This window comes from Cronobacter sp. 153480017-3, assembly GCF_053627815.1.
This window is the reverse complement of the sequence record NZ_JBSEYN010000001.1, coordinates 1-57,671: the sequence shown is the minus strand read 5'-3', so window position 1 is coordinate 57,671 and position 57,671 is coordinate 1. Positions and strand designations below refer to the sequence as shown.

General features: G+C 56.9%; 52 protein-coding genes (1 of these 52 running past the window's edge). 34 read left to right on the top strand and 18 right to left on the bottom strand.

All coding sequences use genetic code 11. The features are described from left to right. The 14 genes from ACUW6V_RS00260 to ACUW6V_RS00195 form a co-directional block, all read left to right on the top strand. Window positions 1-708: the 3' portion of a cytochrome ubiquinol oxidase subunit I gene (locus tag ACUW6V_RS00260; RefSeq protein WP_004387119.1), read on the top strand. It extends 702 nt beyond the left edge of the window; 708 of the gene's 1,410 nt are visible here — the last part of the coding sequence; its start codon lies beyond the left edge, outside the window; its stop codon occupies window positions 706-708. Then, on the top strand, window positions 708-1,718 hold the full coding sequence (cydB, locus tag ACUW6V_RS00255) for a cytochrome d ubiquinol oxidase subunit II (protein ID WP_454037827.1): 1,011 nt from the start codon (window positions 708-710) through the stop codon (window positions 1,716-1,718). Before ACUW6V_RS00260 ends, cydB begins: the two co-directional genes overlap by 1 nt. Then, entirely contained in the window at window positions 1,718-1,855 is a 138-nt protein-coding gene (locus tag ACUW6V_RS00250; RefSeq protein WP_004387121.1) for a DUF2474 domain-containing protein, read from the top strand. Before cydB ends, ACUW6V_RS00250 begins: the two co-directional genes overlap by 1 nt. Window positions 1,856-1,978: 123 nt before the next feature. Further along, window positions 1,979-2,548, top strand: a complete 570-nt coding sequence (locus tag ACUW6V_RS00245) for a TetR/AcrR family transcriptional regulator (protein ID WP_007867595.1) — start codon at window positions 1,979-1,981, stop codon at window positions 2,546-2,548. 4 nt (window positions 2,549-2,552) lie between these two features. Next, window positions 2,553-2,882: an SMR family transporter gene (locus ACUW6V_RS00240; RefSeq protein ID WP_012124868.1), complete on the top strand. Its 330-nt coding sequence runs from the start codon at window positions 2,553-2,555 to the stop codon at window positions 2,880-2,882. 406 nt (window positions 2,883-3,288) lie between these two features. Beyond that, window positions 3,289-4,692 carry a glycoside-pentoside-hexuronide (GPH):cation symporter gene (locus tag ACUW6V_RS00235; protein WP_012124869.1) on the top strand — a complete coding sequence of 468 codons (1,404 nt, stop codon included), beginning with the start codon at window positions 3,289-3,291 and terminating at the stop codon, window positions 4,690-4,692. Window positions 4,693-4,704: 12 nt separating this feature from the next. Further along, complete coding sequence (gene arfA / locus ACUW6V_RS00230; RefSeq protein WP_097641458.1) at window positions 4,705-6,225, top strand: arabinosylfuranosidase ArfA; 1,521 nt, start codon at window positions 4,705-4,707, stop codon at window positions 6,223-6,225. Between the two features lie 113 nt (window positions 6,226-6,338). Then, entirely contained in the window at window positions 6,339-7,526 is a 1,188-nt protein-coding gene (locus tag ACUW6V_RS00225) for a carbohydrate porin (RefSeq protein WP_097565439.1), read from the top strand. Window positions 7,527-7,672: 146 nt separating this feature from the next. Further along, window positions 7,673-9,289: a TIGR04028 family ABC transporter substrate-binding protein gene (locus ACUW6V_RS00220; protein WP_454037826.1), complete on the top strand. Its 1,617-nt coding sequence runs from the start codon at window positions 7,673-7,675 to the stop codon at window positions 9,287-9,289. Beyond that, the gene (locus tag ACUW6V_RS00215; protein ID WP_454037825.1) at window positions 9,289-10,233 is read left to right on the top strand and encodes an ABC transporter permease; all 945 of its coding nucleotides are present in this window, start codon (window positions 9,289-9,291) and stop codon (window positions 10,231-10,233) included. The genes ACUW6V_RS00220 and ACUW6V_RS00215 overlap by 1 nt, the downstream gene beginning before the upstream one ends. Next, complete coding sequence (locus ACUW6V_RS00210) at window positions 10,233-11,081, top strand: ABC transporter permease (protein WP_454037824.1); 849 nt, start codon at window positions 10,233-10,235, stop codon at window positions 11,079-11,081. The genes ACUW6V_RS00215 and ACUW6V_RS00210 overlap by 1 nt, the downstream gene beginning before the upstream one ends. Continuing rightward, window positions 11,081-12,691, top strand: a complete 1,611-nt coding sequence (locus ACUW6V_RS00205) for a dipeptide ABC transporter ATP-binding protein (protein ID WP_454038046.1) — start codon at window positions 11,081-11,083, stop codon at window positions 12,689-12,691. Before ACUW6V_RS00210 ends, ACUW6V_RS00205 begins: the two co-directional genes overlap by 1 nt. Continuing rightward, window positions 12,688-13,734 (top strand): putative FMN-dependent luciferase-like monooxygenase, encoded by a 1,047-nt coding sequence (locus ACUW6V_RS00200; protein WP_454037823.1) that lies wholly within the window; start codon window positions 12,688-12,690, stop codon window positions 13,732-13,734. Before ACUW6V_RS00205 ends, ACUW6V_RS00200 begins: the two co-directional genes overlap by 4 nt. Continuing rightward, complete coding sequence (locus tag ACUW6V_RS00195; protein WP_454037822.1) at window positions 13,731-14,825, top strand: alkylhydroperoxidase domain protein; 1,095 nt, start codon at window positions 13,731-13,733, stop codon at window positions 14,823-14,825. Before ACUW6V_RS00200 ends, ACUW6V_RS00195 begins: the two co-directional genes overlap by 4 nt. 27 nt (window positions 14,826-14,852) lie before the next feature. On the opposite strand, the gene ACUW6V_RS00190 is transcribed toward ACUW6V_RS00195, so the two are convergent. Then, the gene (locus tag ACUW6V_RS00190; RefSeq protein WP_454037821.1) at window positions 14,853-15,671 is read right to left on the bottom strand and encodes a Cof-type HAD-IIB family hydrolase; all 819 of its coding nucleotides are present in this window, start codon (window positions 15,669-15,671) and stop codon (window positions 14,853-14,855) included. Window positions 15,672-15,871: 200 nt separating this feature from the next. Continuing rightward, window positions 15,872-16,435: a DNA endonuclease SmrA gene (smrA, locus tag ACUW6V_RS00185; protein WP_004385862.1), complete on the bottom strand. Its 564-nt coding sequence runs from the start codon at window positions 16,433-16,435 to the stop codon at window positions 15,872-15,874. A 599-nt stretch (window positions 16,436-17,034) separates the two neighbouring features. On the opposite strand from smrA, the gene ogt reads away from it, so the two are divergent. The 3 genes from ogt to uspE all read left to right on the top strand — a co-directional run bounded on the left by ogt (window position 17,035) and on the right by uspE (window position 19,573). After that, window positions 17,035-17,550 (top strand): methylated-DNA--[protein]-cysteine S-methyltransferase, encoded by a 516-nt coding sequence (gene ogt, locus ACUW6V_RS00180; protein ID WP_004385864.1) that lies wholly within the window; start codon window positions 17,035-17,037, stop codon window positions 17,548-17,550. 177 nt (window positions 17,551-17,727) lie between these two features. Continuing rightward, window positions 17,728-18,480 (top strand): fumarate/nitrate reduction transcriptional regulator Fnr, encoded by a 753-nt coding sequence (gene fnr / locus ACUW6V_RS00175; protein WP_004385865.1) that lies wholly within the window; start codon window positions 17,728-17,730, stop codon window positions 18,478-18,480. A gap of 136 nt (window positions 18,481-18,616) precedes the next feature. Beyond that, window positions 18,617-19,573: a universal stress protein UspE gene (uspE, locus tag ACUW6V_RS00170; RefSeq protein ID WP_007793150.1), complete on the top strand. Its 957-nt coding sequence runs from the start codon at window positions 18,617-18,619 to the stop codon at window positions 19,571-19,573. A gap of 115 nt (window positions 19,574-19,688) precedes the next feature. Here the strand turns inward: uspE and pntB are convergent, their stop codons facing one another. Both pntB and pntA read right to left on the bottom strand, forming a co-directional pair. Beyond that, window positions 19,689-21,077, bottom strand: a complete 1,389-nt coding sequence (pntB, locus tag ACUW6V_RS00165) for a Re/Si-specific NAD(P)(+) transhydrogenase subunit beta (RefSeq protein ID WP_171966118.1) — start codon at window positions 21,075-21,077, stop codon at window positions 19,689-19,691. Window positions 21,078-21,087: 10 nt separating this feature from the next. Continuing rightward, window positions 21,088-22,623: a Re/Si-specific NAD(P)(+) transhydrogenase subunit alpha gene (gene pntA / locus ACUW6V_RS00160; protein WP_454037820.1), complete on the bottom strand. Its 1,536-nt coding sequence runs from the start codon at window positions 22,621-22,623 to the stop codon at window positions 21,088-21,090. 525 nt (window positions 22,624-23,148) lie between these two features. On the opposite strand from pntA, the gene ydgH reads away from it, so the two are divergent. The 4 genes from ydgH (at window position 23,149) to rstA (ending at window position 27,219) form a co-directional block, all read left to right on the top strand. Beyond that, the gene (ydgH, locus tag ACUW6V_RS00155; protein ID WP_454037819.1) at window positions 23,149-24,093 is read left to right on the top strand and encodes a DUF1471 family protein YdgH; all 945 of its coding nucleotides are present in this window, start codon (window positions 23,149-23,151) and stop codon (window positions 24,091-24,093) included. 184 nt (window positions 24,094-24,277) lie between these two features. Next, window positions 24,278-25,660, top strand: a complete 1,383-nt coding sequence (locus tag ACUW6V_RS00150; protein ID WP_007890896.1) for an amino acid permease — start codon at window positions 24,278-24,280, stop codon at window positions 25,658-25,660. A 29-nt stretch (window positions 25,661-25,689) separates the two neighbouring features. After that, on the top strand, window positions 25,690-26,412 hold the full coding sequence (gene folM / locus ACUW6V_RS00145; protein WP_007867542.1) for a dihydromonapterin reductase: 723 nt from the start codon (window positions 25,690-25,692) through the stop codon (window positions 26,410-26,412). 75 nt (window positions 26,413-26,487) lie between these two features. Next, window positions 26,488-27,219 carry a two-component system response regulator RstA gene (rstA, locus tag ACUW6V_RS00140; RefSeq protein ID WP_041460514.1) on the top strand — a complete coding sequence of 244 codons (732 nt, stop codon included), beginning with the start codon at window positions 26,488-26,490 and terminating at the stop codon, window positions 27,217-27,219. A 35-nt stretch (window positions 27,220-27,254) separates the two neighbouring features. On the opposite strand, the gene ACUW6V_RS00135 is transcribed toward rstA, so the two are convergent. Beyond that, window positions 27,255-28,007, bottom strand: coding sequence for an SDR family NAD(P)-dependent oxidoreductase (locus ACUW6V_RS00135; protein ID WP_454037818.1), 753 nt, complete (start codon window positions 28,005-28,007; stop codon window positions 27,255-27,257). 112 nt (window positions 28,008-28,119) lie between these two features. On the opposite strand from ACUW6V_RS00135, the gene ACUW6V_RS00130 reads away from it, so the two are divergent. The 3 genes from ACUW6V_RS00130 (at window position 28,120) to tus (ending at window position 31,765) form a co-directional block, all read left to right on the top strand. Then, window positions 28,120-29,025 carry a LysR family transcriptional regulator gene (locus tag ACUW6V_RS00130; RefSeq protein ID WP_032989626.1) on the top strand — a complete coding sequence of 302 codons (906 nt, stop codon included), beginning with the start codon at window positions 28,120-28,122 and terminating at the stop codon, window positions 29,023-29,025. A gap of 26 nt (window positions 29,026-29,051) precedes the next feature. Then, window positions 29,052-30,344 carry a two-component system sensor histidine kinase RstB gene (gene rstB / locus ACUW6V_RS00125; RefSeq protein WP_012124885.1) on the top strand — a complete coding sequence of 431 codons (1,293 nt, stop codon included), beginning with the start codon at window positions 29,052-29,054 and terminating at the stop codon, window positions 30,342-30,344. A gap of 491 nt (window positions 30,345-30,835) precedes the next feature. Then, a complete protein-coding gene (tus, locus tag ACUW6V_RS00120; protein ID WP_014728968.1) occupies window positions 30,836-31,765 on the top strand; it encodes a DNA replication terminus site-binding protein in 930 nt (309 codons plus the stop codon). Here tus and fumC read toward each other — a convergent pair whose 3' ends face one another. Together fumC and fumA are read right to left on the bottom strand one after the other, a co-directional pair. Continuing rightward, a complete protein-coding gene (gene fumC, locus ACUW6V_RS00115) occupies window positions 31,766-33,163 on the bottom strand; it encodes a class II fumarate hydratase (RefSeq protein ID WP_054625018.1) in 1,398 nt (465 codons plus the stop codon). A 155-nt stretch (window positions 33,164-33,318) separates the two neighbouring features. Next, window positions 33,319-34,965: a class I fumarate hydratase FumA gene (gene fumA / locus ACUW6V_RS00110; RefSeq protein ID WP_012124888.1), complete on the bottom strand. Its 1,647-nt coding sequence runs from the start codon at window positions 34,963-34,965 to the stop codon at window positions 33,319-33,321. A gap of 205 nt (window positions 34,966-35,170) precedes the next feature. Between fumA and manA the strand changes: the two genes are divergently transcribed. Both manA and ACUW6V_RS00100 read left to right on the top strand, forming a co-directional pair. After that, window positions 35,171-36,349 (top strand): mannose-6-phosphate isomerase, encoded by a 1,179-nt coding sequence (manA, locus tag ACUW6V_RS00105; protein WP_454037817.1) that lies wholly within the window; start codon window positions 35,171-35,173, stop codon window positions 36,347-36,349. 99 nt (window positions 36,350-36,448) lie between these two features. Continuing rightward, window positions 36,449-38,002, top strand: coding sequence for a YdgA family protein (locus ACUW6V_RS00100; RefSeq protein WP_454037816.1), 1,554 nt, complete (start codon window positions 36,449-36,451; stop codon window positions 38,000-38,002). Window positions 38,003-38,078: 76 nt separating this feature from the next. Here the strand turns inward: ACUW6V_RS00100 and ACUW6V_RS00095 are convergent, their stop codons facing one another. The 8 genes from ACUW6V_RS00095 to ACUW6V_RS00060 all read right to left on the bottom strand — a co-directional run bounded on the left by ACUW6V_RS00095 (window position 38,079) and on the right by ACUW6V_RS00060 (window position 46,749). Continuing rightward, the gene (locus tag ACUW6V_RS00095) at window positions 38,079-38,591 is read right to left on the bottom strand and encodes a fimbrial protein (RefSeq protein ID WP_014728972.1); all 513 of its coding nucleotides are present in this window, start codon (window positions 38,589-38,591) and stop codon (window positions 38,079-38,081) included. 34 nt (window positions 38,592-38,625) lie between these two features. Further along, on the bottom strand, window positions 38,626-39,147 hold the full coding sequence (locus ACUW6V_RS00090) for a fimbrial protein (protein WP_012124892.1): 522 nt from the start codon (window positions 39,145-39,147) through the stop codon (window positions 38,626-38,628). Between the two features lie 113 nt (window positions 39,148-39,260). Then, window positions 39,261-39,791, bottom strand: coding sequence for a fimbrial protein (locus tag ACUW6V_RS00085; RefSeq protein ID WP_012124893.1), 531 nt, complete (start codon window positions 39,789-39,791; stop codon window positions 39,261-39,263). 25 nt (window positions 39,792-39,816) lie between these two features. Continuing rightward, window positions 39,817-40,785 (bottom strand): fimbrial protein, encoded by a 969-nt coding sequence (locus ACUW6V_RS00080; RefSeq protein WP_454037815.1) that lies wholly within the window; start codon window positions 40,783-40,785, stop codon window positions 39,817-39,819. After that, the gene (locus ACUW6V_RS00075) at window positions 40,785-43,313 is read right to left on the bottom strand and encodes a fimbria/pilus outer membrane usher protein (RefSeq protein ID WP_454037814.1); all 2,529 of its coding nucleotides are present in this window, start codon (window positions 43,311-43,313) and stop codon (window positions 40,785-40,787) included. The genes ACUW6V_RS00080 and ACUW6V_RS00075 overlap by 1 nt, the downstream gene beginning before the upstream one ends. 54 nt (window positions 43,314-43,367) lie before the next feature. Beyond that, window positions 43,368-44,045, bottom strand: coding sequence for a fimbrial biogenesis chaperone (locus ACUW6V_RS00070; protein WP_105622139.1), 678 nt, complete (start codon window positions 44,043-44,045; stop codon window positions 43,368-43,370). Window positions 44,046-44,112: 67 nt separating this feature from the next. Continuing rightward, a complete protein-coding gene (locus ACUW6V_RS00065) occupies window positions 44,113-44,643 on the bottom strand; it encodes a fimbrial protein (protein WP_014728976.1) in 531 nt (176 codons plus the stop codon). Window positions 44,644-45,720: 1,077 nt separating this feature from the next. After that, entirely contained in the window at window positions 45,721-46,749 is a 1,029-nt protein-coding gene (locus ACUW6V_RS00060) for a Mal regulon transcriptional regulator MalI (protein ID WP_007890869.1), read from the bottom strand. A 174-nt stretch (window positions 46,750-46,923) separates the two neighbouring features. Between ACUW6V_RS00060 and malX the strand changes: the two genes are divergently transcribed. From malX to add, 3 genes are all read left to right on the top strand, one after another. Next, window positions 46,924-48,513, top strand: a complete 1,590-nt coding sequence (gene malX, locus ACUW6V_RS00055) for a maltose/glucose-specific PTS transporter subunit IIBC (protein ID WP_454037813.1) — start codon at window positions 46,924-46,926, stop codon at window positions 48,511-48,513. 13 nt (window positions 48,514-48,526) lie between these two features. Continuing rightward, window positions 48,527-49,696 carry a MalY/PatB family protein gene (locus ACUW6V_RS00050; protein WP_454037812.1) on the top strand — a complete coding sequence of 390 codons (1,170 nt, stop codon included), beginning with the start codon at window positions 48,527-48,529 and terminating at the stop codon, window positions 49,694-49,696. Window positions 49,697-49,801: 105 nt separating this feature from the next. Then, window positions 49,802-50,803: an adenosine deaminase gene (gene add / locus ACUW6V_RS00045; protein ID WP_454037811.1), complete on the top strand. Its 1,002-nt coding sequence runs from the start codon at window positions 49,802-49,804 to the stop codon at window positions 50,801-50,803. A 14-nt stretch (window positions 50,804-50,817) separates the two neighbouring features. On the opposite strand, the gene ACUW6V_RS00040 is transcribed toward add, so the two are convergent. The 3 genes from ACUW6V_RS00040 to ACUW6V_RS00030 all read right to left on the bottom strand — a co-directional run bounded on the left by ACUW6V_RS00040 (window position 50,818) and on the right by ACUW6V_RS00030 (window position 53,198). After that, window positions 50,818-51,816, bottom strand: coding sequence for a bile acid:sodium symporter family protein (locus ACUW6V_RS00040; RefSeq protein ID WP_454037810.1), 999 nt, complete (start codon window positions 51,814-51,816; stop codon window positions 50,818-50,820). 150 nt (window positions 51,817-51,966) lie between these two features. Further along, entirely contained in the window at window positions 51,967-53,010 is a 1,044-nt protein-coding gene (locus ACUW6V_RS00035; protein WP_454037809.1) for an oxidoreductase, read from the bottom strand. Between the two features lie 2 nt (window positions 53,011-53,012). Next, on the bottom strand, window positions 53,013-53,198 hold the full coding sequence (locus ACUW6V_RS00030) for a hypothetical protein (RefSeq protein ID WP_454037808.1): 186 nt from the start codon (window positions 53,196-53,198) through the stop codon (window positions 53,013-53,015). Window positions 53,199-53,643: 445 nt separating this feature from the next. Here ACUW6V_RS00030 and ydgT point away from each other — a divergent pair, with 445 nt between their 5' ends. The 5 genes from ydgT to rsxC form a co-directional block, all read left to right on the top strand. Further along, window positions 53,644-53,859 carry a transcription modulator YdgT gene (gene ydgT / locus ACUW6V_RS00025; RefSeq protein WP_004384910.1) on the top strand — a complete coding sequence of 72 codons (216 nt, stop codon included), beginning with the start codon at window positions 53,644-53,646 and terminating at the stop codon, window positions 53,857-53,859. A 94-nt stretch (window positions 53,860-53,953) separates the two neighbouring features. Further along, window positions 53,954-54,397 (top strand): DUF2569 domain-containing protein, encoded by a 444-nt coding sequence (locus ACUW6V_RS00020; protein ID WP_004384911.1) that lies wholly within the window; start codon window positions 53,954-53,956, stop codon window positions 54,395-54,397. A gap of 74 nt (window positions 54,398-54,471) precedes the next feature. Further along, window positions 54,472-55,053: an electron transport complex subunit RsxA gene (gene rsxA / locus ACUW6V_RS00015; RefSeq protein ID WP_105744393.1), complete on the top strand. Its 582-nt coding sequence runs from the start codon at window positions 54,472-54,474 to the stop codon at window positions 55,051-55,053. Beyond that, on the top strand, window positions 55,053-55,631 hold the full coding sequence (gene rsxB, locus ACUW6V_RS00010; RefSeq protein ID WP_454037807.1) for an electron transport complex subunit RsxB: 579 nt from the start codon (window positions 55,053-55,055) through the stop codon (window positions 55,629-55,631). The genes rsxA and rsxB overlap by 1 nt, the downstream gene beginning before the upstream one ends. Then, on the top strand, window positions 55,624-57,671 hold a 2,048-nt coding region (rsxC, locus tag ACUW6V_RS00005; RefSeq protein ID WP_454037806.1), incomplete at its 3' end, for an electron transport complex subunit RsxC. The genes rsxB and rsxC, both read left to right, overlap by 8 nt.

Here is a 57,671-nt window from a genome sequence, read left to right as displayed (position 1 = left end):
GCGATGATTGGCGATATGCACGGGCTGAATACGCTTAAGCATCAGCCCGCTAAAATCGCGGCCATTGAAGGCCACTGGGAGAACCCGCCGGGCGAGGCGACGCCGCTGACGCTCTTCGGCATCCCGGATATGGACGAAGAACGTACCAAATACGCGCTAGAAGTGCCAAAACTCGGCAGCATTATTCTTACCCACAGCCTCGATAAACAGGTGCCGGCGCTTAAAGAGTTTCCGAAAGAAGATCGGCCGAACTCCACCATCGTGTTCTGGTCGTTCCGCATTATGGTGGCGATGGGGCTTTTGATGATCCTGCTTGGCGTGATCAGCGTCTGGCTGCGGTACAAGAACCGCCTCTACACCTCTCGCCCCTTCCACCACTTCGCGCTCTGGATGGGCCCTGCCGGGCTGATTGCCATTCTCGCGGGCTGGGTGACAACCGAAGTGGGTCGTCAGCCGTGGGTCGTGTACGGGCTGCAACGCACCCGCGACGCGGTCTCCGGGCACGGCGACCTGCAGATGAGCCTGAGCCTTATCGCCTTTATCGTGGTTTATACCTCTGTCTTCGGCGTCGGCTACAGCTATATGGTACGACTGATTAAAAAAGGGCCGCAGCCGCTGGATGATATCCCTTCCAGCACCGACGGCAGACCGGCGCGTCCGCTGTCGGCGGCAGGCGAATCTCTGGACAGCGCAGAGGAGAAAGCGTAATGGGTATCGATCTCTCCATTATCTGGTTCGTGATTATCGTCTTCGCCACGCTGATGTATATCGTGATGGATGGCTTTGATCTCGGCATCGGCATTCTGTTCCCGTTTGTGCGTGACGGTCACGACCGGGATGTGATGGTTAACAGCGTGGCCCCGGTGTGGGACGGCAACGAAACCTGGCTGGTGCTGGGCGGCGCGGGCCTGTTCGGCGCGTTTCCGCTGGCCTACGCGGTGATTATCGACGCGCTGACCATTCCGCTGACGCTGATGCTGATTGGTCTTATCTTTCGCGGCGTGGCGTTTGAGTTCCGCTTTAAAGCGACGCCCACCCACCGGCCCTTCTGGGATAAGGCGTTTCTGAGCGGCTCGATCCTGGCGACCTTCTGCCAGGGCGTGGTGGTGGGCGCGGTGATTAACGGCTTTAAAGTCACAGGCCGCACCTTCAGCGGTTCCGCGCTCGACTGGCTGACGCCGTTTAACCTCTTCTGCGGCGTGGGGCTGGTGGTCGCCTATGCGCTGCTCGGCGCAAGCTGGATTGTCATGAAGAGCGAAAACCAGCTGCACCAGAATATGCGTCGCCTCGCGCGTTCGCTGCTGCTGGCGCTGCTGGCGGTCATCGTCATCATCAGCGCCTGGACGCCGCTCGCCCATCAGGCGGTTTCCGATCGCTGGTTCACGCTGCCTAATCTCTGGTTCCTGCTGCCGGTGCCGGTACTGGTGGCGCTGTTCAGCCTCTGGCTGTGGCGCAAGCTTGCGGACTCTGAGAGCCACACGCTGCCGTTCGTGCTGACGCTGGGGCTGATTTTCTTAGGCTTCAGCGGGCTTGGCATCAGCATCTGGCCTCACATCATTCCGCCTGATATCACGCTCTGGCAGGCCGCCGCGCCGCCCGCAAGCCAGGGCTTTATGCTGGTGGGCGCGCTGCTGATTATCCCGATAATTCTGGTCTACACCTTCTGGAGCTACTACGTGTTCCGCGGCAAAGTTCAGCATGGGGAGGGCTATCACTGATGGAACATCACGATTCGCCGCGCTGGAAAAAGCTGCTGTGGCTGGTGGTTATCTGGTCCGCGAGCGTTCTGGCGCTCGGCGCGGTCAGCATGGTGTTGCGCCTGCTGATGAGCGCCGCCGGGTTAAAAACCCACTAATCTTCTTTCAGGCCAGCCTTCGCGCTGGCCTTTTTCTTCCCCCACCGCGTTTAAATTCCGTTTATTGAAAGTTGTCTGTGCAGGCGATACGATTAAACAATCCATCCAGACGGATTTTTTATTATGAGCAAAGCACATCATCGTTCAAAATCACCCGAGGCGCTGCGCCAGACGCTGCTGGAATGCGCCGCCGGAGTTATCGCCGAGCAAGGTCTGACGGGCCTTACGCAGGAAAAAGTCATTCGCCGCGCCGGGATCAGCAAAGGGGGTTTACAGCACCACTTCCCGACCCGTCAGGCGCTGGTGGACGGCGTGATGCACCACCTTGAACAGGCGCTGCTGGAAGAGATCCAGACGCTAATGGCGCAGGATCCCAACCCGAATGGCCGCGCCACCCGCGCTTATATTCACGCCTGTGTCAGAAAAATGCCGGACAGTGAACAGGCCATGCAACGCGCGCTGATGACGGCGATTTTCGCCGACCCGGCCCTTCAGCAGCGCTGGGGCGTCTTTCTGCGGGACGCCCTGCCGCGCGACGACGACGAACACGCCTCGCCTGAGAAGGCACGGCGTCGGTTGCTCTGCCGCATGACGGCAGATGGATTCTGGTTTGCCGCGCTCTGCGGCGACCACACGGTGCCGCCTGACGATCGGGCGGCGTTAATCGAAACTCTACTGGCAATGACGGAGTAACATCATGACCTGGCTGCTGCTCTCTGTGGCGATTGTGTGTGAAGTGATTGGCACGACATTTTTAAAGCTCTCTGAAGGCTTTACCCGTCTGCTGCCGACGCTGGTAACGGCGGTCTGTTACGGCATCGCGTTCTGGTGTTTAAGCGTCACCATGCGCACCATTCCGACCGGCATTATTTACGCTATCTGGTCTGGCGTCGGTGTTGTGCTGATTGGCGTGGTGGGCTGGATTTTTCTCGGCCAGAAGCTCGATCTGCCTGCCATGCTCGGCATGGGGCTGATTATCGCGGGCGTACTCGTGATAAACCTGTTCTCCCACGCCGTCGCGCATTGATTTTCCGCCGGGCCTGTTCGCCCGGCCATCGCGTTTTCTTATTATTCCCCCTGTCTGGCCTGAATTTGTCGCCCTTTCAACCTAAGGATAATCCTAAGCGAGAAAATAGTTTTATATAACGCACAAAAATAAAGGCTCAGTATTATTAAGCCTATAAGCGCAGCGGCAAATAAATATATCATTTGAAATTTCCGCGACTATTCCGTGAAATGATAATCACCATAAGAAACCAATTATCTCGCCGCGCTTATTTTCATTCGAAATAGCGGTATGTATTTTTTTGTCATTTATATGGATGGGAAGCGGTATTTATAAAATATAAAAAGCGCGCCACATCGCACCGGGTATTCCTCCGCTACCTTATGCTCACCCTGGCTTTCAGGTATTTCATTCAACGAGGTTTATCATGGTGCAGCAATCAGCAGTGCTGGATAAAGTGACGCCTGCCCAGGACCGACTGACGGTCCGGGAGAAATTAGGTTTCGGTTTTGGTGATGCGGCCTGCAATATGAGCTGGGGGCCGGTAACCATGTTTTTAACCTGGTTTTATACCGATATATTTGGCTTAAACGCCGCCCTTATCGCTACGATGTTTTTAGTGGTGCGGCTGCTGGATGCGTTTATTGATCCGGTCATTGGCGCGCTGGCGGACCGTTACCCGACCCGCCACGGTCGTTTTCGTCCGTGGATCCTCTACGGCTGCGTGCCCTTTTGCGCCATCTGTATTTTCGCGTTTTATACGCCGGATTTAAGCACCGGCGCGAAAGAGATATACGCTTTCGTCACCTATTTACTGCTCTCGGTACTTTACAGCACCGTGAATATTCCTTACTGCTCGCTTGGCAGCGTGATCACCGCAAACCCGGTAGACCGCGTGGCCTGCCAGTCCTACCGCTTCACTATGGCCAACAGCGCCGTGCTGCTCTGCTCTCTGACGCTGCTGCCGCTGGTGGATTATCTGGGCGGCGGCAACCAGCAGAAAGGCTTTTTTATTACCAACGCGATGTTCTCGGTTATCGGCCTGTGCCTGTTTTTACTCTGCTTTTTTAATACCCGCGAGCGCATTATGCCGCAGCGCGAAAAGCAGGAAAATATCGTGCGTAATTTCCGCTCGGCCTTTAAAAATGACCAGTGGCTGATGGTCGTCGCCGGGATGTTTATTGGCTGTATTCCGGCGTTCGTCTGCGGCGGCGCGACTATCTATTTCACCAAATATTTAATGCATCTCGACAACACCATGACGACGCTGTTTATCAGTATTGGCGTGGTCGCCTGCGTGCTCGGTAATCTCGCGACGAGTTTCGTCACCCGTTATATTTGTAAAGTGAAACTGTATATCGCCGTCGGTTTTATTACGGCCGCCATTTCCGTCGTGATTTATTTTGTCGACCCGCAAAATGTGATGCTGATCTTTATTCTGAATACGCTGCGTGCGTGGATTGGCGCGATTACCGTTCCGGTATTCTGGTCGTTTATCGCCGATGCCGACGATTATGGCGAATGGAAACTCAAAAAACGCATGTCCGGTATTTACGCCTCCGGCAACCTGTTTGCGCTGAAAGTCAGTCTCGCCATCGGCGGTGCCATTACCGCGCTGGTGCTTTCCGCCACGCATTATGTTCCTGAAGCCGCCGTGCAGGCACCCGCGACACAGCAGGCCATTATGATGCTGATTACTTTTATTCCGGCCATCGGCGGCGTACTGACCTCCACCATTTTCCTGTTTTATAAGCTCGACAAAAAGACGATGCAGAAAATTCAGGATGACCTGAGCGTCGGCAAATATGCCAGCGATGCCGCCCTTCGTTAATAAGGAGACGTTATGACCACGCTTTCATTTACGCTCGACCCGCAGAACGTGATTTCCGCCATCGACCCGCGCCTGTTTGGCTCGTTCATTGAACATCTGGGCCGCGCGGTCTATACCGGCGTCTATGAGCCGGAGCACCCGCTCGCGGATGAGGACGGGTTTCGTAAGGACGTGATCGATCTCGTCAAAGGGCTGCACGTCACCACGGTGCGCTACCCCGGCGGGAATTATGTCTCCGGCTTTAACTGGCGCGACAGCATCGGCCCGAAGGAAGATCGCCCGGTGCGCCTCGATTACGCCTGGATAAGTAAAGAGACCAACCAGTTTGGCATTGATGAGTTTGCGCGCTGGTGCGAAAAAACCGGCGTCGAGCCGATGATCGCCGTGAACCTTGGCACCGGCACGCCGCAGGAGGCGGGCTATTTCGCCGAGTACTGCAACCACCCCGGCGGCACCACGCTCAGCGATTTGCGCATTCAGCACGGACGCCGCGAACCGTATAACTTCCGCCTGTGGTGTCTTGGCAATGAGATGGACGGGCCGTGGCAGACCGGCCAGATGAATGCCCGCGAATATGCGCATAAGGCGCGCGAAACCGCGAAAATCCTGCGCTGTATCGACCCTAAGGCGCAGCTGGTGGCGTGCGGCAGCTCCAGCTCGGCGATGACGACCTTCCCGGAGTGGGACCGCATCGTGCTGGAGGAGCTGTACGATTACGTCGATTTTATCTCCTGTCATCAGTATTACGAGAACGAAGGCAGCGAGACCGATTTTCTTGCCTCGTTCGTCAATATGGATAATTTCATCGAAACCATCGTCAGCACCGCCAATTACGCCAAAGCGGTGCGGCGCAGTAATAAAGAGATGATGATCTCCTTTGACGAGTGGAACGTCTGGTATCTGCGCGGCGATCCGTGGGACGCGCCGATGAAAGATCCGGCGAACCGCTTCCGTGAGGCCCCGCCGCTGCTGGAAGACCGCTACTCGTTCCTCGACGCGCTGGTGATGGGCGGCCTGCTCTGCTCGCTGCTGAACCACGCCGACCGGGTAAAAATGGCGAGCCTGGCGCAGCTGGTGAACGTCATCGCGCCGATTTTCACCGAGCCTGGCAAAGGCGCACTCTGCCAGACGCTTTACTGGCCGTTTGAGATGGTCGCGAGCGTCAGCGACGGCGTGGTGCTGCGCCACCAGCTGCCCGTGCCAACGTTTGCGAGCAAATATGGCGACGCCCGCAGCGTTCAGTCGTCAGTGGTGTATAACGAGGCGCGCGGCGAAATTTATATTTTCGCCGTGAACTGCGATTTCACTACCGCTTATGAGCTTGATATCAACCTGCCCGCCTTCAGCGACTGCCGTCTGAAAGAGCACAGCGTGCTGCGCAGCGACGATCTGTACGCGAAAAACACTTTCGACGATCCGAACCGCGTGCGCCCGGAGATTATCGATTACCCGCACGGCAGCCTGCGTGAGAACACGCTCACGCTCGCGCCGCTGACCTGGAACCGTATCACGCTGTCGGTCGCCCGCGCGTAAAGGAGAACGCCCCGCGCGTACGGAATAAAACCTCTGACAGGCCCACACCGCCGTTTACGAACGGCGGTAAGGCCGCCTTATGCCCAAAAACTGACAACAATAAGAGAGACACGATGAAAAAGATGATGGTACTGCCCTGTATGTTCAGCCTGCTTGCGCCCTGCGCGATGGCGGAAATGAAAGTGAATACGCCGCAGGGCGATCTGAAATTCTACGGCGATGTGGAGTTTAACGTCGATGCGGCGAGCCGCACCGGGCAGCTTACGTCGCTGCGCACCTCTGACGATAAAGACTGGAAACCGGGCGACCATGAAAAATGGGATGTCAACGGCCGTATTCTTTTGGGCGTGGATGGTTACCGCGAGAAAAACGGCAATTTCGCAGGCTTCACGGTGCAGCCGCTCGCGGATCTGTCGGGGCATACCAATCTTGATGACGCGGCGTTTTACTTCGGTCAGCCGCAGGCCTGGAAAATCAAGGTCGGTCGTTTTGAAGCCTACGATATGTTCCCGCTCAATCAGGACACCTTTATTCAGTATTCCGGCAACACCGCGAACGATATTTACGGCGACGGCTTCGGCTACGTCTACATGATGAAAGAGGGCCGCGGGCGCAGCAGCAACGGCGGCGCGGTGCAGTTCAGCGGCGAATACGGCAACTGGTATTTCGAGCTGAACAATATGGTGAAAGACGGCACCACGCTGTTTGCCGACGACACCTACCACGGCAACGCGCTGGAGAATAAAAAGAACGTTATCTATATGCGCCCGGTGGTTGCGTGGCGCGACGACCACTTCTCCGCCGCCGTGGCGATGGAAACCAACGTGGTGAGCAACGCTTACGGCTATAACGACGCCCAGGGGCGGTTTCAGGATCAGTCAGACCGCACCGGCTATGGCGCGACCTTTACCTGGAACAGCCTGAAGAACGATCCGGACGACGGTACGGTGATTAACATCAATACCGCGTATATGGACGCCGATGACGAAACCGACTTCAGTGCCGGGGCCAACGTGCTGTGGCGTCATCTGGAGCTTGGTTATATCTACGCGCACAACAATATTGATGACTTCAATATGTCGAGCGTCGGTGAAGAAGACGGCCAGCTGAAATACCCCGGCAAATATGACATTCACACCGTGCATCTCTCCTACGGTTTCACCAACGTGATGGATATGGACAACTTCAATATCTATCTCGGCGCTTACTGGTCGCAGCTCTCGCTTAAAGAGAGCGACTACGATAACGAAGGCGATAAAGACCGCTACGGCGCACGCGTGCGCTTTAAATATTTCTTCTGACGCCCTCGCCCCTTCGCGCCCGTGGAGGGGCCAAATATATTTTCCGCATTTAGATAGCGATTTTTGTTGGTTCTCATCCCCGACGCCCTGCGTTTTTATAACGTCGACAGACAGTTAATAACAACGGACGATAAGGGACATTCACCATGCACTTTTCCATTACCGCGCGCGGCGTGGCGCTCGGCCTCGCGTTTGGTCTGATCAATACAGCAAGCGCCGCGCCGGTGAAAGGCGGCACGCTGATTTATCTGGAGCAGCAGGCGCACACGACGCTCTACCCACCCGCAGGCGGTTTTTACCCCAACGGCGGCATCCTGAACCAGATAACCGATAAGCTCACCTGGCAGAACCCGAAAACGCTGGAGATAGAGCCGTGGATAGCGCAGTCCTGGAGCAGCAACGCGGATAAAACCGAATACACTTTTAAAATCCGCCCCGGCGTGACGTTTTCTGACGGCACGCCGCTTGACGCCACTGCCGTGGCCAAAAACTTCGATACTTACGGGCTTGGCAATAAGGCACAGCGCCTGCCGGTTTCCGAGGTGATTAACAACTACCAGCGCAGCGAAGTCATCGATCCGCTGACCGTGAAGTTTTATTTCAGCAAACCCTCGCCCGGCTTTTTACAGGGCACCTCGGCGATTGGCTCCGGGCTGGTGTCGCTCAGTACGCTCGCGCGCAATCTTGATGAGCTTGGCGACGCGCGCCATATCATCGGCTCCGGCCCGTTTGTGGTGCAGAGCGAGACGCTGGGCCGCGAGGTGAATCTTATCGCGCGCAAGGATTACCGGTGGGGGCCGCAGAACAGCGCGCAGCAAGGCCCGGCGAATCTCGACGGCATTAAGATCGTGGTGACGCCGGAAGACAGCGTGCGCATCGGCGCGCTGCTGGCAGGCCAGGCGGACGCCATTCGCCAGGTACAGGCGTATGATGAAAAACAGGCGGCGGATCAGCAGTTTCCTGTCTATGCCGCGCCGACCCGCGGCGTCAATGACAGCATCGCCTTTCGCCCCGCCAACCCGCTGGTGGCCGATGTCAAAGTGCGCCAGGCGCTGCTTCACGCGACCAACGCGCGCCAGATTGTCGATACCCTCTTTTCACCGAACTATCCGGTCGCCACGTCTGTGGTGGCGAAAAGCGCGCCCGGCTACCGCGATTTAAGCGCCAGACTGACCTTTGACCCCGCGCTTGCGAACCGTCTGCTTGACGAAGCGGGCTGGCAAAAAGGCGCGAACGGGATTCGAACCAAAGCGGGACAGCCGCTGAGCCTGACGGTTTATGAATCGCTGCCGCAGCCGCAGAATAAAGAGGTGCTGCAACTGGTGGCGCAGCAGTGGAAACAGGTGGGCGTGCAGCTCAACGTGCGCGCGGGCGACGCGGGCACCAAAGCGCAGGACAGCCTCGATCCGGCCAAAACGCCGGTGAACGTGGTGGAAGTGGGCCGCGCCGATCCGGACGTCATCAAAAGCCAGTTCCATCCGTTAAACCGCGACGCGCTGCTGCAAAAAGGCGGTCTGAGCCAGAAAACCGATTTTATCGACGACAAGCTTAATACGCTGCTCACCACCATCGCCTCGGAGGTTGACCCGCAAAAACGTCTCGCGGCAGCGGGCGACGCGCAGGCGTATCTCATCGATAACGCCTACATCATTCCGATCTTTGAAGAGCCGCAGGTCTACGCCGCCGCGCCGTGGGTGAAAAACCTCACGTTTGAAGCGGTAGGCCGTCCGAGCTTTTACGGCGTCTGGCTGGAGAAACACTGATGGACGGGCGTTATCTCGGCGCGCGCGTCGGTCAGGCGCTGCTGGTGCTGTGGGCGAGCTTTACCGTCTCGTTTGTGCTGCTGCAACTGCTGCCGGGCGATGCGATCGCCATTAAGTTTCAGAACCCGGAACTGGGGTTAAACGCCGCCCAGATAGCGCAGATGCGCACCGCCTACGGTGCGGACGCGCCGCTGTGGCGGCAATACCTGGAAAGCCTCGGCGGCGCGCTGCGCGGCGATTTCGGCTTTTCGCTCCAGGCGGGCGTACCGGTGAGCGCCCTGCTCGCCGCCAGCCTCCCCGCCACGCTGCGTCTCGCCGCGCTCGGGTTTACGCTGGCGCTGGTGATCGCCGTCCTGCTCGCCGCGCTCTCCACGCTGAGTTACGGGCGCGTGCTGCGCCGGACGTTCGCAGCGCTACCGTCGCTGTTTGTCGCGGTGCCGACGTTCTGGCTCGGGATTACGCTTATTCAGCTTTTTTCTTTCCAGTGGCGGCTCATCCCGGTGATTAATCCGGGCTTCTGGGAGGGGGTGATATTGCCAGTGATGACGCTTGCCGTACCCATCAGCGCCCCGCTGGCGCAACTGCTGATTCGCAATATTGATGTGGTTATGCACCAGCCGTTTGTCACCGTCGCGCGCGCCAAAGGCGCCAGCCACCGCGGCGTGCTGTGGCGTCACGTGGCGCGCAACGCCCTGCTGCCGGTGCTGACCGTCGCGGGCCTGCTGCTGGGTGAGCTTATCGCCGGCGCGCTGGTGACTGAAACCGTGTTTGGCTTAAACGGGCTCGGGCAACTGACCCGCGACGCGGTGAACAATCAGGATCTGGCGGTGTTACAGGCGATTGTGCTGGTGGCGGCGCTCGGGTTTGTACTCATCAATCTGCTGGTGGATCTGCTCTATCCGCTGCTCGATCCCCGGCTGTCACTGTCGCGGAGGGCCGCCTGATGACCACACTTGACCTCTCACACGTCCGGGCGCGCCGCACGCGCTTTATGCGCCGCCCGCCCCTGCCGCCAGGGCTGACGCTCGCCTGGCTTACGCTGTTGCTGGCCGCGCTGTGGGCGCTCTTTCCGTCCCTCTTCACCGCATTTGATCCGCTCACCGGCACGCCGGGCGCGCAGCGTCTGCCGCCAGGGGCCGAACACTGGCTCGGCACCGATCAACTGGGGCGCGATCTTTACGCCCGGCTGGTCTGGGGCGCGTCGCATACGCTCAGCGGCGCGCTGGTGGCTGTCGCGCTGGGGCTTGGCGCAGGCACGCTCTATGGCGTCGTAGCCGGTGCCGCGGGCGGGCGCACCGAGCAATGGCTGATGCGACTGGTGGATGTGCTGCTCGCGATCCCCGGCCTGCTGCTGGCGCTGTGCGTCATTATCCTGCTCGGTTTTGGCACGGTGAACGCCGCGCTGGCGGTGGGCGTCACCTCGGTGGCGAGCTTTGCGCGTCTTGCCCGCGCCGAAGTCGTCCGCGTGCGGCATACCGATTATGTCGAGGCGGCGATCGCCTGCGGCGGCACGTTCTTCAGCACGCTGTGGCGACATATCCTGCCCAATTCGCTGACCTCGGTGCTGGCCTTCGCGGCGCTCCAGTTTGGCAACGCCATTCTTGCGCTTTCCACGCTGAGCTTTCTCGGTTACGGCACGCCGCCGCCCACGCCGGAATGGGGGCTGCTCATTGCCGAAGGGCGCAACTATCTCTCAACCGCCTGGTGGCTCACCACCTTCCCCGGCCTTGCGGCCATCGCCGTGGTGCTGGCCGCCAATACCATCAGCCACTATTACACCCGGAGAGCATGATGAGCGAACCTGTACTGGACGTGCGCAATCTGAGCCTCGGCTGGCGTCACGGGCGCGACGTGCGCCGCGTGGTTCACAATGTCTCTTTTTCCGTCGCTCCCGGCGAAGTGCTGGCGATTGTCGGCGAATCCGGCTCCGGCAAGACGACGCTCGCGCAGACGATTATCGGGCTTGCGGGCGAAAACGGCGTCTGGCTGGACGGGGATATCTGCCTGAACGGCGAAACGATAACCCACGCAAGCGAACGGCGGATGAACGCGCTGCGCGGCAAAGTTATCAGCCTGGTGCCGCAGGACCCCGGCAGTTCGCTGAACCCGGTGAAAACTATCGGCGATCAGGTCGCGGAGGTGTTAGCGCTTCACACCGGGCTTAGCCGTCGCGCGCGTGACGCGGAAGTGGTGGCGCTGCTTGCGCGTGTCGGCCTGAGCGAACCGGCGCTGCGGGCGAGGCAGTATCCGCACCAGCTCTCCGGCGGCATGAAACAGCGGGTGCTGATCGCTATTGCGCTGGCGCTGAAGCCTGCGCTTATCATCGCCGATGAGCCCACCAGCGCGCTGGATGTGACGGTGCAGGCGCGCATTCTCGATCTGCTGGATGAACTGCGTCGCGACGCCGGTACCGCCGTGCTGTTTATCACGCACGATCTGGCGCTCGCCGCCTCGCGTGCCGACCGGCTGCTGGTGTTTCGTCATGGCGAGATCCAGGAAATTGGGAGTGCCGCGCAAATTACCCACGCGCCGCGCGCGGCCTATACCCGACAGCTCTTTGCCGACGCCCCGGCGTTCGCCGACGGTTTTCGGACGCGCCCGGCGCGAAATGGCCCACCGGCTGCGGAGATCCGCGCGCTAACGCAGCGTTTTACGCTCGGCGGCGGCCATACGCTGACCGCGCTGGATGCGGTAAACCTGACGCTGGAGCGCGGCATGACCCATGCGCTGGTAGGCGAATCCGGCAGCGGCAAAACCACGCTGGCGCGCATTTTGCTCGGCTTTCAGACGCCGGTCAGCGGCACGGTGACGGTTGATGGCAACGAGTACGCCACGCTCAGCCGCGAGGCGCGCCGCCCGCTGCGCCAGACGATTCAGATGGTGTGGCAGAACCCGTTTTCGTCGCTCGACCCGCGCCAGAGTCTGTTTTCCATCATTGAGGAGCCGCTTCGCAACTTTACCCGCCTCTCCCGCGCCGAGCGGCGCGAGAAGGTCTGTGACATGGCCGCGCGCGTGGCGCTGCCTACTGCGCTGCTGGCGCATAAGCCGCATCAGCTCTCCGGCGGCCAGCGTCAGCGCGTCGCGATTGCGCGGGCGCTCATCCCCGGCCCGCAAATCGTCATTCTTGATGAGGCGACGTCAGCGCTGGATGTCACCGTGCAGGCGCAGATCCTGTCGCTGCTTGAAACCCTGCAGGATGAGCTTGGCCTCACCTACCTGTTTATCTCTCACGATCTGGCGACCGTGCGCCGCTTCGCGCATCAGGTCTCGGTGCTGCGCGCCGGAAAGCTTGTGGAGCATGGCGATGTCGCCACGGTCTTCCGCGCGCCGCAAAACGACTACACGCGCCAGTTGCTTAACGCCATTCCGGCCCCCCGCCCGTTGAATAAGGATGTCGCATGACCCAAAAACGCTTAGGTTTTTTCACCCGCCTGCTGGACCGCGTCAGCGCGGCCGAGCGCTATCGCCTCGCCACCGAGCAGATCCTGCACGCCGAGCGCAGCGGTTTTGACACCGCCTGGGTGGCGCAGCATCACTTTCATGAAGCGGAAGGCGGGCTGCCCTCGCCGCTGCTGTTTTTAGCGCACGTGGCGGCGCAGACCCGGCGCATCCGGCTCGGTACGGGGATCATTACGCTGCCGATGGAATCGCCGCTGCGCGTGGCGGAAGACGCCGCCGTGCTGGATCTGCTTAGCGGCGGGCGCGTGGAGCTGGGGCTGGGCTCCGGCGGCACGCCCTCCTCGTTCCCGCCGTTCGGGCTGCAAAGCGAGGAACGCGGCGAGGCGTATGGGCGTCATCTGGCGCTGCTGCGCGCGGCGCTGAACGATGAGCCGCTGGCGGGCACCGATAATCATCTCTACCCGGCGGCGCGTGGGTTGCGCCTGCGGCTGTGGCAGGCGACATTTTCAGTGGACGGCGGCGCGCGTGCTGGTCGCGCCGGAGACGGCCTGATGTTGTCACGCACCCAGCCGCGCCCGGCGGGCGAGCCGGATATGCCGCTGGACGCGCTGCAAAACCCGATTATCGACGCTTATCTCGATGCGCTGCCCGCAGGCGTTGCGCCGCGCATTATGGCCTCGCGCACCGCGTTTGTGACGGATAACAGTGACGACGCCCGCCGCTTCGCGCAAACCGGGCTTTCGGCCCAGGCCGCGCAGTTCCGCGCGCAGGGCCACCGGCTTACGGGCGAGACGCTGGAAGATTATATCGCCGCGTTCGATGTGCATCTCGGCACGCCGCGGGAAACGCTCACCATGCTGTCGCGCGATACGGCGCTCGCACGCGCCACCGATCTGTCGTTCCAGGTGCATTCCATCGATCCGCCGCACCCGTTTATCTTGCGCTCCATCTCACTGCTGGCGCAGCAGGTGGCCCCCGCGCTTGGCTGGAAACAGGCCGTCCCGTTTGATGCCTCCACCCTTAACCCGATCAAGGAAACCTTATGACCCGCTCGCCCGATCTTCTCGATACCCTTGCGGATATCACGCCCGGCTCCCCGCTGGCGCTGGCGCGCGCCACCCGCGACGCCGCCACGTTAAATATTGCCCGCAGCCGCGAGGCGCTGTTTAACGGTGCAAGCGATCTCACCCGTGCCGAGCGCCTGCATCTCGCCCGCGAGGTGGCGCGCTGGCATGAGGATGAGGCGCTGTCTGCGCATTATTCGGCGGCGCTGCAAGACGAACCGGCACCGCCCGCGCGTCTCTCCGTCGCGCTCGGCCATGCGGAGATCCTCACGTTTCATCCGGTGCAGGCGACCGCGCAGGAAATCGCGGCGCTGACGGAAGCTGGATTCAGCGAAGAAGCCATTGTGACGCTCGCGCAGGTGGTGGCGTTTGTGAGCTTTGAGAGCCGGCTGCTGCGCGGCTACCGGTTGATTAACGGCGGGCGCGTGCCGGGCGAAACCGCCATTCCGCCCGCGGGCCGCTGGCATACCACGCCCACTACGCAGAGTGGACAACCTGCACCCACCGCCTTCACGCAGGATGAGCTGGGCTGGGAGCCGTGGCTTGCACCGAAACCGTTCGCCGCCTTCAGCCCGGATGAGCAGGAGACGCTGCGCCGATTCGGGCATCAGGATTCCGGGTATTTCCGCCTGCTGGCACGTAACCTGCCCGCACTGGAGGCACGCACGCTCACGGACAAAGGGATTTTTTACACCCCAGGCGGGCTGGCGCGGGCGGAGCGCGAGCTGGCGGCGACGGTCGCGAGCAAAGTGAATGGCTGCATTTACTGCGCCTCGGTCCATGCCCGTAAGGCAAGCCAGCTCTCAAAAGATAATGATGCGGTGCAGCGGCTGCTGGAGGTGGCGCCGGGCGGGAGCCTGAGCGCCGGACAGTCGGCGCTCAGGCGGGCGATCATCGATTTCAGCGCGGCGCTGTCGGCCACCCCCGCCACGGCAGGTGCTGCGCACGTGGCCGCGCTGCGTGAGCAGGTGTTGACCGACCTGGAACTGCTGGATCTGGTGCAGGCCACCGCGTTTTTCGCCTGGGCCAACCGGCTGATGCTGACGCTCGGCGAGCCCTTTATACCGGCCTGACCTGACGCCGGGCGCGTGAGTGCCCGGCTACGACGCGTTAAACGGGCTGTGGTGGTTCAGCACAGCGTCAATCACCTGCAGCGCGCCGCTCTGGTTGTTGGAGCCGGTCGCATAACGCGCGGTCTCTTTCACGTCCGCCGCCGCGTTATCCATCGCAAACGAGTATTTCACCAGACGCAGCATTTCGAGATCATTGGCGCTGTCGCCCACCGCCACGCAGGCCTCCGGCGTGATGTTCCAGCGCGCCATCAGGCGCTCCAGGCCGCTCGCTTTGTGCGATCCGGGGATAATCAGATCGACAAAACCGTAGCCGCTGGTGACCGGCTTAACGACGCCTTCGAGTTCGTTATGGAGGCTCTCAATCAGCGCCGGGATCTGGTCATCCGGCAGGTTAAGCGAGAATTTGAAAATGACGTCGTCGATATCGAGCAGGTTCTCCACCGGCTTAAGGCGGTGATAGTGCTTTGACATCAGGCTGATGAACGCCTCCGGCGCGCCCGCCTGGTAATACGCGCTCGCAAGCCCGCAGACCACATAGTTGAAATCGCCCTGTTCCGAGAGCGTTTTCACCACCTGGTGATACTGCTCGCGGGTCAACTCGCCGTGATGAATGCGCTCGCCGTGGTCATAGACCAGCGCGCCGTTTTCGGCGACAAACGCTATCTCGTCTTTGATCTCCGGGAAGAACGAGATGAGCTGGTAATACTGGTTACCGCTCGCCACCACGAATTTAATGCCTTGCTGTTTCAGCGCCGCATACTGCGTTGTAAACCTTTCTTTATCGTACTGTTTGTTATCGTTAAGAAAGGTGCCGTCCATATCTACTGCGATGAGCTGAATTTTCATACTGCCTCATTGAGTCATTACCACATAAGCGGCTCATGCTATCACTGTTTCATGCAGATTCCATATGAGTAAAGGCCTAATCATTTTCATATGAAACCTTCAGGTTTGTGCGAAACGTCGCTGTTTAAAGATAGCGGAACCGCAGCGCGGCAGGTGGAAGGCGTGATGAAGAGTAACCGGGCGATTTCGCCCGGTGCGGATTAGCGGCTGCGCTTGGCGTGGCGCTCCCAGTTCTCCTGCTTTGCCTCAGCGGATTTTTTCAGCGCCACATAGCAGGCTCCACCGCCGCCGTGGTGGGCGAGCGCGGTGCAAAACGCCTGCACGTCATCAAGCTCGGTCAGCCAGCGCGCCAGATAGCTGCGAATGACATTGGCGTGGGAGTTATCTTCACGGCCCTTGCCGTGGATGATAAGCAGATTACGCAACCCGTCGCGTTTCGCCTGGTGGATGAACGCAAAGAGCCTCTGGCGGCACTGCTCCACCGGCTGGCGCAGGAGGTTGAGGCTCGCCTGCTGGGGATATTTACCGAGCCGCAGTTTATCCAGCACGCCCTGCTGGAGCCCCTCGCGGCGAAACTCCAGCGGCTCATCGCGCGGGATGAGATCCAGAAAACCGGTGGTCAGCGGGTTGTCGAGTTGTAAGGTGTCGACTCGCGGCACGAGACGCGGCGCTTTCGGTTTCAGGCACGGCGCGACGTTGGCGTTTTTCAGGGGTTTGACATCTTCCATGGCGTCAAGAAAGAGTGATTTGTCGTCAGGGTTCACGGTCAATCCTCCGGGACTTCGTCAGGGCGCACACTATAGCCTCCCTTTCAGGATGGCTCAATGTGTGGCGCTGTGCGCACTATTTTCTGTCGTGGTTTTTCATCCAGGGATAGCGAGACGATAAACGTCAAAGAATACGGCGGGCTTTTCGCGCTGCGGTGATGAACATTGCCTGGCGGGATCACATTATTCAGTTTCGCTAATCGTTGGTGTTAAATATATGTGAATGAAATCACCCCTTCGCTGTGACAATATGCGTTTCAGTTGCTATAAATTCTTTATCCGCATGTTAAGGAATAATAATCGCGGTAACAAAGCCTGGACGCGCTGCTGTGTGTACTGTGGGGCCTGAATATGATGTCTTCAGGCTCTATTTTTTTATTTTCCAGAAAAAAGAGAGGCCGCTTTCTTTTTTCCGGAAATGTGGCGGCGTAGCGCAACGGTTTTTTACTTTCCGGTCCAGAATGAAATCAGCGCGCCGTTTAACGGCCGCTTCGGGCAAGGGAATGCCCGCTATTCTCCCTCCTCCGCTCCCCCTGTGGCGGTATGGCGAGCCGCTGAGCGCCATGCTATGTTGACGCCTCAAAAGGAGACCGCGAATGCTGACATTACTGGAAGATAAAATCGAGACGCCGTTAGGCCCGCTGTGGGTTATTGCTGATGAACAGTCGCGCCTGCGCGCGGTGGAATGGGAAGAACACAGCGACCGTATGGAGCAGTTGCTTGCCATTCACTATCGTCAGGAGGGCTTTCGTCGCGTGGGTTGCGTCAACCCCGGCGGGCTCTCAGACGCGCTTCGCGCGTGGTTTGCAGGCGATCTGGCGGTGATTGATTCACTGCCGACCGCCACCGCGGGCACGCCGTTTCAGCGTGAAGTCTGGCAGATGCTGCGCACCATTCCATGCGGCCAGGTGATGCATTATGGCGAGATGGCAGAGCGCTTAGGACGTCCGGGCGCGGCACGCGCGGTGGGTGCCGCGAACGGCTCGAACCCCATTAGCATTGTGGTGCCATGCCATCGCGTTATCGGCCGTAACGGCACATTAACCGGCTATGCGGGTGGCGTGGCGCGCAAGGAGTGGTTATTGCGTCATGAAGGTTATTTGCTGATTTAATTCACACTGTAAAATAATATTTTCTGGAATTTATTAAATACGCCGTAATTCAGATGGATGGCAGTAAACGTCAGATTTAGACCAGGATCTTTTCTTTGTTTGCGCATTAGCCGGATTTACCTGTACGGTCAAAATATGTTAAAATTGACTAATATCAATTAAGGCTTGAGCGAACTTATGATCCCGGAAAAGCGAATTATACGACGCATTCAGTCTGGCGGTTGTGCCATCCATTGCCAGGATTGCAGTATCAGCCAGTTGTGTATCCCTTTTACCCTGAATGAGCATGAGCTTGATCAGCTCGATAATATTATCGAGCGCAAAAAGCCCATCCAGAAAGGGCAAACGCTCTTTAAAGCGGGCGATGAATTAAAATCGCTGTACGCTATCCGCTCCGGCACGATTAAGAGCTATACCATCACCGAACAGGGCGACGAGCAGATCACCGGCTTTCACCTGGCAGGCGATCTGGTGGGTTTCGATGCTATCGGCACCGCGCATCACCCAAGCTTCGCTCAGGCGCTGGAAACCTCTATGGTCTGCGAAATCCCGTTCGAGACGTTAGACGATCTCTCCGGCAAAATGCCGAGCCTGCGCCAGCAGATGATGCGTCTGATGAGCGGCGAGATCAAAGGCGACCAGGATATGATCCTGTTGCTGTCGAAAAAGAACGCCGAGGAGCGCCTCGCGGCCTTTATCTATAACCTGTCGCGCCGTTTCGCCGAACGTGGTTTCTCACCGCGCGAATTCCGCCTGACGATGACCCGTGGCGATATCGGCAACTATCTCGGTCTGACCGTGGAAACCATCAGTCGTCTGCTCGGTCGTTTCCAGAAGAGCGGCATGCTGGCGGTAAAAGGCAAATATATCACTATCGAAAACCATGAAATCCTGGCAGAACTGGCCGGACAATCCCGCAACGTGGCATAAGTTTTTCCTCTTCCGCCGGATCGTTAAATTTTCGTGATTTATTGATCCGGCTGGGAATTCTCTCCTGTTTCATTCACACCATATGGGTTACTCTTAAATGACAAACTGTGGGTAAGCAGTTGTAAGGAGACCCTGTATGGCAAGGTATCAAAACATGCTGGTGGCCATCGACCCCAATCAGGATGACCAACCGGCTTTACGGCGAGCAGTTTATCTACATCAGCGAATCGGCGGGCGCATTAAAGCCTTTCTGCCGATTTATGACTTTTCCTACGAAATGACCACTCTGCTCTCTCCTGATGAGCGCACCGCCATGCGTCAGGGCGTTATCAGCCAGCGCACCGCGTGGATACGCGAGCAGGCTAAATATTATTTAGAAGCGGGCGTGCCCATTGATATTAAAGTGGTCTGGCATAACCGCCCCTTCGAAGCCATCATTCAGGAAGTGATCAGCGGCGGTCACGATCTGCTGCTGAAAATGGCGCACCAGCACGACCGTCTGGAATCGGTGATTTTCACGCCAACCGACTGGCACCTGCTGCGTAAATGCCCCTGCCCGGTCTGGATGGTGAAAGACCAGCCGTGGCCGGAAGGCGGTAAAGCCGTGGTAGCAGTCAATCTCGCGAGCGAAGAGCCTTACCACACGGGCCTCAACGAAAAGCTGGTGCGCGAAACGCTGCACCTGGCCGAGCAGGTTAACCATACCGAAGTGCATCTGGTGGGCGCTTATCCGGCAACGCCGATTAACATCGCCATCGAACTCCCCGATTTTGACCCGAGCGTTTACAACGACGCCATTCGCGGCCAGCATCTGCTGGCGATGAAAGCCCTGCGCCAGAAATTCGGCATCGGCGAGCGCGTCACGCATGTTGAAAAAGGGCTGCCGGAAGAAGTGATCCCGGATTTGGCTGAGCATTTACAGGCCGGGATTGTGGTGCTGGGCACCATTGGGCGCACCGGGATTTCCGCGGCGTTTCTCGGCAACACCGCCGAGCAGGTGATTGATCATCTGCGCTGCGATCTGCTGGTGATTAAGCCGGACGATTTCCAGAGCACCGTGGAGCTCGATGATGAAGAGGACGATGACGACTGAGGTCTCATCTTACCAGAAGAAAACCCGCCGCCCGGCGGGTTTTTTATTGCCACAACGCACCCAACAGGCGAAAAAAAACCGCCAGCGGGCTGGCGGTTTTAGAGATACACGCGAATTACAGCGCTTTCAGAATGGCGTCGACGCTCGCTTTGGCATCGCCAAACAGCATCTGCGTGTTCTCTTTAAAGAACAGCGGATTCTGCACGCCGGCATAACCGGTGTTCATGGAGCGTTTGAAGACCACCACGTTCTGCGCCTTCCACACTTCCAGCACCGGCATCCCGGCGATGGGGCTTTTCGGATCGTCCTGCGCCGCCGGGTTGACGGTGTCGTTCGCGCCAATCACCAGCACCGTGTCGGTATCGCTGAAATCATCGTTGATCTCATCCATCTCCAGCACGATGTCATAAGGCACTTTCGCCTCGGCCAGCAGCACGTTCATATGGCCTGGCAGACGCCCCGCCACCGGGTGAATACCGAAACGCACCTTGATGCCGCGCGCGCGCAGTTTCTCGGTGATTTCCGCCACCGGATACTGCGCCTGCGCTACCGCCATACCATAGCCCGGCGTGATGATGACGGACATTGAGTTTTTCAGCATTTCTGCCGTCTCTTCCGCCGTGATTTCGCGGTGCTCGCCCACTTCGTCGCTCTCACCGGTGGAAGATCCGTCGGTGCCGAAGCCTCCGGCAATCACGCTTATAAACGAGCGGTTCATCGCCTTACACATGATGTACGAGAGAATCGCACCCGACGAGCCCACCAGCGCGCCGGTAACGATCAGCAGATCGTTACTCAGCATAAAGCCCGCCGCCGCAGCTGCCCAGCCGGAGTAGGAGTTCAGCATGGAAACCACCACCGGCATATCCGCGCCGCCAATAGACGCCACAAGATGCCAGCCAAACGCCAGCGCGATAATCGTCATGACAAACAGCGCAAAGCCCTGCGTGCCGGCGCTCTCTGTCTGCACGAAAATCAGCAGCAGAATGAAGGAGACCACCAGCGCCGCCAGGTTCAGCTTGTGACGGTTCGGCAGCATCAGCGGTTTAGAAGAGATCTTGCCGCGCAGCTTGCCAAACGCCACCACCGAGCCGGTGAACGTTACCGCACCGATGAAAATGCCGAGGAAAACTTCGGTCAGATGAATATTGACCAGCACCGGCGCGAGGCCCGGCTCATGGTGCAGGTAGCTGTTAAAGCCCACCAGCACCGCCGCGAGGCCGACAAAGCTGTGCAGAATAGCGACCAGCTCCGGCATTTCGGTCATTTCGACACGTTTAGCAAGGCGAATACCGATAGCCCCACCGATCGCCATCGCGATGATTATCCAGCCCACGTTACTGGCGTATGGCCCAAAAATGGTGGCGATCAGCGCAATCGCCATCCCCGCGATGCCGAACAGGTTGCCCTGCCGTGACGTCTCGTGCTTTGAAAGCCCCGCCAGGCTGAAAATAAAGAGAATTGCGGCGACGATGTACGCAGCCGTAACTAATCCTCCAGACATAACTTACCCCTTAGTTCTTCCGGAACATTTTCAGCATGCGCTGAGTGACGGTGAAACCACCAAAAATATTGATGCTGGCGATGAGGATAGCGATAAAGCTGAAGAAGCTAATCCAGCCGCCATCGCCAATCTGCAACAGCGCGCCGACGACGATAATCCCTGAAATTGCATTCGTTACCGACATCAGTGGCGTATGCAGCGCATGGGAGACGTTCCAGACGACGTAATAGCCGACCACGCAGGCGAGTGCGAACACGGTGAAGTGGCCGAGGAACTCTTTCGGGGCGACATTCGCCAGCCAGCCGAACAGAATAATGGCAAGCGCAATCAGCGCATATTTACGCCACGGCGAGGCAGGCGCAGGCGGTTCGACCGGCGCGGCCTGCGGTTTTGCGCTGGCAGCGGCCTGCGGCTGTGCGGAAACCTGAATCGGCGGTGCAGGCCAGGTGACTTCCCCTTCGCGGATCACCGTCACGCCGCGCACCACAACATCGTCAAAATCAACGACCACCGCGCCGTCTTTCTCCTTGCACAGCAACTTAAGGAGGTTAACCAGGTTGGTGCCGTAGAGCTGTGACGACTGCGTCGGCAGGCGGCCCGGCAGATCGGTATAACCAATCACTTTCACGCCGTTGGCGGTGACGAAAATCTCATTCGGCACGGTGTATTCACAGTTGCCGCCGTTTTGCGCCGCGAGATCGACAATCACGCTGCCCGGCTGCATGGAATCAACCATCTCACGGGTAATGAGCTTTGGTGCCGGTTTGCCCGGAATCAGCGCCGTGGTGACGATAATATCCACCTCTTTCGCCTGCGCGGCGAACAGCGCCATTTCGGCTTTGATAAAAGCGTCAGACATCACTTTGGCGTAGCCGTCGCCGCTGCCCGCTTCTTCTTTGAAATCGAGCTCCAGGAATTCGGCGCCCATGCTCTGCACCTGCTCTTTCACTTCCGGGCGGGTGTCGAACGCGCGCACGCTAGCGCCGAGGCTGTTGGCGGCACCGATAGCGGCGAGGCCCGCGACGCCTGCGCCAATTACCATCACTTTCGCAGGCGGCACTTTACCGGCGGCGGTGATCTGCCCGGTAAAGAAGCGGCCAAACTCATGGGCGGCTTCGACGATCGCGCGGTAACCGGCGATGTTCGCCATTGAGCTTAAGGCATCCAGAGACTGCGCGCGGGAGATGCGCGGCACGGAATCCATCGCCATCACGGTGACGTTTTTCGCGGCCAGTTTTTCCAGCAGTTGCGGATTCTGGGCAGGCCAGATAAAGCTAATCAGCGTCGTGCCGGGACGCAGCCGCTCGATTTCATCGTCCTGCGGCGCGTTGACCTTAAGAATAACCTCTGATTCCCAGACATCAGCGGTATCCACCACGCTTGCGCCTGCGGCGATAAACGCCTCGTCATCGAAACTCGCCAGTTTGCCGGCATCGCGCTCCACCGCGACGCTGAAACCGAGCTTCAGCAGCTGTTCCACCGTTTTTGGGGTCGCCGCGACGCGGGTTTCCAGCGCGACCCGCTCTTTTGGTACACCAATACGCATAGTATTCCCTTCCATCGATTTTTAAGATGGTCTGTCACTCGCTTAGCAGACGAAAACGCCCGGCGAAAAAGCGCGGTGCCGTGGTGTTCGCCATCCATATCGTTGTCACAAACTTTCTATAACCTACTGAATTACACGCCTTCGATCCACCGTCCGGGACAACTATTTAACGGTTAATGGGTGAAAGTGTAGCGTCGTTGCGGTCTGACAGGGGTTTTTGCTTAAAAACCGCGTTCAGCCGCTACGTTTACGCGCTTTAAGAGGCAGAAAAAACGATTCTGCGCCACAGAAGCAGGCTGGTTTAACAAGGATTTAACTTAAAAAGTCATAAGCTTTATCAATTTTAATGGTCAGAGGAGGATTTTCACCATTCATAACCTGAAGTTATTTTTAATCCACGAGCGGTAGCATAAGGTGTGAAAAATGGCGCAGACATCCGGCACCTTTCAATGCAATAATCAACGACTAACCATTTCACACAGGCTGTATCAGTACCTGTTTTGCGCAAGGCGAAGGACTATTTTTATGAAGCTCAAGCATACCCTTCTGGCGACCGCCCTCTTTTCCGCGGCCTCGCTGTCAGCTCAGGCGGCGACAGAGTTAACGCCGGAACAAGCCGCGGCGCTGAAACCGTTTGACCGTATTGTGATTACGGGCCGTTTCAACGCCATTAACGAAGCGGCAAATGCCGTTTCTCGTCGCGCAGACGCTATGGGCGCGGCGTCATATTACATTCAGGACACCAGCGACACCGGCAACAGCGGCAACTGGCGCGTGGTGGCTGATGTCTACCGTGAAAACGCGCCGAAAGCCGATGCGCCGAAAAACCGCGTTATTAACGGTGTGGTTGAGCTGCCAAAAGATCAGGCTATCGCGCTTGAGCCGTATGACACCGTGACCGTGCAGGGCTTCTATCGCAGCCAGCCGGAAGTGAACGACGCCATCACCAAAGCGGCGAAAGCCAAAGGCGCGGCCTCTTTCTGGATCGTGCGCCAGGTCGACACCAACCAGGGCGGCAACCAGCGTATTACCGCGTTTATCTATAAAGCCGACGCCAAAAAACGCGTACTGCAAAGCCCTGACGCTATCCCGGCAGATTCCGAAGCAGGCCGCGCGGCGCTCGCCAAAGGCGGAGAAGAAGCCAAAAAAGTGGAAATTCCGGGTGTTGCCACGACCGCCACACCGAGCAGCGATGTTGGCCGCTTCTTTGAAACCCAGGAATCGAAGGGCGGACGTTACACTGTCACCCTGCCGGACGGGACTAAAGTGGAAGAAGTAAACAAAATCACCGCCGCGCAGATGGTGCCGTTCGACAGCGTGAAGTTTACCGGCCACTACAGCAGTATGACCGATATCTCTTACAACGTGGCGAAACGTGCCGCGAAGAAAGGGGCTAAGTACTATCACATCACCCGTCAGTGGGAAGAGCGCGGCGGCAACATGACCATCAGCGCCGACCTCTACAAGTAAGACAGATTCTCAAAACCAAGCGGCTACGGCCGCTTTTTTTGTTTTTCCGCTACATTTTGTGTACGCCGCATTGCAAGCGAGCTTCGCACTCCGTAAAATCCCGCGCCTTAGTGCGATCCACCATTTTTATGCGCTCTGGCACAATAATTATTCTGGATCTTTCCTTTTGCTAAACAGGTTGTCTATGGAAAAGAAGCTGGGCCTCGCCGCGTTAACCGCGCTTGTTTTAAGTTCCATGCTGGGTGCCGGGGTTTTTAGTCTGCCGCAGAATATGGCCGAGGTGGCGAGTCCCGCGGCGTTGCTGATTGGCTGGGGAATTACCGGTGCCGGGATCCTGCTTTTGGCGCTGGCGATGCTGTTCTTGACGCGCCTGCGCCCCGACCTCGACGGCGGCATTTTTACCTACGCCCGCGAAGGTTTTGGCGAACTGATTGGCTTCTGTTCCGCCTGGGGTTACTGGCTGTGCGCCGTCATCGCCAACGTCTCGTATTTGGTTATCGTCTTCTCCGCGCTGAGCTTCTTTACCGACACGCCGCAGCTGCGCCTGTTTGGCGACGGCAACACCTGGCAGGCGATCGTTGGCGCGTCGGTGCTGCTGTGGGTGGTGCATTTTCTGGTGCTGCGCGGCGTGCAGACCGCCGCGAGCATTAATCTCGCCGCGACGCTCGCCAAACTCCTGCCGCTTGGCCTGTTTGTGGTGCTGGCGATTATCGCGTTCCGCCTGCCGACCTTTACGCTGGATTTCACCGGCGTCGATCTCGGCGTGCCCGTCTGGGAGCAGGTGAAAAACACCATGCTGATTACGCTGTGGGTGTTTATCGGCGTTGAAGGCGCGGTGGTTGTCTCGGCCCGCGCGCGGCAGAAAAAAGATGTCGGCCTGGCCACGCTTCTCGCCGTGCTCGCGGCGCTCGCGGTCTATCTGCTGGTCACACTACTGTCGCTCGGCGTGCTGGCACGCCCGGAACTGGCGCAGATGCGTAACCCATCAATGGCGGGCCTGATGGTGCAAATGATGGGGCCATGGGGCGAAGTGATCATCGCCGCCGGGCTGATTGTCTCGGTGTGCGGCGCGTACCTGAGCTGGACCATTATGGCGGCCGAAGTGCCGCTGCTGGCCGCGCAGTATAAAGCGTTCCCGCGCCTCTTCGCCCGCCAGAATGCGCGTAACGCGCCGTCGGCCTCGCTGTGGCTGACAAACGCCAGCGTGCAAATCTGTCTGGTGCTTATCTGGGCGACCGGCTCGGATTACAACACCCTGCTGACCATCGCCTCCGAGATGATTCTGGTGCCCTATTTCCTGGTCGGCGCTTACCTGCTCAAAATCGCAAAGCGTCCTTTACATCAGGCGATTGCTGTCGGGGCGTGCATTTATGGCCTATGGTTGCTGTATGCCTCAGGCCCGATGCATCTGCTGTTGTCCGTTGTCCTGTACGCGCCTGGGGTGGTGTTTTTCCTCTATGCGCGCCGTACCCATGTGGATAACGTAGCGCTGAAAGGTCAGGAGAAAATCGTCATCGGCCTGTTGCTGATTGCCGCGCTGCCGGCGACCTGGATGCTGGTGCGCTAATCTCCTGCCGCTAACGCTTAAGGAGAGTTGTGGTGAAAAAACTGGATAAACCCATTGTTATCACCGGCGCGGGCCGCCGTATCGGCCTTGCGCTGGCGCACCATTTCCTGGCGCAGCATCATGATGTGATTGTCAGTTACCGCACCCGTTATCCGGCGATTGACGTGCTGGAAGAGGCAGGCGCGGTCTGCATCGAAGCCGATTTCTGCCATGACGAGGGCATTCTCGCGTTTGCCGACGCCGTAAAATCGCGCACCACGCATATTCGCGCGCTGTTGCATAACGCCAGCACCTGGCAGGATGAAAGCCCGCCTGTGCCGCCCGCTGAGGTGCTGAACGCCATGCTGCAAATTCACGTTCACGCGCCCTATCTCCTTAATTTTGCCCTGGAACCTCTGATGCGCGGCCAGGGCCACGCTGCCTGCGATATTATTCACTTTACCGATTATGTCGTGGAGCGCGGCAGCGCGAAGTATATCGCCTATGCCGCCAGCAAAGCGGCGCTCGATAATCTCACCCGTTCGTTTGCCCGTAAGCTTGCGCCGGAAGTCAAAGTTAACGCCATTGCCCCGTCGCAAATCCTCTTTAACGAACATGACGACCCGGAATACCGGCAGAAGGCGCTGAATAAATCGCTGATGAAAATCGCGCCCGGCGAAAAAGAGATTATCGACCTGGTGGATTATCTCCTCACCAGCCGCTATGTGACGGGCCACAGCTATCCGGTGAACGGCGGCCGCCCGTTGCGTTAAGCGGTTGAGCTGCCGTTGCTGGCGCGTTGCGTCTGCCCGGTGTATCCTGGTGTTTTTACCGCAACGCAGAAGCCTATGAGCAAGATCGTTTTTGTTGAAGATGACCCGGAAGTCGGCGAGCTTATTGCCGCCTATCTGAGCCGCCATGATATTGATGTGATTGTCGAAAGCCGCGGCGATCGCGCTGAGGCGGTCATTGAGCGCGAGAACCCGGATCTGGTGCTGCTGGATATTATGCTGCCAGGTAAAGACGGCATGACGCTGTGCCGCGATTTGCGCGCCCGCTGGCAGGGGCCGGTGGTGCTGTTGACCTCACTCGACAGCGATATGAACCATATTCTGTCGCTTGAAATGGGTGCCAGCGATTACATTCTCAAAACCACGCCGCCTGCGGTGCTGCTGGCGCGTCTGCGTCTGCACCTGCGCCAGCATATGGCTGCCGCGCCCGTGACCGCAGCGGATAACACGCCAACGCGGCAACCGCACAAGGCGCTGCGTTTCGGCACGCTGTGCATCGACCCGCTCAACCGCCAGGTCACGCTGCTGGGTGAGCAGATAGCGCTCTCAACCGCGGATTTTGACTTACTCTGGGAGCTTGCGACCCACGCCGGGCAGATTATGGATCGCGACGCGCTGTTAAAAAACCTGCGCGGCGTAACCTACGACGGGCTGGATCGCAGCGTGGACGTGGCGATTTCAAGGCTGCGTAAAAAGCTGAATGACAGCGCGACCGAGCCTTATCGCATCAAGACAGTGCGCAACAAAGGGTATCTGTTCGCACCGCACGCCTGGGAAAGCGAGGCGTAATGTATCGCGCCGCGCAATACGCGCGGCGCTGACGCTTATATCTGCACCATCCCTCCATCAACAAACAGCTCGACGCCATTCACAAAGCTCGCCTCGTCAGACGCCAGGAACAGCACCGCTCTGGCAATCTCCTCCGGTTTGCCGACGCGCCCGAGCGGGATCTGCGCGGTGAGTTCGTTTTTAACGTCTTCCGCCTGCTCGCCTCCGCCAAAGAGTTCATTGAGCCCTGCCGTGTTGACCGGCCCGGGGCTGATGGCGTTGACGCGAATATGACGGTCTTTTAAATCGAGGATCCAGTTACGCGCAAAGCTGCGTACCGCGGCTTTGCTTGCGGCATAGACGCTGAAGGCGGGCGTGCCGCTGGAGCCGGCGGTAGAGGCGTTCAGCACCACGGCGGCACCGTCACGCAGCAGCGGCAGCGCCTTCTGCACCGTAAACAGTACGCCTTTCACGTTAGTGTCGAAGGTATCGTGATAATGCGCCTCGGAAATCGCGCCGAGGGGGGCCAGCTCGCCGCCGCCTGCGTTGGCGAAGAGCACATCGATATGACTGTGGCGCTGCTGCACCGCTTCATACAGACGATCGATATCCGCAAGCTGGCTCATATCGCCACGCACACCAGTGACGTTGTCATCTAATTGTTGTAATGCCGCATCCAGCGCCACCTGTCGACGCCCGGTAATGAACACATGCGCGCCTTCGTCGGCGAACGCTTTAGCCGTGGCGAGACCAATGCCACTGGTGCCGCCGGTCACGATAACCACTTTATTACTGAAACGTGCGTTCATAGTTTTATCCTCAATGAATGATGACTGTTTGCCATGGGCTGAGAATAAGCGCTTCCCATCGTGCTGTGTACCAGGACAAAATGGCACCCTGCGTTCTGTCTGAGGAACGATAATGCAACACGATCTAAACGACTATTTTTACTATGCCGAAGTGGTGAGCCACGGCGGTTTCGCTGCCGCCAGCCGGGCGCTGAAACAGCCAAAATCGAAGCTCAGCCGCCGCGTGGCCGGGCTTGAGGCGCAGCTCGGCGTGCGGCTCATTGAGCGCTCCAGCCGCCGTTTTCGCGTCACCGATATCGGCCAGGCGTTTTATGACCAGTGCCGCGCGATGCTGCTGGAGGCGGAAAAAGCGCAGGCGGTGATTGCCCAGGCGCGCAAGGAGCCGCAGGGCATGGTGCGTTTTAGTTGTCCGACGGGTATGGTCGAAATTATCCAGGCCATGCTGCCTGCGTTTATGCACCGCTACCCGCAGGTGAATTTGCAAATTATCGCCATTGACCGCCCTGTCGATTTAATCGAAGAGCGCGTCGATGTGGCGCTGCGGGTGCGTACCGAGCTTACCAGCGACGCCGAGTTGATTATGCGTACACTGGGCACGTCAAACCGCATCCTGGTCGCGAGCCCGCAGCTTGCCAGTAAACTTAACGGGGCTATTGATACCCTCGCCTGCCATCCGACGCTTGGCACCAGCGACGAGCCCGGCGAAATCAGCTGGGCACTGGAACATGAACAGGGAAAGCGCTGTCTTATCCGCCATCAGCCGCGGTTCAGCTGTAGCGATTTTACGGCTGTCCGCATGGCCGCTATCGCGGGGCTGGGGATTGCGCTGCTGCCGGATCATGTCTGCGCGAAAGCGCTGAAAACCGGCGAGCTGGTGCATGTTTATCGCGGCTGGCAGGGCCAGCGCGGAATTGTGCATCTGGTGTTTACCACGCGTCGCGGTCTGCCGCCCGCGGTCAGAGCGTTTATCGATCATCTGGCCGCGCACTTTCCGCGTACCACTTCGGCTATCCAGTAACCGCGCCGCGGGCGTGAGAGATTTTCATGAAAAAACTCTTTATACAGTTCTATTTGCTGCTGTTTGTCTGCTTTCTGGTGATGACGATGCTGGTCGGGCTGGTCTATAAGTTCACCGCTGAGCGCGCCGGTCGGCAGTCGCTCGATGATCTGATGAAAAGCTCGCTCTACCTGATGCGCAGCGAACTGCGTGAAATCCCGCCGCATGAGTGGAACAAAACCATCAAAGAGCTGGATTTAAACCTGTCGTTTAAGCTGCGTATTCAGCCGATGAATCAGTATCACCTTAACGACATCAACAGCCGTCGCCTGCGCGAAGGTGAAATTGTGGCGCTGGACGATGAATATACGTTTATACAGCGTATTCCGCGCAGCCACTATGTGCTGGCGGTTGGCCCGGTGCCCTATCTCTATTTCCTGCATCAGATGCGGCTGCTGGATATCGCCCTGATTGCGCTGATCGCGATTTCGCTGGCGCTGCCGGTGTTTATCTGGATACGCCCCCACTGGCAGGAGATGCTACGGCTGGAAACCGCGGCGCAGCGCCTCGGCGAAGGCCATCTCGATGAGCGCATCCATTTTGATAAGGCGTCGAGTTTCTCGCGCCTCGGCGTGGCGTTTAACCAGATGGCAAATAACATTAACACCCTGATTGCCAGTAAAAAGCAGCTGATTGACGGCATCGCCCACGAGCTTCGAACGCCGCTGGTGCGCCTGCGTTACCGGCTGGAGATGAGCGATAACCTGAGTACCGCAGAATCCCAGGCGCTGAACCGCGATATCGGCCAGCTCGAAGCGCTTATCGAGGAGTTGCTGACTTACGCGCGGCTGGACCGCCCGCAAACCGAGCTGCATCTGACGCACCCGGAACTGCCGCGCTGGCTGCATGACTATGTGGACGACGCGCGCCTGCTGCACCCGGAGCGAGAGTTGATTCTCGCGCGCGTTGACGAAGGCGATTACGGCGCGCTGGATATGCGTCTTATGGAGCGCGTGCTGGATAATCTCGTGAATAACGCGCTGCGCTACAGCGAGCAGCGGCTGCGAATCGGGCTGTCGCTTGAGGGCGCGCAGGCGACGCTTGAAGTGGAAGATGATGGTTCAGGTATTCCCGAAGAGGAGCGCAGCCGGGTGTTTGAGCCGTTCGTGCGTCTCGACCCGAGCCGCGATCGCGCCACCGGCGGGTGCGGGCTGGGGCTTGCGATTGTGCATTCGATTGCGACCGCCATGAGCGGTGAAGTGAGCGTGACGCAAAGCGACCTCGGCGGCGCGCATTTTCGTTTTCGCTGGCCGGTGGTGTTGCCATCAGAAGGCGTGTAGTGGTTATGGCGGGTGCGCTGCGCTTACCCGCCCTATGGTTAACTGCATTGGCGCTGTCTTCTGTTCTGTGGCGGGTGCGCTGCGCTTACCCGCCCTACGGTGAGCTGCATTGGCGTTATCTTCTGTTCCGCGACGGGTGCGCTTTGCTTACCCGCCCTACGGTTAACTGCATTGGCGTTGTCTTCTGTTCTGTGGCGGGTGCGCTTTGCTTACCCGCCCTACGGTTAACTGCATTGGCGTTGTCTTCTGTTCCGCGGCGGGTGCGCTTTGCTTACCCGCCCTACAAAACACTACGCATAAGACTCGTAGGGTGGGTAAGCGCAGCGCACCCACCATTTCCTCCATATGAACCTCTTCCCGCCACACCATTTCATCTCACTACCATGCCCGCCTCGCCCGCCAATTTTCCTGCCAGACATTAAGCTCGCTGTGGTCAAACTCGGTAAAACTGTGCTAAACATAAAGTATGTTGTAACTAATGCGAGAACATCATGGCCCGTTACGATCTGGTTGAACGCCTTAACGTCACTTTTCGCGAATTAGAACATGCATTGATGGAGATGCGCGATGGCCTCGCGGCCTGTCGTCTGCTGGCGGCGCGGGTGTTCAGCCTGCCTGAAGTGGAAAAAGGCAAAGAGCACGACCCGCTGCTCACCATTTCGGTGACGCAAAAAATCGGCAAAGAGGCGCAGGAGGCGGCGCTGCGTCACTTTACGCATCTGTTCATCCAGCAGCAGTCGGAAAAGCGCAGCAGCAAGGCGGCGGTACGTCTGCCTGGCGCGGTCTGTTTCAGCGTCGATGATGCACAGCACGAGGCGCTGCACGCGCTGGCCGATAAAATCAACGCGTTGAAAACGCAGCTGGAAGAGATTATTACCGTAGAATCGGGCCTGCCCTCCACCCAGCGTTTTGAATGGGTGCACCGCTACCTGCCAGGGCTGATTACGCTCAACGCGTACCGTCGTCTCACGGTGCTGGATAACCCCGCCACGCTGCGTTTCGGCTGGGCGAATAAACATATTATTAAAAATCTGACGCGTGACGACGTGCTGGCGATGCTGGAGCGCGGGCTGAAAGCGCCGCGCGCGGTGGGCGGGTTAACTAAAGAGCAGTGGCACGCGCGCCTCACGCAGGAGTACAACGATATCGCCGCCCTCCCGCAGAAGGCGCGGCTGAAGATTAAACGTCCGGTGAAAGTGCAGCCGGTGGCGCGCGTCTGGTATGCGCAAAACCAGCGGCAGGTGCAGTATGCGTGCCCGTCGCCGCTGATTGTGCTCTGTCACGAAACGCGCGGCGGCGCGGTGCCGGATATCGGCGAACTGCTGAACTATGACGCCGAAAACGTGCAGCACCGCTATAAGCCGCAAGCGGAAGAACTGGTGATGATGATCCCCCGCCTGCATCTTTACCTCGCGCCCTGATCAGGGCTTCATGCTGCCCACCATCTCTTCCGGGCGTACCCAGGCGTCAAACTCCTCCTCGCTGAGATACCCAAGCTTCAGCGCCGAGGCTTTCAGCGTCAGCCCCTCTTTATGCGCTTTCTTGGCGATCTCGGCGGCTTTGTCGTAGCCGATATGCGTATTGAGCGCCGTCACCAGCATCAGCGATTCGTTAAGCAACTGGCTGATGCGGTCGCGGTTCGGCTCAATACCGATAGCGCAGTGATGGTTAAAGCTCTCCATGCCGTCCGCCAGCAAACGCACCGATTGCAGGAAGTTATGAATGACCATCGGGCGGAACACGTTGAGCTCAAAGTTGCCCATCGCCCCGCCCATATTGACGGCGACGTCATTACCCATCACCTGACAGCACAGCATGGTCAGCGCTTCGCACTGCGTCGGGTTCACTTTGCCCGGCATGATGGATGAACCCGGTTCGTTTTCAGGAATCGAGATTTCGCCAATGCCGCAGCGCGGGCCGCTCGCAAGCCAGCGCACGTCGTTGGCGATTTTCATCAGCGAGGCCGCCAGCCCTTTCAGCGCGCCGTGGGCATGCACCAGCGCGTCGCAGGTGGCGAGCGCCTCAAATTTGTTGGGTGCGGTGACGAACGGCTGGCCGGTAAACGCGGCGAGCTCTTTCGCCACGCGCTCCGCGTACTCCGGGTGCGTATTCAGCCCGGTGCCGACCGCCGTACCGCCAAGCGCCAGCTCCGCCAGATGCGGCAGGCTGTTATCAATATGCTTAAGGTTATGCTCAAGCATCGCCACCCAGCCGGAGATCTCCTGGCCGAGCGTCAGCGGCGTGGCGTCCTGCAGATGGGTACGGCCAATTTTCACGATATCGCTGAACGCGCTCGCCTTATCGCTGAGGGTTTTATGCAGCACTTTTAGCTGCGGGATCAGCTGTTCGCGCAGCGCGATCACCGCCGCGACATGCATCGCCGTCGGGAAGACATCGTTTGAGCTCTGGCTCTTGTTCACGTCATCGTTCGGGTGCACCTTGCGCGCCATGCCGCGTTCGCCGCCGAGGATTTCGCTCGCGCGGTTCGCCAGCACCTCGTTCATGTTCATGTTGGTCTGGGTGCCGGAGCCGGTTTGCCAGATAGCAAGCGGGAACTCCTGCGGATGCGCGCCTTCCAGCACTTCGTCGGCGGCTTTAATGATGGCCTCGCCGCGCTCTGCGGGCAGTAAGCCGAGATCCATATTGACCTTCGCGGCGGCGCGTTTGGTGAGCGCCAGCGCCGCAATCAGCGCGGTCGGCATTTTCTCGGTGGAGATGCGGAAGTGCTCCAGCGAACGCTGCGTCTGCGCGCCCCAGAGTTTATCGGCCGGCACGTCGATTGCGCCCATGGAATCTTTTTCACTGCGGTAGGCGGTCATTACTTTCTCCTTGATAACAAAGATGGGATTGCTCGCATGCTTCAGGAATAAGTATTGATGGCTTCAGCGAATTTGTATGGCGCTTTGTGCGCTCTTTTTACAGATAAAAGGCCGGGCGGCTGCGCCTTACCCGGCCTGCATCAGGGGCTTTTACATTATTTCAGACATGCCGAGCACTGCCCGGCCTGGATTTGCTGGAAGAAGTCGTTGCCTTTGTCATCCACCAGGATAAACGCCGGGAAATCTTCAACCTCAATTTTCCAGATAGCTTCCATGCCGAGCTCCGGGTACTCGACGCACTCCAGATGCCGGATGCTGTTCTGCGCCAGCACCGCCGCCGGGCCGCCGATGCTCCCGAGATAAAAACCGCCATGTTTCTTACAGGCGTCCGTCACCTGCTGGCTGCGGTTGCCTTTGGCGAGCATGATCATGCTGCCGCCATTGGCCTGAAGCAGATCCACGTAGGAGTCCATACGACCGGCCGTCGTTGGGCCGAGCGAGCCGGAGGCGTACCCTTCCGGCGTTTTGGCCGGGCCCGCGTAGTAGATCGGGTGATCTTTCACGTACTGCGGCAGCCCCGCGCCGCTGTCGATGCGCTCTTTGAGTTTCGCATGGGCGATATCGCGCGCCACGATGATAGTGCCTGAGAGCGACAGCCGCGTGGAGACCGGGTACTGCGAGAGCTGCGCGAGGATTTCGCTCATCGGACGGTTGAGATCGACGCGCACCGCTTCGCCCTCGCCTGCGCGACGCAGCGCTTCGGGAATGTATTTGCCGGGGTTGCTTTCGAGCTTCTCGATCCAGATGCCGTCGCGGTTGATTTTGGCTTTGATATTGCGGTCTGCCGAACAGGAGACGCCCATCCCCACCGGGCAGGACGCACCGTGGCGCGGCAGGCGGATAACACGGATATCGTGCGCGAAATATTTACCGCCGAACTGCGCGCCAAGGCCTAAATTGCGCGCCTCCTGCAGCAGCTCTTCTTCCAGCTGAACATCGCGGAACGCCTGGCCGTGTTCGTTACCTTCGGTCGGCAGGCCGTCGTAATATTTGGTCGAGGCAAGTTTAACGGTTTTCAGCGTCGCTTCCGCCGACGTGCCGCCAATCACAAACGCCACGTGGTATGGCGGGCAGGCCGCGGTGCCGAGCGTGCGCATTTTCTCCACCAGATACGCTTTCAGCTTGCCGGGCGTGAGCAGCGCTTTGGTTTCCTGGTACAAGTAGGTTTTGTTCGCGGAGCCGCCGCCTTTGGCGATACACAGGAACTTATACTCATCGCCATCAACGCTGTAGAGATCGATCTGCGCCGGCAGGTTGGTGCCGGTGTTAACCTCTTTGTACATATCGAGCGCCGCGTTTTGCGAATAGCGCAGGTTATCCTGGGTGTAGGTCTGGTAGACGCCCTGCGCCAGCGCGGCTTCATCGCCGCCGCCGGTCCAGACGCGCTGGCCTTTTTTGCCCATAATGATGGCGGTGCCGGTGTCCTGGCAGGTCGGCAGAATGCCTTTGGCGGCAATCTCCGAGTTGCGCAGGAATTGCAGCGCGACATATTTGTCGTTTTCGCTGGCTTCCGGGTCGCTCAGGATATCCGCCACCTGCTGCTGATGCGCCGGGCGCAGCATAAACGAGGCGTCGTGGAAGGCGTGGCGGGCCAGCAGGGTCAGCGCCTGCGGCTCGACTTTCAGGATTTCCTGACCTTCAAATTCGGAAACGGAGACGTGATCGCGGGTTAACAGGTAATACTCGGTCTCGTCCTTTTTCAGTGGAAAAGGCTCTTGCCAGAAGAAGGGTTTGCCAGACATTGCACTCTCACTTACAGCTACAGTTAAGAAATTCGTCGTTCCGCCACTGAGTCCGTGTGCGGCATGAAAAAGCGAGTCGCTACATCGTACACAATTTTTTAACAAAAACTGAGACTAAACCGACTTTTTACCCAGCCGGGTTACTTCGGGGCACTTTATTGGTTTAATACCGAAAAATGTTTTCCTTCGAATACAGGGACTGATCATGCAGAAACTCATTAACTCGGTGCAAAACTACGCCTGGGGCAGCAAAACGGCGTTAACGGAACTTTATGGCGTGGCGAACCCGGAAGGCCTGCCGATGGCGGAGCTGTGGATGGGCGCTCACCCGAAAAGCAGCTCGAAAATTCAGGATGCGCAGGGCCAGACCCGCGCCCTTCGCGAGGTGATCGACGCGGATAAAACCGCCCTACTCGGCGCGCCGGTGGCGGAGCGCTTCGGGGAACTGCCGTTCCTCTTTAAAGTGCTGTGTGCCGACCAGCCGCTCTCCATTCAGGTACATCCGAATAAACAGGCGTCTGAAGAAGGCTTTGCACGCGAAAACGCGGCGGGCATTCCGCTCAGCGCCGCCGAGCGTAACTACAAAGATCCGAACCACAAGCCGGAGCTGGTTTTTGCACTGACGCCGTTCCTCGCCATGAACGCGTTTCGTGAGTTCTCTGAGATTGTCTCGCTGCTGCAACCGGTCGCGGGCGCACATACCGCTATCGCGCATTTCCTTGCGGAGCCAAATGCCGACCGCCTGCGTGAGCTTTTCGCCGGGCTGCTGAATATGCAGGGCGAGGAGAAATCCCGCGCGCTGGCGGTGCTGAAAGCGACGGTCGCCAGTCAGCAGGGCGAGCCGTGGGAGACCATCCGGTTTATCGCGCAGTTCTACCCGGACGACAGCGGCCTCTTCTCCCCGCTGCTGCTGAACGTGGTGCAACTGAACCCTGGCGAGGCGATGTTCCTGTTTGCCGAAACGCCGCACGCCTATTTGCAGGGCGTGGCGCTGGAAGTCATGGCCAACTCCGACAACGTGCTGCGCGCGGGCCTCACGCCGAAATATATCGATATTCCTGAGCTGGTCGCCAACGTGAAGTTTGTCGCCAAACCGGCGGGCGAACTGCTGACGCAGCCGGTGAAGCAGGAAAACGCGCTGGAGTTCCCGATTCCGGTCGAGGATTTCGCCTTCTCGCTGCACGACCTCCATTCGCAGCCGCAAAGCCTCGCGCAGGAGAGCGCCGCGATCCTGTTCTGCGTTGAGGGCGAAGCGGTGCTGAGCAAAGGGGACGAGCGCTTGACCTTAAAACCGGGCGAATCAGCCTTCGTCGCGGCCAGTGAATCGCCGGTCAGCGCAAGCGGCGTGGGCCGTCTCGCGCGCGTCTATAATAAGCTCAACTAAGTTACTGATCTTTTAAGCAAGGATTGCTAAGCTTGGTAACATCTTTACCAGTCATGCCAGACGGACCGCCGTCTGGCTTCGTTTTAAGGGAACTGAACTATGAAAAAATCACTGGTTGCCGTGGGCGTGATTGTCGCTCTCGGGGTCGTCTGGACAGGTGGTGCGTGGTACACCGGTAAGCAATTTGAAAAACATGTCGGCGAAATGGTGGCAGAAGCCAACGCGCAATTTAAGCGTAGCGCGCCGCAGGCGGGGCTTGAACTGAGCTACCAGGATTACCAGCGCGGCCTGTTCAGCAGCCATCTGCAACTGGTGGTGAAACCGGCGGCGGGTCAGCAGGAAGCGCTGCTGAAGCCGGGCCAGAGCGTCGTACTGGAGCAGGTCGTAAGCCACGGTCCGTTCCCGCTCGCCGATCTGAAAAAACTGAATATTCTGCCGGCAATGGCGTCTGTGCACACTACGCTTGTGAACAATGACACCACCAAAGCGCTGTTCGATATGGCGAAAGGCAAATCGTTTGCCGACGTGCAGACCCGCATCGGCTACGGCGGCGCGACCTCCAGCGATATTCAGCTCCAGCCGCTCAATTACGAAGCCGCGGACGAAAAAGTTTCCTTTAGCGGCGGCGAATTCCAGCTTGATGCGGACAAAGACGGCAACGACGTGAGCCTGAAAGGTGAAGCGTCCAGCGGCCTGGTGAGCGCGGTGAATGAGTATGGTCAGCATGTGCAGTTGACTTTCAACGGCCTGAAAGCTGACGGCAACACCAAAATGACAAGCTTTAACGAGCGCGTCGGCGAGCAAAAACTGGATCTTGAAAAACTGGCGATTGCCATTGAAGGTCAGGAAATGGCGCTGCTGGAAGGCATTAGCCTGAACGGCAAATCCGACGTGGCGAAAGATGGCAAGAGCATCGACAGCCAGATGGATTACGTCATGAACAGCCTGAAAGTACAGAATCAGGATCTGGGCAGCGGCAAGATGACGCTGAAAATCGGCAACATTGACGGCCAGGCGTGGCATCAGTTCAGCCAGCAGTATAACGAGCGCAGCCGCGCGTTGATGGCGCAGCCGGGCGTTATGGATAATCCGGAGCAGTACCAGCAGCAGGCGACCGAAATCCTGCTCTCTTCCCTGCCGCTGTTGCTGAAAGGCAACCCGGTTATTACTATCGCGCCGCTGAGCTGGAAAAACGCCAAAGGCGAAAGCACCTTTAACCTGTCGCTGTTCCTGAAAGATCCGGGCCAGACGCCGGTGAGCGCGACTCAGGCCGCGCCTGCCGAACAGCTCGATCGCGTGGTGAAAAGCCTCGACAGCAAGCTGGTTATCCCGGTGGATATGGCGACCGAGATGATGACACAGGTGGCAAAACTGGAAGGCTACCAGCAGGCCGATGCCGAGAAGCTGGCGAGCCAGCAGGTGAAAGGCCTTGCGGCGATGGGCCAGATGTTCCGTATCACCACGATGCAGGACAACAGCATCGTTACCAGTCTGCAATACGCTAACGGCCAGGTGAATCTGAACGGGCAGAAGATGCCGCTCGCGGAATTTGTCGGCATGTTCGGCCTGCCGGGCATCACCGCGCCAGAGCCACAGACGATGCCAGCGCCCGCTGCGCCGGGTGTGACGCCGCCAGTCGCGCCGCAGCAGTAAAAACGAAAACGGCCTCTCAGGAGGCCGTTTTTTTTACACTTCAGTTGCCAGTAATGCGGTGACCCACAGAAACACTTTACTCGTAAGTAAAATCTACGTTGATAACCGAATTAAAACTGCCTGAGCCCGCGTTACCTTTTGGCGTGAAAATACGCGCAGCTAACGGGAATGTAGCGGTTCTGGTTGAATCATCAATCAACGCTTCCATTGTACTACCATTGCTATACGTCGTGTCATGATCGGCGCTGGCAAGTCGCAGCGCGACACTATTGGCTTCGCCGCTGTTTTTGAATGCCGTCGCGTCGTCACTGTCTGGCGTACCGTTGAAGGTCACCGTAGCCGAGTGGGTTCCTTCCGGGCATTGTTTTAATAGCAATGAGAAGTCATGCCAGTCACCGCCCTGCCCTGCATTTATCAACTGCGAACGATAGAATGAACCTAAATCAACCTGTTTATCGGCGGTATCCGTATCAACTGTACACGCACTCGGTACGACAGTGCCCTGCATGGTTATAGTGGAATTAGCCTGTACCGTAGAACTGATACCAACCATCAATAACAACGCAGCAATTTTACTGGGGGTCCGCATTATTTACTCCTGGCATACTTAATACTTATGAGAATTATTGGTAAGTGAAACTCGCCGTCACCACTGCGTTAATTGTTCCTGGCGATACCTGCCCATTTTGGGTAAAAGCACGCGTTTTTAAGTTATAGGTGTACGTGTCTTTATCAACGACACCCGTCCAGGACTTCCCATTACCGAATTTATCGCCACCGGTGCCTTGTAGCTGTACAGCTACATTCGTAGCTGTTCCGGAATTTTTATACATATCATCCGGGTTATCTTCATCAGGTGTTCCCGCAAAAGTAATAGTCGCCTTTGTGGTACCCGCCGGGCAATCCTTAAGATTAATATGAAAAGTAATCCACGGTGTTGCAGAACCGGCCTCATATAATGTGCTGGTTTGTATTGGCTGACCGTTACCAAGATCAATCGTCTTATTAATGCTGTCTCCGTCCACAGTACAAGGTGAAGCAGTAACTTTGCCTGAAATATTCATCGTTACAGGGTCATCTGCTATTGCGGCACTTGAAAAGAGTAAAGCAGTCATTACACCTGCTGTTACGCTTATAAATTTCATAGAAGTTCCTATTAAATCCTTAATCGCGGGTCGCTAAGACGAAAAGAAAATTGTCATTATCTATGACACATCTAAGTCGCTATGAGTTTCCCGTTTTTCACCAGGCGTTGAACTTATTGATAAGTAAAATCAGCGACTATACTGCTATTAATCGTACCCGGGATTACAGAGCCAGTCGGCGTATATGCGCGAGTAGCAAGGTCAAATTTAGCCGTTTTATCTGTAGTATTAACGTTTGCCGTCATGCTGTCACCGCTTTTAAAAGAAGAGGTCCAGTCTGTAGCAGCATTATCTTTAATCTGTACAACCATATTGGTTGCGGTGCCAGTATTTTTAAAACCATTCCCGACCGTTGAAGAAGAATCATTAGTGCCTGTAAAGGTGGCTGTGACTTTCGTCGTACCTGCCGGGCAATCTTTCATAACCAGACTAAATACTTTGTAGGGCATTTCTGCACCAGGCGTAGCCAGGCTGGCCGCATCTTTTTCGCCCAGATCGATATTCAATGTTGAGGCTGAAGTATCAAAAGTACAGGGCGAAGCAATAACATTACCTGTAATATTAATAGTTACTGGATCCGATGCGTTACTGGTTAATGAAAAAACAGCTGTTACTATAGCAATAATGGTTAGTTTAGTTTTCATAGGTAATTCCTTTTAAAAGACGAACTTATTGATACGTTAAATCCAGCGTAGCAGAGGCGTTTGCTTTACCGGTTGTTACTGCATTTTTAGTCTGGTAATACCGGGCCACGAGCGGGAACATTTCCTGACCACCAGACGATTTTTTTAATACGATACGGTTGTTCAGCTTCAACGGTGAATTATTATAAAGTAGCTGCACGCCTACACCGCTCGCCACATCACTGGAACCCTGTCCCGTCAGCGCCAGCACGCTGGTATCACTCACGTCGGGGTTTTGAATGCCGCTCAGGCTGACGTTTATATTGGCGTTAGCATCGCAATCTAATCCCAGGTTTTGGGTGTTCTGCGCACCTGATGGAATTGTTCCTACAGATGAGCCAAATTTTGATGCCAGGACATCACCGATTGGGAACGTCAAATTGGGCGTTGTTATTGAACAGGCAACCTGTGTAACGCTACCGCCAGTAATATAAAAATTCAGAATTGGCTGATTATTTATAGCTTGCTGTGCGACTAAACCATAAGGGAATTTATCCGATGTAATCTCACCAATTTTATATACTTTTACTATTGGCCCCTGCCCGGTATCATATAGATCAACAGGACCTGACATATGAACTGCCGTGCCATTAAGTGTATAATAAGCCGAACCTACCTCTTGAAGAGAGATTCCCACTCCCGGGATATTTGTTGTATAAACATTAGGTATTGATGTCGCTTTGGCTCCCGCATAAAAGTAATAATTATAAACATACCCACCATTTGCATCGCATGAGCCGTTTTTAATTCCCGTCACCCCAAACTGACGCTCAGCAATAACTGTTCCAACTGGTAAATCTCTTTGCGCGATGAGTGAACCCAGATCCAGGTAGTCCGTTGGTGAGCCCAAGGCATAGCAGGCTGCATGCCCCTGTTTAGCATAAAAAACACTGATAAGGAGTAATATCATTAACAGGAGAGTTTCTGCGTGTCGTTTGTTTTTTACTCTGCTCATTACTTACAATGCCCGTTGAAGGTTAATATTCCGCTTGTTGTTTCTGTTTCAGGAAGGTGGTAATTCACGCCACACATTTCATTATTTGTTTGCCCCCACTGAACGTTTAACGTGCCTTCTGGCTGCAAACCTGTGATATACACCTGCCCTTTATCGCCGACGATGAATCCTTGGTTATGTTGACCTGGAACTGTGACCGTAGCGCCAAAGGGCACTGGCTGGCCATTAGCCTGAAGCAGCGTCATAAGCACACGCAAACCGACATTGGCCACATATTCAGCACGTACTACCGCTCCGCGCGTTGGCACGACGGTACGGCTGGTGAGTTCCAGATCCACATCGTCCGGCATGCTTTCCGTATTAAGCGTTACATCATTCTTACGGTACGGTGTCACATTGCTCACCGTGGTATACCCACGAAAGTCGGTTTTCGCGCCCGTCTGGTTTTGAATACTGACGCCGCCCGCGCCTGGCGCTTTGACCAGTACGTTAGTTTCACCCAGCGGCTGCGACAGCGTGATACCATCTTCATGAGCCAGGATGCCGCCCTGCAGGCCATAGTTCAGGCGTTCGCCATTTTTGTCGTAGCTGTAGCCTGCCGTCATTTCGCCGTAAGTGCCTTTATAATCAGCGTTCATGTTACCGCTATACCCGACGTCATCGCTCCCATAGCCTTGTTGCACATTCCAGCTCAACGCATTATTTTCCAGCGCCATACCGGTCATGCCCGCAGTATGCGTAGTGCCGTTGTTTTTACTGTCATTCATGCTGTAATTGGCCCAGGTATTGCTCAAGAAACGCTCCAGCGGCACGCTGATATTGAGGGCTATAATCTGGTCTTTGTCGTAACTCACGCTGTTGTTGTAGTTACCGGCACTGCCGTTTTTACTGTAGGTATAGGTCAACCCATAGCTGATACCCCGCCAGGAGTTGTTATAACCAACGTTATACGACTCCATGGTTTTGTTCTTACCCCAGTAATCTTCACGTACCGCACTGGCGGTCAGCGAGCCCAGCGAACCTCCAAGCGACTGGCTGATAGACAGCTCTGCCCGGTTACGGCGGCGATCCAGCATAGCTGAATTGTTACCATAGGAATCAAGCACTTCCTGCATACTGTAGAAGCCCGCCGTAGAGTAACGGTAACCCGCGATTGAAAAGTTAGTGCCGGTTTCTACAAAGTCTTTACTGTAGCGAATGCGCCAGGACTGACCGCTGCTCTTCTCCATGTCTTTAAGGCGTGACCATGCCTGAATGACATCTGCAGAAATGGCACCGATGGCCCCCATATTCTTACCGAGACCGAGCGCCAGTGCCTGGTATTTACTTGCCTCCTGGAGACCGCCATACAATGTAAAGCCGCGCGGAAGACCGAAGATCCCAGTAAACTGGGCAAACGGTGTTTTTTCGACGCTGCTATCATAAGAACGATACTGACCGCCCGTTAGGGCGTACTTCAGACGACCTTCACGTTGTAATACCGGTAAGGAGGCAAACGGCACTACAAAATGCTGTTCACTCCCGTCAGCCTCTTTCACCGTGACATTCAGATCGCCCGCGCCGCCAGTGGAGTACATGTCGGTAATTTCAAAGGCACCTGCTGCCACATAGCTTTGATAAATGACATAGCCATTCTGCCGAATCACAATTTGCGCATTGGTGCGAGCCACACCACGCACGACTGGCGCATAGCCGCGCTGGGATTCCGGTATCATGTCGTCATCAGAAGCAAGCTGGGCCCCACGAAACGAGATACTGTCAAACACATCCGCTGGCGAGGAGCTATCACCCGCCACCAGTTTTGCTTTGAGCGGTACAATATTGCGTTGCAGATACGTATAAACGGTATCCCATTTATCCTTACCTTTTTCGTCGCGGTTCCAGGTCGTGTAGTTACGCAACCGCCAGGCTCCCAGGTTAATCCCCGGGCGCAGGTTGGCGTACTGGCTGTTGCTGTTTGCCCCCTTGTCGGCGTAATTATTCGCACCACTCATGCTGTAGTTAAGCATCGCAGCGGGAATACCCTCATCCCAGAGTGCAGGGTCTACATAACCACGCGCCTGCGGCGACAAAGCAGCTTGCGGTATGCTCAGAACCAGCTTTTGCGCATTAAATAAGAACTCAGAAGAAGCTTTAGGAATGGCAGATAAACGCGCGCATTTTCCATCAGCATTAAGCTCAGGGAATAATGTCGTTTTCACGCCATAGCTTTGAAGCAACGCTATCGGTAGACATGGTTCCAGTCTTTCTTGGCCACTGGTATCTCTGAGGGTTTTGAATTCGATATCGCGTGTGTCGACCGTCTGGTCGTTAATAATAATATCAACACGATATGTCCCCGGCGCCTGAGTTCCCGACTCAAAAGAAGACAAGTCTGCCCCTTTCATTCCTGGGTTATCTAATTGCAGCAGTTCAGGGTTAAAATAATCTCGCGCATGGCCTGTTGTAATTACACCTGAGAGCGCCATAGAGATAAATATCGCAAGGCGAGCTGGTTTAAAACAACTCTCCCCGATTGTATTACGCATTCCTTTTCTCCGGGAATTTCCTTAAGAGCATAGTTTTTATGTTAGTGAAGTAAATTATATTGTTACTTTATGGGCTTCACCAACGCCGCCATAGTCGTTGATTAATTTGAAGGTCAAACTACCATGACTTACATTTTTCGGCAGATTGAAGTGCGCCGTTGCCCCCGGAGCAACATACGTCACATCATCAACCTCACTACCATCGATTTTGATTTCATTAAAATTCATATAATACTGGCTGGGATTCGTTACCTGAATTACATTCCCGGAAACGCGCCACTGCAATCTATCAACCTGCTCCTCTGGCGTGGTTTTCTTTAGGGCGGCGGGACGATAAATTAACTTAATTCGCGTTTTCACTGCGATTTGTAGCGTATTATCACGGCGCTCCGCAGAGGGGATAGATTTTATATTAAGCCAGAACAGCGACTCTTTATCTTCTGCGAGGGCACCTGCACGTACTATACGCATGACATTCTGCTGGCCTTTATCGAGTCGGTAAAGCGGCGGCGTAATAATAAAAGGAGCTTTCTCAGCACCCCCATCTGGTGACTCTACCCATGATTGAATTAAATAGGGCACGGAATCCGGGTTGTTGACGCTGAGAGAAGATTCTTTCTTGTTGCCATCATAAATAACGCGCGTGCCGCCAATAATTACACCTGCCTTGGCTGCACTCATGACAGATACCAGTGCCAGAGTGGCTAATGTTGTTTTACGAAAGAATTTCATTTTGTGACCTCTGTAAAAAGGGCCGATACCGGCCCTGTCGTTTTCTCAGGAAGAAATCCTTAAGAAATTAGTTGTAGTTAACAGTGAAGTTAGCAACGGAGTTTGCTTTACCCGCCGTGACAGTCGCTGACGTAGAACGATAAGCAGCATAAAAGTCCAGGTTGTTTTCTGAGGTACTGCTCAGCGCATAGCTGTAGTCATTAACGCTGTGAAGCGGCAGAGCTGTTTTATCAGCAGTCATCAGCTTGATAGCAACGCCAGAAGCGGCATCTGCAGCGGAATCCAGCGCCAGCAGATCAGAGTCAGACGTATCCGGCGCACCATCAAACTTCACTTTTGCTGATGTTACCGTTTCCGGACAGTCTTTCAGCTTAATGGTAAATTTGGTGGTGGAGGCGTCAGTGCCAACGCCAGTAAACGCGGTTTTAGATACTTTACCCAGATCAACGGTCAGAGTGTTGTCTGTACCGATATCTACGGTGCAAGCCTGATCGAGAATTTCGCCCGTAAATTTCACAGTACCATCAAAAGCCATAGCTGAAGTAGCAGACATTGAAGCGATAGCAGCAAAACCAGCAGCGATTACGATTTTTTTCATTTCAATTTTCCTTAATTAAAGTTTCCCGTTTTTAAATTAGCTATATTTTTAAATAGTTAACTCAAAACATTTTACTACCTGACAGGCGTCATTTGCGTAAAATGCCGCCACGTAAACGACGAATGCACCATTACTTTTTCATATGCACGATGAATTCAAGAATCTGCTTAGAAAAACCAATAGGAAAAATACATCGTTAGGCCTTAAGCACTTCCTCGTCGATACGTCGCAAAATGTTACTAATAATAAATTTTACTTCAAACATTTTAAGTTCCACAATTGGAAATATTGCTCAGCGAGCTATAACATTTAATTGTTACTTTCAAGTAAAATTAATTCTTTTTTTACAATTCTCAGCCTGCGTGTCAGCCACCAGATTCAAAAAATGGCTTTATCCGCTTTTTTGAGCAGGAGACGGCGCATCAGGCATATAAAAGCTTTAACACTAACTAACAACGTAAACCTGCTTTCTCTCTTTCAATGGTTCACTACTGGCCCCGATCAATCCACTGGCTTTTAAAGGTCACATGCAATTATTTCACTGATAAGACATGGGAACAATTTTCACCATCAATGTAAAAAGATGGCACATAAAATGTTACATCACTTACCCTTGCAGGAAGGTTTTAAAATACTTCGACAGAGAATAAAAGGCGTAAAAAAATAAAAAATTCATGTCATCCCTGGGATGATTACGTTAAATGATAAGAAACAGGCTACAAGATATAAAAATGACTACCAAAGAAAATGATATTCGGAAGATGCTAATGGTGAATTCGGGATATTGATGATGCTTAAAAACGACAGCAGACACTGATTCTTACCAGTACATATTATAAGCCGTGATTAAGCAAACCGACGTATTACGCCCGTATATTACTGCGGCTAATTTTATTGGCAATTGAATATTATTGCACTACAGCACAAAAATATGAATGCCGTTTGAGCGACCTTAAGTAAACGTACGACATAATAGAGTGCGGGAAGTTTTGCAGATCACAGGTATACCGGCCCGGACGAAATCTGCATCGCAGGTAATGCGAATGGCCTCTCAGGAGGCCGTTTTTTATTGTGCTGTCAGCGCCGGGCCACCAGCCGCGGGCCGAGGATCAGGCTGCCGGTGGATTCATCGCCGTGCTGAATGCGCTGCATCATGCGCTCGGCCACGCAGTGCCCCATTTCACGCGCAGGCGTCGTTACCCAGGTCAGGGGCACGTCATCGAGTCTCGCCTCCGGCACTTCCGCGAATGCCGCCAGCGTCACGCTGTTCTCAAAATAGCTCTCATAACCGCCTTCGCCACTCTGCCGCCCGGCACGCATCAGGCCGAACCACGCGCCCATCGCCACGGTACTGTTATGGCACAACACGGCGGTAATCGTCGGGTTAACGCGCAGCAGTTCATTAATGGCCTCCGCGGCCTGTTTCTGCCCGGCCGGACATTCAACAATCCACTCGCTGTGAAACGGCAGGCCGTACTGTAAAAGCGTGGCGCAGTAGCCGCCGAGACGTTCGGCGCGGGTCAGCGACGAGCTCGCCCCGCCAAGCCAGGCGATACGCTGATGGCCGCGATGAATGAGATGCTCGGTCACGAGCCGCGCCGCCTGCTGGTTATCCGGGCGCACCGTGTCCACTTCATCGTGATGGCTGGCGCGTGAGGCGAAAAGCAGCGGTATATTGCGCGCGCGGGCCTGCGCCTGCCACGCGGTAACCTGCCCCGTGCCGCCAGCCACCACCACGCCGTCAACGCCCTGGTCGAGCAGCGTATCGAAACAGCGCTGCATTTGGGCTTCATCACGCCCGCCCTGGAGCAGAAACAGCATTCGCCCCTGCGCTTCCAGCGCCTCGGAGAGGCCCGCGGTGAGCTCGGCGTAAAACGGCGTGGTGAGATCGCGCACGATAAGCCCAATCACCCCGCTTGGCCCGCCGCGCAGCGCCGACGCCTGCCGGTTACGCACAAATCCTAACTGCTCAATGGCCTCGTTCACCCGCTGGCCGGTGGCGCTTGAGATCCGTCCCTTACCGCTCAGCACCAGCGAAACGGTGGCGACCGACACCCCCGCCGCCTGCGCGACATCATTAATAGTGATTCTTTTCGCCTGACTCATTGGCTACGCTTTTTGCTCCAAAACTGGCAGATAAAACCTTTTACCTGTCCTTCTATTATAACTGCGAGGCCTGGGTAATGTTCTGTGATTCACCGCGCATTAAACTTTGATAAAACGTTTTATCTTGCAATCCTTCGTTCAGGGGCTGGGATCATTTAATGCGAGGTGTCGTTTATGACGGCGAATACAGGTCAAAAAAATACGCTGTGGGGATTTATGCAGCAGCTCGGCAAGACGTTTATGTTGCCGGTGGCGCTGCTGTCGTTTTGCGGCATTCTGATGGGCATTGGCAGTTCGCTCAGCAGTCATGACGTCATTACGCTGATGCCGTTACTCGGTAATAGCGTGTTACAGCTCATCTTTACGTGGATGAGCAAAATGGGCTCTTTCGCCTTCAGTTTTCTGCCGGTGATGTTCTGTATCGCGATTCCGCTGGGGCTGGCGCGTGAAAACAAAGGCGTGGCGGCGTTTGCCGGTTTCGTCGGCTACGCGGTGATGAACCTGGCGGTTAACTTCTGGCTCACCGCCAAAGGGATTCTGCCGACGCAGGACGCGGCGCTGCTGAAAGCCAACAACGTCCAGTCGGTGCTCGGCATTCAGTCTATCGATACCGGCATTCTGGGCGCGGTGATCGCAGGCGTGATCATCTGGCTTTTGCATGAGCGTTTTCATAAAGTGCGGCTGCCGGACGCGCTGGCGTTTTTCGGCGGTACCCGTTTTGTGCCTATCGTTACCACCGTGGTGATGGGCCTGGTCGGGCTGACGATTCCGCTCATCTGGCCGTTCTTCGCCAAAGGCATTAACGCGCTGGGCTGGCTGATTAACAGCACCGGCAGCTTCGCGCCGATGATTTTCGGCACCGGCGAGCGCCTGCTGCTACCTTTCGGCCTGCAACATATTCTGGTGGCGCTGATCCGCTTTACCGAGGCGGGCGGCACAATGGATGTCTGCGGGCACAGCGTCTCCGGCGCGCTGACCATCTTCCAGGCGCAGCTTAACTGCCCTACCTCGCACGGCTTTGCCGAAAGCGCCACCCGCTTCCTGTCGCAGGGGAAAATGCCGGCGTTTCTGGGCGGCTTGCCGGGCGCTGCGCTTGCCATGTACCACTGCGCCCGCCCGGAGAACCGACATAAGATCAAAGGGCTGCTGATTTCCGGCGTGATCGCCTGTGTGGTGGGCGGCACTACGGAGCCGCTGGAGTTTCTGTTCCTGTTTGTGGCGCCTGCGCTCTATCTTATCCACGCGCTGCTGACCGGGCTGGGCTTTACCATGATGGCGCTGCTTGGCGTGACCATCGGCAACACCGACGGCAATATTATCGATTTTGTGGTTTTCGGCGTACTGCACGGGCTTTCCACCAAATGGTACTGGGTGCCGGTGGTGGCGGGCGTCTGGTTCGTGGTCTATTACGCTATTTTCCGCTTCGCTATCGCACGCTTTAACCTGAAAACGCCGGGCCGTGAGGCTGATACCGCGGCCGTGAATGTCGCGCCTTCAGGCCATACGGGGAAATCCGGCTATGACGTCCCGGCCATTTTGCAGGCGCTCGGCGGCGCGGAAAATATTACGTCGCTCGATAACTGCATTACCCGCCTGCGTCTTTCGGTAAAAGATATGTCGCGGGTTGACAGCGCCGCGCTCAAGGCGAACCGCGCCATCGGCGTGGTGCAACTGAACCAGCACAATTTGCAGGTGGTGATTGGCCCGCAGGTGCAGTCAGTCAAAGATGAAATGGACAGCCTGATGCAGACCGTGCAGGCGTAAACCGGGAGGCGACATGTTCGATTTTTCACAGGCCGTGGATCGCCACGGCACCTGGTGCACCCAGTGGGATTACGTGGCCGACCGATTTGGCGTGGACGATCTCCTGCCCTTTACCATTTCCGATATGGACTTCCCGACCGCGCCCTGCGTGCTGGAGGCCATATCAGCGCGGCTGGCTCACGGCGTGCTCGGCTACAGCCGCTGGCAGAACCCGGCGTTTACCGGCGCGATTGCCCACTGGTACGCCACGCGTTTCGGCTGTGACATTCCGCGCGAGGCGCTGGTCTACGGGCCATCGGTGATTTACATGGTGTCGCAACTCATCCGCCAGTGGTCAGCGCCCGGTGACGAGGTACTGATCCACACGCCCGCCTATGACGCGTTCTGGAAAACCATTGAAGGTAACGGGCGCCGGGTGCTCGGCGCTCCACTGACGCATACCGCGAAAGGCTGGCAGTGTGACATGACCGCGCTGGAGGCACTTCTGGCACGCCCTGAATGCAAAATCATGCTGCTGTGCAGCCCGCATAACCCGACCGGCAAAGTGTGGCGACGCGGCGAGCTGGAAACCATGGCGGCGCTGTGCGCGCGTCACGGCGTGCGGGTGGTGAGCGACGAAATCCATATGGATATGGTCTGGAGCGATCATCCGCATATACCGTGGTGCGAGGTCGGCCAGGGGCGCTGGGCGCTGTTCTCGTCGGCTTCAAAGAGCTTCAACATTCCTGCGCTGACCGGGGCCTGGGGGCTTATCACACAGGCTGAAGACCGTGAGACGTATCTTCAGGCGCTGAAAGGCCGCGACGGTCTCTCGTCACCTGCCGTGTTATCGCTGGTCGCGCATATCGCGGCTTACCGCGAAGGCGCGCCCTGGCTTGATGCGCTGCGCGGTTACTTGCAGGAGAACCTGCGTTTTGTGGCGGAGCAGCTCAATGGCGCGTTTGCGCAACTTAACTGGCAACCGCCCGAGGCGACGTATCTGGCCTGGATCGATTTACGGCCTCTGGGGCTTGATGACGAGGCGCTACAAAAGGCGCTGATTGAGCACGGGAAAGTTGCGATTATGCCCGGATACACCTACGGAGAGGAAGGACGCGGCTTCCTGCGGCTGAATGTCGGCTGTCCGCGCAGCAAACTGGAGCAAGGCGTGGAGCGGCTAATTTGCGCAATTCGTTCACTTTAAGTGCAAAAGGGGACGTTACGGCCCCTCTTTTGTTGCGCAACGTAGCATTCTGGCGGCAATTATTTTTATAATGGTATGCACTTTATTCTAAAAAAGAGTGCCATCATGATTGATACCCGCCTTCCCCTTACCGACCTTCATCGCCATCTTGACGGCAACATCCGCGCGCAAACGATTCTCGACCTGGGCCGCCAGTTTAATCTCGCCCTGCCCGCCGATACGCTGGAGACGCTGCGCCCGCACGTGCAGATAACCAAAAATGAACCGGATCTGGTGAGCTTTCTCGCCAAACTCGACTGGGGCGTAAAGGTGCTCGGCTCGCTGGAAGCCTGCCGCCGCGTGGCGTATGAAAATATGGAAGATGCCGCGCGCAACGGCCTGCATTATGTGGAACTGCGTTTTTCGCCGGGCTATATGGCGATGACCCACAACCTGCCGATAGCCGGCGTGGTGGAAGCCGTGATTGACGGCGTGCGTCAGGGCAGCCGCGACTACGGCGTTGACGCTCGTCTTATCGGCATTCTGAGCCGCACCTTCGGTGAAGAGGCGTGCGTGGCGGAGCTGGACGGCCTGCTGGCGCATCGCGACCATATCACCGCGCTGGATCTGGCGGGCGACGAACTGGGCTTCCCCGGCAGCCTGTTCCTGAACCACTTCAACCGTGGACGTGACGCGGGCTGGCATATCACCGTTCACGCCGGTGAAGCCGCAGGCCCGGAGAGCATCTGGCAGGCGATTCGCGAACTCGGTGCCGAGCGTATCGGTCACGGTGTAAAAGCGGTGGAAGATCCGGCGCTGATGGATTTCCTGGCCGAACAGGGTATCGGGATTGAATCGTGCCTGACCTCTAATATCCAGACCAGCACAGTGGCCTCACTGGCGCACCACCCGCTGAAGACATTCCTGAAGCACAATATTCTCGCCACAATTAATACCGACGATCCTGGCGTGCAGGGCGTCGATATTCGTCATGAGTATGAGGTTGCGGCACCGGCTGCCGGGCTGAGTGCGGCGCAGATCCGCACCGCACAAGAAAACGGCCTGAAAATCGCGTTCCTGACGGACGCCGAAAAACAGGCGCTGGTAGCGAAAGTCAGCGCGGCGTAAGCCGCGCCGCCAGGTCAGGAGGCAGAGGCCTTCTGATCTGTTTTCTGCTCGTTACGGCGCGCATAGCGCTGCGCCATCACCGCACAGACCATCAGCTGGATCTGATGGAAAATCATCAGTGGCAGAACCATGATCCCCACCTGGCTTGCCGGAAACAGCACGTTCGCCATCGGCACGCCGTTTGCGAGGCTTTTCTTGGAGCCGCAGAAAACGATGGTTATCTCATCCTCTTTATTAAAACCGAGAAGGCGCGACATCCAGACGTTAATCACCAGCACAATCGCCAGCAGCACCAGCGACACGACAACAACCGCCAGCAGCGCCAGACCCGTCACCTGATGCCAGATGCCTTCCACCACGGCCTCGCTGAAGGCGACATAAACCACCAGCAGAATCGATGAACGGTCCGTCATATTGATAAGCTTTTTATGCCTGTCGACCCAGCGGCCAATGAGCGGACGCGACAGATGCCCCACCACAAACGGCACCATCAGTTGCAGAATGATTTTCCCGATAGCTTCAAGCGTATCGGTCTCGCCCTGCTGGGCCTGCATCATGACGCCCACCAGTACCGGTGAGAGGAAAATCCCAAGAATGCTTGACGCCGACGCGCTGCACACCGCCGCCGCGACGTTGCCGCGCGCAACGGAGGTAAACGCAATGGCGGACTGTACCGTCGCAGGCAGCGCGCAAAGATAGAGGAAACCCATATAGAGCGATGGCGGCAGCACGCTGTGCGGGATGAACTTCATCGACAGGCCAATGAGTGGAAAGAGTACGAACGTACTGAGAAAGACCATCAGATGCAGCCGCCAGTGCCCCATCCCGGCCAGAATCGCCTCGCGGGAGAGCTTCGCGCCATGCATAAAAAACAGCAGCGCGATGGCCGCCGTAGTGAGGTATTCAAATACCGTTTTGACACGCCCTTCGCAGGGAAACAGCGAGGCGACAATCACGACGCCAATCATAATCAGTAAAAAGGTGTCAATTTTCAGGCGCTTCAGCCAGTTCATTGTCAGTTCCTTGTCATGTTGCAGGTTTATTTACTTTGCAACAAAAAGCCGATCCTGGCGAGTTATGCGGGTGAAACCGCGCGCCTGAGTGACGCGCCGTTTAAAATGGAAGAAGAATTGCCCCGCCGAGGGTACGACGGAGCTTACGTCTTAACTGCGCAGGCAGACCGCGGCGCGGCGTTTCGCGGATTCAATCCCCGCTTCAATCAACTCCATCACGACGATAGCCTGGCTTGCCGGAACCGGGTTTTCACCTTCGCCACGGATAGCGCTGCGCACGGCAGCGTAATAAGCCGGATAGTTACCCGGCACCGTCAGCAGCGTCTGTTCATCAAGCATCTCGCCGCGAGGCACCGTTAATACGCCGTCGCGCATGTCGTAACCCCAGTTTTCCTGCGGCGGACGCGTACCCGATTTCAGGCTTTCCTCCTGAGGATCAAGGCCAAACTTGACGTAGCTGCCGCGAGTGCCGTGTACGATATAACGCGCGGACTCCGCTGCCGCCAGCATCGTACCGTGCAGCACAACGCGCCGCTCCGGGTACGCCAGCACGGCGTGGAAATAGTCCGTCGCCTGCGCGCTCGGGCGCAACTCCGCGAGATCGACGTTGATACTGACCGGCAGCCCGAAAAGCTGCACCGCCTGATCCAGCAGATGCGGTGCCAGATCGTACCAGATGCCGCTGCCTGGCCCGGCCTGTTCGCGCCAGCGGTCACGCACCTGAGGGCGGAAGCGGTCAAAATGGGATTCGAAATAAGCGACCTCGCCAATTTGCCCTTCGGCGATAATCTGTTTGAGCGTCAGAAAATCGCTGTCCCAGCGGCGGTTATGAAACACCGACAGCACCAGCCCGGCGCTTTTTGCCAGCGTTTCCAGCTCACGTGCCTGCGACAGCGTGACCGTAAAAGGTTTATCCACCACCACATGTTTCCCGGCTTCCAGCGCCGCTTTCGCGAGCGGGAAGTGGGTATCATTCGGCGTGGGAATGACAATCAGATCAAGATGCGGATCGTTGAACAGCTGTTTTGGGTCCGACACGACCGGCATTCCCGGCCAGTCGGCGTGGACTTTCCCCGCGTCGCTGCTGGAGATGACGTCAAGCTCCATCCCCGGCGTACCTGCGATAAGCGGCGCGTGAAAGGTTTTACTGGCGTAGCCGTAGCCGATTAATCCCACCCGGACGTTATCGTTCATGTTCATTCCTCTGCTGAGTTAACCCCTGTATTTGACACCATTCGCAACGTCGCCTCAACGCTTTCATAACCAAACGAAAATAAACGGCTTATTTCAGAATTTTCATCATTTGCTGCCTCGCGCCAGAATCTTTCTGGCGAAACCGCGCAGGCATTTCCTTCTTTGATGTTCAATAGCGTCCGACTCACGATGCATCGTGAGCAATTTATTGTTTTGGTGAAATAAGCAACACGACTTAAAAGAAATAGCGTGGTGTTTATCGCGTCAATAATGCTACGGCCTGAAGGAAGAATAAAACCGGAACGCGCAAGAGAACGTAGATAAAACACCTGGAAATAGCAGGTGTACCGCCAGGGAATGCGCGGCAACCCGAGTGACAGTGCCTGAATCCGGTTTACATATTGTCGTAAAAAGGCCGCCCGGAGGCACAAACAGGATATTGCCAGCTTCCGTGAAGCGCGTTACTCTTTCTCTCCCGAAAGCCGGGCCTGCGTTAATTCTCAAGGAAAACTCTTAAATGTTATTCAGGCTTTTATTAAACCTGCATAATGCCATTTTTGCGTTTATTCTTTACCCGGCCCGCCTCTTCTGGCGAAATCTCATTTTTATTTTATTGCGCGGATAACGATTAACATGACCGTTCAGGACTATTTATTAAAGTTTCGTAAAATCAGTACGCTTGAAAGTCTGGAAAAATTGTTCGATCACCTTAATTACACCCTTACGGATAATCAGGAAATTATCAATATGTATCGCGCCGCGGATCACCGCCGTGCCGAACTGGTGTCCGGTGGACGTCTGTTCGATCTGGGTCAGGTGCCGAAAACCGTCTGGCGTTACGTGCAGTAAGGCGTAAAGGTAGCAATCAGACAGAAAATCTTTATAATCTTTGCGCTGTAATTATTCTTTAGCCATTTGTTGAATTTATATCCCGGGAGGTTATATGACCGACGCGTCCCCGATGCGTATCGGAGGCTGGTTGCTCGCCCCTCTCGCCTGGTTATTGATGTCGTTACTCAGCACCACGCTTGCCGTCGCGCTCTATGTGATGGGGCTTGCCTCCCCGCAAGTCCATCAGGCGCTCAGCGCGCAAGGCACTACGCAAGTGCTTTTCTGGTATGGCTCGATGCTGTGCGCCATGGCGATGTGGGGCTATACGCTCTGGCTGACCGTCGCCTTTTTCAAATGCCGTCAGGGTGTGCCGCGCCACTATATTATCTGGCTGCTGCTGACCGTCCTGCTGGCGATAAAATCTTTTGCGTTCTCGCCGGTGAGCGACGCGCTGGCGGTACGTCAGTTGCTGTTCCCGCTACTGGCCGCCGCACTGCTGGTGCCCTATTTCAAGCGCTCTGCGCGCGTGAAGCAGACGTTTGTCCGGGCAAAATAACCTTACAGATTCTCCGTTGTCGCCCTTTGTCGTATGTCCGATAATGAGCGGCTTTTTTCGTTTCAGGTCGAATAATGACTGATTATTTACTGTTGTTTGTTGGAACGGTGCTGGTCAACAACTTCGTGCTGGTGAAGTTTCTCGGCCTGTGTCCGTTTATGGGTGTTTCCAAAAAACTGGAATCCGCGATTGGCATGGGAATGGCGACCACGTTCGTGATGACCCTTGCGACCATTTTTTCATGGGTTATCGATCATCTGATTCTGGTGCCGCTTGAGCTGGTCTACCTGCGTACGATGGCGTTTATTCTGGTTATCGCGGTCGTGGTGCAGTTCACCGAAATGGTGGTGCGCAAAACCAGCCCGGCGCTTTATCGCCTGCTCGGTATTTATCTGCCGCTGATTACCACAAACTGCGCCGTGCTGGGTGTTGCGCTGCTTAGCATCAATCTTAACCACACCTTTATGCAGTCGGCGCTGTATGGTTTCTCCGCCGCGGTCGGCTTCTCGCTGGTGATGGTGCTGTTCGCCGCCATTCGCGAGCGTCTGGTTGTGGCCGACGTGCCGCTGCCGTTTCGCGGCAACGCCATCGCGCTGGTCACCGCGGGCCTGATGTCTCTGGCCTTTATGGGCTTTAGCGGACTGGTGAAGTTCTGATGGAAATGATTGTTATCGCGGTTGTCGCGCTGACGCTGCTGGCCCTGCTTTTCGGCATGCTGCTGGGCTATGCCTCGCGCCGTTTCGCCGCAAAAGAAGATCCGGTGGTCGATCAGGTCGATGAACTGCTGCCGCAGAGCCAGTGTGGCCAGTGCGGCTATCCGGGTTGCCGCCCGTATGCCGAGGCGGTCGCCAACAACGGCGAGCAGATCAACCGCTGCGTGCCCGGCGGCGAGCCGGTGATGCAGAAAATCGCCACGCTGCTTAACGTCGAGCCGCAGCCGCTGGACGGCGACGCCGCCATGGCCGAGCCGGTGCGTATGCTGGCCGTTATCGACGAGCCGAACTGTATCGGCTGCACCAAATGTATTCAGGCCTGTCCGGTGGACGCTATCGTCGGTGCCACCCGCGCCATGCACACCGTGATGAGCGACCTCTGCACCGGTTGTAATCTCTGTGTAGACCCCTGCCCGACGCAGTGCATTGAGCTGCGCCCGGCCGCCACCACGACGGATAACTGGAAATGGGATCTCAACACCATTCCGGTGCGTAACATTCCTGTGGAACAACATGCTTAAGTTATTTTCTGCGTTCAGAAAAGAGAAAGTCTGGGATTTCAACGGCGGCATTCATCCGCCGGAGATGAAAACCCAGTCTAACGGCACCCCGCTGCGCCAGTTGCCGCTGCCGGGCCGTTTTATTATTCCGCTCAAACAGCATATCGGTAGCGAAGGCGAGATCTGCGTAGCGCCAGGCGATAAAGTCCTGCGCGGCCAGCCGCTCACCGTTGGTCGTGGCCGGATGCTGCCGGTACATGCGCCCACCTCAGGCACCGTAACGGCGATTATGCCGCACCCGACGGCGCACCCTTCCGCCCTGCCGGAACTCTCTGTGATTATCGACGCCGACGGCGAAGACAGGTGGATTGCTCGTGACGGCTGGAGCGACTACCAGTGCCGCAGCCGCGAAGCGCTGATTGAACGTATTCACCAGTTTGGCGTGGCGGGCCTCGGCGGCGCCGGGTTCCCGACCGGCACCAAGCTTCAGGGCGGCGGCGATAAAATCGAAACGCTGATTATCAACGCCGCGGAGTGCGAGCCCTATATCACCGCTGACGATCGCCTGATGCAGGATTGCGCCGCGCAGATTATCGACGGTGTGCGCATCCTTGCCCATATTCTTCAGCCGCGCGAAGTGCTGATCGGCATCGAAGATAACAAACCGCAGGCAATCTCAATGATGCGCGCCGTGCTGCACGGCGAGCATAAAATTCGCCTGCGCGTGATCCCGACCAAATACCCGTCGGGCGGCGCTAAGCAGCTCACCCAGATCCTGACCGGCAAACAGGTGCCGCATGGGGGGCGCTCTTCTGATATCGGCGTGCTGATGCAGAACGTCGGTACCGCGTTTGCCGTCAAGCGCGCGATTATCGATGGCGAGCCGCTGACCGAACGCGTAGTGACGCTGACCGGCGAAGCCGTCGGCCGTCCGGGTAACGTCTGGGCGCGTATCGGGACGCCGGTGCGCCACCTGCTGGAACACGCCGGGTTTATCCCGACCAGCGAACAGCTGGTTATCATGGGCGGCCCGCTGATGGGCTTCACCCTGCCCGGCCTTGACGTCCCGGTCGTGAAAATCACTAACTGCCTGCTGGCACCTTCCGCCACTGAAATGGGCGCGCCGCAGGAAGAGCAGCACTGCATCCGTTGCAGCGCCTGCGCCGACGCCTGCCCGGCCGACCTGCTGCCGCAGCAGCTTTACTGGTTCAGCGTCGGCCAGCAGCATGATAAAGCCACCGCCCACAATCTGGCGGACTGTATCGAATGCGGCGCGTGTGCGTATGTCTGCCCGAGCAATATTCCGCTGGTGCAATATTTCCGTCAGGAAAAAGCGGAAATTCGCGCTATCGCCGAAGAAGAAAAACGCGCCGCGGAAGCTAAAGCGCGCTTTGAAGCGCGCCAGGCCCGTCTCGAACGTGAAAAAGCCGCGCGCCTTGAGCGCCATAAAAAATCTGCCGTACAGCCTTCAGGCCAGGATCAGGACGCCATTCAGGCGGCGCTGGCACGTGTTCGCGAGAAGAAAGGCGATGATCAGCCGATCATAGTGGCCGCCGGGGCGACACCGGATAACAGCGCGGTGATTGCCGCCCGTGAAGCCCGTAAAGCGGAAGCCCGCGCACGTCAGGCGGAGAAAGTGCAGCAGGAAATGGCCGCGAACAGCTCCGTACCTGCACACGAAGCAACGGAACCGGAAATTGACGCCAGCGCGGAATCCGTCGACCCGCGTAAAGCCGCCGTCGAAGCCGCCATTGCCCGCGCCAAAGCGCGTAAAGCGGCGCAGGCCGGGGAAAACGCGACCGCAGACGAAAAACCTGCCGAGCCGGTCGACCCGCGTAAAGCCGCCGTCGAAGCCGCTATTGCCCGCGCCAAAGCGCGTAAAGCGGCGCAGGCCGGGGAAAACGCGACCGCAGACGAAAAACCTGCCGAACCGATCGACCCGCGCAAAGCCGCCGTCGAAGCCGCCATTGCCCGCGCCAAAGCGCGTAAAGCGGCGCAGGCCGGGGAAAACGCGACCGCAGACGAAAAACCTGCCGAACCGATCGACCCGCGCAAAGCCGC

Bases quoted from the DNA above. Each gene is read 5' to 3' on its own strand.
- cydB (WP_454037827.1), top strand. From the start codon at position 708: ATGGGTATCGATCTCTCCATTATCTGGTTCGTGATTATCGTCTTCGCC.
- ACUW6V_RS00250 (WP_004387121.1), top strand. From the start codon at position 1,718: ATGGAACATCACGATTCGCCGCGCTGGAAAAAGCTGCTGTGGCTGGTG.
- ACUW6V_RS00245 (WP_007867595.1), top strand. From the start codon at position 1,979: ATGAGCAAAGCACATCATCGTTCAAAATCACCCGAGGCGCTGCGCCAG.
- ACUW6V_RS00240 (WP_012124868.1), top strand. From the start codon at position 2,553: ATGACCTGGCTGCTGCTCTCTGTGGCGATTGTGTGTGAAGTGATTGGC.
- ACUW6V_RS00235 (WP_012124869.1), top strand. From the start codon at position 3,289: ATGGTGCAGCAATCAGCAGTGCTGGATAAAGTGACGCCTGCCCAGGAC.
- arfA (WP_097641458.1), top strand. From the start codon at position 4,705: ATGACCACGCTTTCATTTACGCTCGACCCGCAGAACGTGATTTCCGCC.
- ACUW6V_RS00225 (WP_097565439.1), top strand. From the start codon at position 6,339: ATGAAAAAGATGATGGTACTGCCCTGTATGTTCAGCCTGCTTGCGCCC.
- ACUW6V_RS00220 (WP_454037826.1), top strand. From the start codon at position 7,673: ATGCACTTTTCCATTACCGCGCGCGGCGTGGCGCTCGGCCTCGCGTTT.
- ACUW6V_RS00215 (WP_454037825.1), top strand. From the start codon at position 9,289: ATGGACGGGCGTTATCTCGGCGCGCGCGTCGGTCAGGCGCTGCTGGTG.
- ACUW6V_RS00210 (WP_454037824.1), top strand. From the start codon at position 10,233: ATGACCACACTTGACCTCTCACACGTCCGGGCGCGCCGCACGCGCTTT.
- ACUW6V_RS00205 (WP_454038046.1), top strand. From the start codon at position 11,081: ATGAGCGAACCTGTACTGGACGTGCGCAATCTGAGCCTCGGCTGGCGT.
- ACUW6V_RS00200 (WP_454037823.1), top strand. From the start codon at position 12,688: ATGACCCAAAAACGCTTAGGTTTTTTCACCCGCCTGCTGGACCGCGTC.
- ACUW6V_RS00195 (WP_454037822.1), top strand. From the start codon at position 13,731: ATGACCCGCTCGCCCGATCTTCTCGATACCCTTGCGGATATCACGCCC.
- ACUW6V_RS00190 (WP_454037821.1), bottom strand. From the start codon at position 15,671: ATGAAAATTCAGCTCATCGCAGTAGATATGGACGGCACCTTTCTTAAC.
- ogt (WP_004385864.1), top strand. From the start codon at position 17,035: ATGCTGACATTACTGGAAGATAAAATCGAGACGCCGTTAGGCCCGCTG.
- fnr (WP_004385865.1), top strand. From the start codon at position 17,728: ATGATCCCGGAAAAGCGAATTATACGACGCATTCAGTCTGGCGGTTGT.
- uspE (WP_007793150.1), top strand. From the start codon at position 18,617: ATGGCAAGGTATCAAAACATGCTGGTGGCCATCGACCCCAATCAGGAT.
- pntB (WP_171966118.1), bottom strand. From the start codon at position 21,077: ATGTCTGGAGGATTAGTTACGGCTGCGTACATCGTCGCCGCAATTCTC.
- pntA (WP_454037820.1), bottom strand. From the start codon at position 22,623: ATGCGTATTGGTGTACCAAAAGAGCGGGTCGCGCTGGAAACCCGCGTC.
- ydgH (WP_454037819.1), top strand. From the start codon at position 23,149: ATGAAGCTCAAGCATACCCTTCTGGCGACCGCCCTCTTTTCCGCGGCC.
- ACUW6V_RS00150 (WP_007890896.1), top strand. From the start codon at position 24,278: ATGGAAAAGAAGCTGGGCCTCGCCGCGTTAACCGCGCTTGTTTTAAGT.
- rstA (WP_041460514.1), top strand. From the start codon at position 26,488: ATGAGCAAGATCGTTTTTGTTGAAGATGACCCGGAAGTCGGCGAGCTT.
- ACUW6V_RS00135 (WP_454037818.1), bottom strand. From the start codon at position 28,007: ATGAACGCACGTTTCAGTAATAAAGTGGTTATCGTGACCGGCGGCACC.
- ACUW6V_RS00130 (WP_032989626.1), top strand. From the start codon at position 28,120: ATGCAACACGATCTAAACGACTATTTTTACTATGCCGAAGTGGTGAGC.
- rstB (WP_012124885.1), top strand. From the start codon at position 29,052: ATGAAAAAACTCTTTATACAGTTCTATTTGCTGCTGTTTGTCTGCTTT.
- tus (WP_014728968.1), top strand. From the start codon at position 30,836: ATGGCCCGTTACGATCTGGTTGAACGCCTTAACGTCACTTTTCGCGAA.
- fumC (WP_054625018.1), bottom strand. From the start codon at position 33,163: ATGACCGCCTACCGCAGTGAAAAAGATTCCATGGGCGCAATCGACGTG.
- fumA (WP_012124888.1), bottom strand. From the start codon at position 34,965: ATGTCTGGCAAACCCTTCTTCTGGCAAGAGCCTTTTCCACTGAAAAAG.
- manA (WP_454037817.1), top strand. From the start codon at position 35,171: ATGCAGAAACTCATTAACTCGGTGCAAAACTACGCCTGGGGCAGCAAA.
- ACUW6V_RS00100 (WP_454037816.1), top strand. From the start codon at position 36,449: ATGAAAAAATCACTGGTTGCCGTGGGCGTGATTGTCGCTCTCGGGGTC.
- ACUW6V_RS00095 (WP_014728972.1), bottom strand. From the start codon at position 38,591: ATGCGGACCCCCAGTAAAATTGCTGCGTTGTTATTGATGGTTGGTATC.
- ACUW6V_RS00090 (WP_012124892.1), bottom strand. From the start codon at position 39,147: ATGAAATTTATAAGCGTAACAGCAGGTGTAATGACTGCTTTACTCTTT.
- ACUW6V_RS00085 (WP_012124893.1), bottom strand. From the start codon at position 39,791: ATGAAAACTAAACTAACCATTATTGCTATAGTAACAGCTGTTTTTTCA.
- ACUW6V_RS00080 (WP_454037815.1), bottom strand. From the start codon at position 40,785: ATGAGCAGAGTAAAAAACAAACGACACGCAGAAACTCTCCTGTTAATG.
- ACUW6V_RS00075 (WP_454037814.1), bottom strand. From the start codon at position 43,313: ATGCGTAATACAATCGGGGAGAGTTGTTTTAAACCAGCTCGCCTTGCG.
- ACUW6V_RS00070 (WP_105622139.1), bottom strand. From the start codon at position 44,045: ATGAAATTCTTTCGTAAAACAACATTAGCCACTCTGGCACTGGTATCT.
- ACUW6V_RS00065 (WP_014728976.1), bottom strand. From the start codon at position 44,643: ATGAAAAAAATCGTAATCGCTGCTGGTTTTGCTGCTATCGCTTCAATG.
- ACUW6V_RS00060 (WP_007890869.1), bottom strand. From the start codon at position 46,749: ATGAGTCAGGCGAAAAGAATCACTATTAATGATGTCGCGCAGGCGGCG.
- malX (WP_454037813.1), top strand. From the start codon at position 46,924: ATGACGGCGAATACAGGTCAAAAAAATACGCTGTGGGGATTTATGCAG.
- ACUW6V_RS00050 (WP_454037812.1), top strand. From the start codon at position 48,527: ATGTTCGATTTTTCACAGGCCGTGGATCGCCACGGCACCTGGTGCACC.
- add (WP_454037811.1), top strand. From the start codon at position 49,802: ATGATTGATACCCGCCTTCCCCTTACCGACCTTCATCGCCATCTTGAC.
- ACUW6V_RS00040 (WP_454037810.1), bottom strand. From the start codon at position 51,816: ATGAACTGGCTGAAGCGCCTGAAAATTGACACCTTTTTACTGATTATG.
- ACUW6V_RS00035 (WP_454037809.1), bottom strand. From the start codon at position 53,010: ATGAACGATAACGTCCGGGTGGGATTAATCGGCTACGGCTACGCCAGT.
- ydgT (WP_004384910.1), top strand. From the start codon at position 53,644: ATGACCGTTCAGGACTATTTATTAAAGTTTCGTAAAATCAGTACGCTT.
- ACUW6V_RS00020 (WP_004384911.1), top strand. From the start codon at position 53,954: ATGACCGACGCGTCCCCGATGCGTATCGGAGGCTGGTTGCTCGCCCCT.
- rsxA (WP_105744393.1), top strand. From the start codon at position 54,472: ATGACTGATTATTTACTGTTGTTTGTTGGAACGGTGCTGGTCAACAAC.
- rsxB (WP_454037807.1), top strand. From the start codon at position 55,053: ATGGAAATGATTGTTATCGCGGTTGTCGCGCTGACGCTGCTGGCCCTG.